This is a genomic window from Vibrio sp. T9 (assembly GCF_003123985.1).
GTDB lineage: Bacteria > Pseudomonadota > Gammaproteobacteria > Enterobacterales > Vibrionaceae > Vibrio > Vibrio diabolicus.
Window position 1 is genome coordinate 346,029 of record NZ_NIGY01000004.1, and the last position, 57,671, is coordinate 403,699.

The 57,671-nt window shown below is 44.8% G+C and carries 58 protein-coding genes (2 of these 58 cut by a window edge); 37 read left to right on the top strand and 21 right to left on the bottom strand.

Annotated elements, in window-relative coordinates; all coding sequences use genetic code 11:
• The 4 genes from CBX98_RS10400 to hutW all read right to left on the bottom strand — a co-directional run.
• Nucleotides 1-293, bottom strand: partial view of an ATP--cob(I)alamin adenosyltransferase gene (locus CBX98_RS10400; RefSeq protein WP_048625311.1) — the 5' portion only. 244 nt of this gene lie to the left of the window's left edge; 293 of the gene's 537 nt are visible here — the first part of the coding sequence; its start codon is at nt 291-293; its stop codon lies beyond the left edge, outside the window.
• A 96-nt stretch (nt 294-389) separates the two neighbouring features.
• Entirely contained in the window at nt 390-920 is a 531-nt protein-coding gene (gene hutZ, locus CBX98_RS10405; RefSeq protein WP_005375331.1) for a heme utilization protein HutZ, read from the bottom strand.
• 56 nt (nt 921-976) lie between these two features.
• Nucleotides 977-1,480, bottom strand: a complete 504-nt coding sequence (gene hutX / locus CBX98_RS10410) for a heme utilization cystosolic carrier protein HutX (protein WP_109169150.1) — start codon at nt 1,478-1,480, stop codon at nt 977-979.
• A 32-nt stretch (nt 1,481-1,512) separates the two neighbouring features.
• On the bottom strand, nt 1,513-2,883 hold the full coding sequence (gene hutW / locus CBX98_RS10415) for a heme anaerobic degradation radical SAM methyltransferase ChuW/HutW (protein ID WP_109169151.1): 1,371 nt from the start codon (nt 2,881-2,883) through the stop codon (nt 1,513-1,515).
• Nucleotides 2,884-3,043: 160 nt separating this feature from the next.
• Between hutW and CBX98_RS10420 the strand changes: the two genes are divergently transcribed.
• From CBX98_RS10420 to CBX98_RS10445, 6 genes are read left to right on the top strand one after another with little or no spacing between them, the layout of a single operon-like run.
• Complete coding sequence (locus CBX98_RS10420) at nt 3,044-3,793, top strand: energy transducer TonB (RefSeq protein ID WP_109169152.1); 750 nt, start codon at nt 3,044-3,046, stop codon at nt 3,791-3,793.
• Nucleotides 3,793-4,491, top strand: a complete 699-nt coding sequence (locus tag CBX98_RS10425; protein WP_053809617.1) for a MotA/TolQ/ExbB proton channel family protein — start codon at nt 3,793-3,795, stop codon at nt 4,489-4,491. The genes CBX98_RS10420 and CBX98_RS10425 overlap by 1 nt, the downstream gene beginning before the upstream one ends.
• Complete coding sequence (locus CBX98_RS10430) at nt 4,488-4,901, top strand: biopolymer transporter ExbD (protein ID WP_109169153.1); 414 nt, start codon at nt 4,488-4,490, stop codon at nt 4,899-4,901. The genes CBX98_RS10425 and CBX98_RS10430 overlap by 4 nt, the downstream gene beginning before the upstream one ends.
• Nucleotides 4,902-4,929: 28 nt before the next feature.
• The gene (locus tag CBX98_RS10435; RefSeq protein WP_109169154.1) at nt 4,930-5,799 is read left to right on the top strand and encodes an ABC transporter substrate-binding protein; all 870 of its coding nucleotides are present in this window, start codon (nt 4,930-4,932) and stop codon (nt 5,797-5,799) included.
• A gap of 9 nt (nt 5,800-5,808) precedes the next feature.
• Nucleotides 5,809-6,846, top strand: a complete 1,038-nt coding sequence (locus CBX98_RS10440) for an iron ABC transporter permease (protein ID WP_109169155.1) — start codon at nt 5,809-5,811, stop codon at nt 6,844-6,846.
• Nucleotides 6,846-7,628, top strand: a complete 783-nt coding sequence (locus tag CBX98_RS10445; protein ID WP_065645727.1) for a heme ABC transporter ATP-binding protein — start codon at nt 6,846-6,848, stop codon at nt 7,626-7,628. Before CBX98_RS10440 ends, CBX98_RS10445 begins: the two co-directional genes overlap by 1 nt.
• A 191-nt stretch (nt 7,629-7,819) precedes the next feature.
• Here CBX98_RS10445 and CBX98_RS10450 read toward each other — a convergent pair whose 3' ends face one another.
• Nucleotides 7,820-8,281 (bottom strand): TetR/AcrR family transcriptional regulator, encoded by a 462-nt coding sequence (locus CBX98_RS10450; protein WP_005392508.1) that lies wholly within the window; start codon nt 8,279-8,281, stop codon nt 7,820-7,822.
• A 607-nt stretch (nt 8,282-8,888) separates the two neighbouring features.
• On the opposite strand from CBX98_RS10450, the gene CBX98_RS10455 reads away from it, so the two are divergent.
• On the top strand, nt 8,889-9,188 hold the full coding sequence (locus CBX98_RS10455; protein ID WP_005375307.1) for a YfcZ/YiiS family protein: 300 nt from the start codon (nt 8,889-8,891) through the stop codon (nt 9,186-9,188).
• 74 nt (nt 9,189-9,262) lie between these two features.
• Here CBX98_RS10455 and CBX98_RS10460 read toward each other — a convergent pair whose 3' ends face one another.
• Nucleotides 9,263-9,535, bottom strand: a complete 273-nt coding sequence (locus CBX98_RS10460; protein ID WP_006742199.1) for a YnjH family protein — start codon at nt 9,533-9,535, stop codon at nt 9,263-9,265.
• Nucleotides 9,536-9,852: 317 nt separating this feature from the next.
• On the opposite strand from CBX98_RS10460, the gene CBX98_RS10465 reads away from it, so the two are divergent.
• The gene (locus CBX98_RS10465) at nt 9,853-10,452 is read left to right on the top strand and encodes a hypothetical protein (RefSeq protein ID WP_109169156.1); all 600 of its coding nucleotides are present in this window, start codon (nt 9,853-9,855) and stop codon (nt 10,450-10,452) included.
• 74 nt (nt 10,453-10,526) lie between these two features.
• On the opposite strand, the gene CBX98_RS10470 is transcribed toward CBX98_RS10465, so the two are convergent.
• Nucleotides 10,527-11,636 carry a 1-acyl-sn-glycerol-3-phosphate acyltransferase gene (locus tag CBX98_RS10470; RefSeq protein ID WP_006742201.1) on the bottom strand — a complete coding sequence of 370 codons (1,110 nt, stop codon included), beginning with the start codon at nt 11,634-11,636 and terminating at the stop codon, nt 10,527-10,529.
• Nucleotides 11,637-11,827: 191 nt separating this feature from the next.
• Here CBX98_RS10470 and CBX98_RS10475 point away from each other — a divergent pair, with 191 nt between their 5' ends.
• On the top strand, nt 11,828-12,436 hold the full coding sequence (locus CBX98_RS10475; protein WP_047008435.1) for a hypothetical protein: 609 nt from the start codon (nt 11,828-11,830) through the stop codon (nt 12,434-12,436).
• Nucleotides 12,437-12,563: 127 nt separating this feature from the next.
• Here CBX98_RS10475 and CBX98_RS10480 read toward each other — a convergent pair whose 3' ends face one another.
• Both CBX98_RS10480 and CBX98_RS10485 read right to left on the bottom strand, forming a co-directional pair.
• Nucleotides 12,564-13,046, bottom strand: a complete 483-nt coding sequence (locus tag CBX98_RS10480) for a hypothetical protein (protein WP_006742203.1) — start codon at nt 13,044-13,046, stop codon at nt 12,564-12,566.
• A 14-nt stretch (nt 13,047-13,060) separates the two neighbouring features.
• A complete protein-coding gene (locus CBX98_RS10485) occupies nt 13,061-13,594 on the bottom strand; it encodes a nicotinate-nicotinamide nucleotide adenylyltransferase (RefSeq protein ID WP_109169157.1) in 534 nt (177 codons plus the stop codon).
• A 177-nt stretch (nt 13,595-13,771) separates the two neighbouring features.
• Here CBX98_RS10485 and nadE point away from each other — a divergent pair, with 177 nt between their 5' ends.
• Entirely contained in the window at nt 13,772-14,602 is an 831-nt protein-coding gene (nadE, locus tag CBX98_RS10490) for an ammonia-dependent NAD(+) synthetase (RefSeq protein ID WP_006742205.1), read from the top strand.
• 82 nt (nt 14,603-14,684) lie between these two features.
• Here nadE and CBX98_RS10495 read toward each other — a convergent pair whose 3' ends face one another.
• Complete coding sequence (locus CBX98_RS10495) at nt 14,685-16,502, bottom strand: hybrid-cluster NAD(P)-dependent oxidoreductase (protein WP_109169158.1); 1,818 nt, start codon at nt 16,500-16,502, stop codon at nt 14,685-14,687.
• Between the two features lie 267 nt (nt 16,503-16,769).
• Between CBX98_RS10495 and CBX98_RS10500 the strand changes: the two genes are divergently transcribed.
• Both CBX98_RS10500 and pyrC read left to right on the top strand, forming a co-directional pair.
• A complete protein-coding gene (locus CBX98_RS10500) occupies nt 16,770-16,934 on the top strand; it encodes a YqaE/Pmp3 family membrane protein (protein WP_005375297.1) in 165 nt (54 codons plus the stop codon).
• A gap of 155 nt (nt 16,935-17,089) precedes the next feature.
• On the top strand, nt 17,090-18,118 hold the full coding sequence (gene pyrC, locus CBX98_RS10510; RefSeq protein WP_048625318.1) for a dihydroorotase: 1,029 nt from the start codon (nt 17,090-17,092) through the stop codon (nt 18,116-18,118).
• Between the two features lie 98 nt (nt 18,119-18,216).
• Here pyrC and CBX98_RS10515 read toward each other — a convergent pair whose 3' ends face one another.
• Nucleotides 18,217-19,122, bottom strand: coding sequence for a DUF808 domain-containing protein (locus CBX98_RS10515; protein ID WP_109169159.1), 906 nt, complete (start codon nt 19,120-19,122; stop codon nt 18,217-18,219).
• A gap of 172 nt (nt 19,123-19,294) precedes the next feature.
• Between CBX98_RS10515 and CBX98_RS10520 the strand changes: the two genes are divergently transcribed.
• Nucleotides 19,295-20,212 carry a M14 family metallocarboxypeptidase gene (locus CBX98_RS10520; RefSeq protein WP_109169160.1) on the top strand — a complete coding sequence of 306 codons (918 nt, stop codon included), beginning with the start codon at nt 19,295-19,297 and terminating at the stop codon, nt 20,210-20,212.
• Here the strand turns inward: CBX98_RS10520 and CBX98_RS10525 are convergent.
• Entirely contained in the window at nt 20,207-20,995 is a 789-nt protein-coding gene (locus tag CBX98_RS10525) for a helix-turn-helix transcriptional regulator (RefSeq protein WP_005385013.1), read from the bottom strand. The two genes, CBX98_RS10520 and CBX98_RS10525, sit on opposite strands and share 6 nt — an antisense overlap.
• Before the next feature lie 98 nt (nt 20,996-21,093).
• Between CBX98_RS10525 and CBX98_RS10530 the strand changes: the two genes are divergently transcribed.
• From CBX98_RS10530 to CBX98_RS10540, 3 genes are all read left to right on the top strand, one after another.
• Nucleotides 21,094-21,999 (top strand): DMT family transporter, encoded by a 906-nt coding sequence (locus tag CBX98_RS10530; RefSeq protein ID WP_074189861.1) that lies wholly within the window; start codon nt 21,094-21,096, stop codon nt 21,997-21,999.
• Between the two features lie 145 nt (nt 22,000-22,144).
• On the top strand, nt 22,145-22,630 hold the full coding sequence (locus tag CBX98_RS10535; protein ID WP_005392490.1) for an acyl-CoA thioesterase: 486 nt from the start codon (nt 22,145-22,147) through the stop codon (nt 22,628-22,630).
• Nucleotides 22,631-22,801: 171 nt separating this feature from the next.
• A complete protein-coding gene (locus CBX98_RS10540) occupies nt 22,802-23,047 on the top strand; it encodes a hypothetical protein (protein WP_005375277.1) in 246 nt (81 codons plus the stop codon).
• A 362-nt stretch (nt 23,048-23,409) separates the two neighbouring features.
• Here the strand turns inward: CBX98_RS10540 and malG are convergent, their stop codons facing one another.
• The 3 genes from malG to malE all read right to left on the bottom strand — a co-directional run bounded on the left by malG (nt 23,410) and on the right by malE (nt 27,145).
• Nucleotides 23,410-24,300, bottom strand: a complete 891-nt coding sequence (gene malG, locus CBX98_RS10545) for a maltose ABC transporter permease MalG (RefSeq protein ID WP_109169161.1) — start codon at nt 24,298-24,300, stop codon at nt 23,410-23,412.
• A 12-nt stretch (nt 24,301-24,312) separates the two neighbouring features.
• Nucleotides 24,313-25,887, bottom strand: a complete 1,575-nt coding sequence (gene malF / locus CBX98_RS10550) for a maltose ABC transporter permease MalF (protein WP_109169162.1) — start codon at nt 25,885-25,887, stop codon at nt 24,313-24,315.
• 79 nt (nt 25,888-25,966) lie between these two features.
• The gene (gene malE / locus CBX98_RS10555) at nt 25,967-27,145 is read right to left on the bottom strand and encodes a maltose/maltodextrin ABC transporter substrate-binding protein MalE (protein ID WP_005375272.1); all 1,179 of its coding nucleotides are present in this window, start codon (nt 27,143-27,145) and stop codon (nt 25,967-25,969) included.
• A 672-nt stretch (nt 27,146-27,817) separates the two neighbouring features.
• Between malE and malK the strand changes: the two genes are divergently transcribed.
• The 17 genes from malK to CBX98_RS10640 all read left to right on the top strand — a co-directional run bounded on the left by malK (nt 27,818) and on the right by CBX98_RS10640 (nt 45,955).
• On the top strand, nt 27,818-28,936 hold the full coding sequence (gene malK / locus CBX98_RS10560) for a maltose/maltodextrin ABC transporter ATP-binding protein MalK (protein ID WP_005375271.1): 1,119 nt from the start codon (nt 27,818-27,820) through the stop codon (nt 28,934-28,936).
• A gap of 424 nt (nt 28,937-29,360) precedes the next feature.
• Nucleotides 29,361-30,761 carry an undecaprenyl-phosphate glucose phosphotransferase gene (locus CBX98_RS10565; RefSeq protein ID WP_048625323.1) on the top strand — a complete coding sequence of 467 codons (1,401 nt, stop codon included), beginning with the start codon at nt 29,361-29,363 and terminating at the stop codon, nt 30,759-30,761.
• A gap of 10 nt (nt 30,762-30,771) precedes the next feature.
• Nucleotides 30,772-31,977, top strand: coding sequence for an outer membrane beta-barrel protein (locus CBX98_RS10570; RefSeq protein WP_109169163.1), 1,206 nt, complete (start codon nt 30,772-30,774; stop codon nt 31,975-31,977).
• A gap of 33 nt (nt 31,978-32,010) precedes the next feature.
• Nucleotides 32,011-32,523, top strand: a complete 513-nt coding sequence (locus tag CBX98_RS10575) for a polysaccharide biosynthesis/export family protein (RefSeq protein ID WP_031780257.1) — start codon at nt 32,011-32,013, stop codon at nt 32,521-32,523.
• A gap of 15 nt (nt 32,524-32,538) precedes the next feature.
• A complete protein-coding gene (locus CBX98_RS10580) occupies nt 32,539-34,719 on the top strand; it encodes a polysaccharide biosynthesis tyrosine autokinase (protein WP_172605953.1) in 2,181 nt (726 codons plus the stop codon).
• On the top strand, nt 34,697-35,506 hold the full coding sequence (locus CBX98_RS10585; RefSeq protein ID WP_109169165.1) for a putative capsular polysaccharide synthesis family protein: 810 nt from the start codon (nt 34,697-34,699) through the stop codon (nt 35,504-35,506). The genes CBX98_RS10580 and CBX98_RS10585 overlap by 23 nt, the downstream gene beginning before the upstream one ends.
• Nucleotides 35,507-35,508: 2 nt before the next feature.
• Complete coding sequence (locus CBX98_RS10590; RefSeq protein WP_172605954.1) at nt 35,509-36,561, top strand: glycosyltransferase; 1,053 nt, start codon at nt 35,509-35,511, stop codon at nt 36,559-36,561.
• Nucleotides 36,527-37,780: an O-antigen ligase family protein gene (locus CBX98_RS10595; RefSeq protein ID WP_109169167.1), complete on the top strand. Its 1,254-nt coding sequence runs from the start codon at nt 36,527-36,529 to the stop codon at nt 37,778-37,780. Before CBX98_RS10590 ends, CBX98_RS10595 begins: the two co-directional genes overlap by 35 nt.
• 15 nt (nt 37,781-37,795) lie before the next feature.
• Entirely contained in the window at nt 37,796-38,629 is an 834-nt protein-coding gene (locus CBX98_RS10600; RefSeq protein ID WP_046873781.1) for a putative capsular polysaccharide synthesis family protein, read from the top strand.
• Entirely contained in the window at nt 38,626-39,657 is a 1,032-nt protein-coding gene (locus CBX98_RS10605; protein ID WP_085344536.1) for a glycosyltransferase family 4 protein, read from the top strand. The genes CBX98_RS10600 and CBX98_RS10605 overlap by 4 nt, the downstream gene beginning before the upstream one ends.
• An 8-nt stretch (nt 39,658-39,665) precedes the next feature.
• Nucleotides 39,666-40,973 carry an oligosaccharide flippase family protein gene (locus CBX98_RS10610; protein WP_104970211.1) on the top strand — a complete coding sequence of 436 codons (1,308 nt, stop codon included), beginning with the start codon at nt 39,666-39,668 and terminating at the stop codon, nt 40,971-40,973.
• A 2-nt stretch (nt 40,974-40,975) separates the two neighbouring features.
• Nucleotides 40,976-41,374 (top strand): VanZ family protein, encoded by a 399-nt coding sequence (locus tag CBX98_RS10615; RefSeq protein ID WP_109169168.1) that lies wholly within the window; start codon nt 40,976-40,978, stop codon nt 41,372-41,374.
• Between the two features lie 64 nt (nt 41,375-41,438).
• On the top strand, nt 41,439-41,759 hold the full coding sequence (yqfB, locus tag CBX98_RS10620) for a N(4)-acetylcytidine aminohydrolase (protein ID WP_005392475.1): 321 nt from the start codon (nt 41,439-41,441) through the stop codon (nt 41,757-41,759).
• A gap of 50 nt (nt 41,760-41,809) precedes the next feature.
• Entirely contained in the window at nt 41,810-42,409 is a 600-nt protein-coding gene (locus CBX98_RS10625) for a TetR/AcrR family transcriptional regulator (RefSeq protein ID WP_006742221.1), read from the top strand.
• A gap of 149 nt (nt 42,410-42,558) precedes the next feature.
• Nucleotides 42,559-43,593 (top strand): NADP-dependent oxidoreductase, encoded by a 1,035-nt coding sequence (locus CBX98_RS10630; protein ID WP_006742222.1) that lies wholly within the window; start codon nt 42,559-42,561, stop codon nt 43,591-43,593.
• Nucleotides 43,594-43,608: 15 nt separating this feature from the next.
• Nucleotides 43,609-44,226, top strand: coding sequence for a glutathione S-transferase (locus tag CBX98_RS10635; protein WP_006742223.1), 618 nt, complete (start codon nt 43,609-43,611; stop codon nt 44,224-44,226).
• A gap of 289 nt (nt 44,227-44,515) precedes the next feature.
• A complete protein-coding gene (locus CBX98_RS10640; RefSeq protein WP_109169169.1) occupies nt 44,516-45,955 on the top strand; it encodes a catalase in 1,440 nt (479 codons plus the stop codon).
• 165 nt (nt 45,956-46,120) lie between these two features.
• Here CBX98_RS10640 and CBX98_RS10645 read toward each other — a convergent pair whose 3' ends face one another.
• Entirely contained in the window at nt 46,121-46,999 is an 879-nt protein-coding gene (locus tag CBX98_RS10645; protein ID WP_109169170.1) for an NAD(P)-dependent oxidoreductase, read from the bottom strand.
• A gap of 179 nt (nt 47,000-47,178) precedes the next feature.
• Nucleotides 47,179-49,050, bottom strand: a complete 1,872-nt coding sequence (locus tag CBX98_RS10650; RefSeq protein WP_069536805.1) for a fructose-specific PTS transporter subunit EIIC — start codon at nt 49,048-49,050, stop codon at nt 47,179-47,181.
• A 268-nt stretch (nt 49,051-49,318) separates the two neighbouring features.
• Between CBX98_RS10650 and CBX98_RS10655 the strand changes: the two genes are divergently transcribed.
• Both CBX98_RS10655 and CBX98_RS10660 read left to right on the top strand, forming a co-directional pair.
• Nucleotides 49,319-49,621 (top strand): PTS fructose transporter subunit IIB, encoded by a 303-nt coding sequence (locus CBX98_RS10655; protein WP_104970216.1) that lies wholly within the window; start codon nt 49,319-49,321, stop codon nt 49,619-49,621.
• An 8-nt stretch (nt 49,622-49,629) separates the two neighbouring features.
• Nucleotides 49,630-50,406, top strand: a complete 777-nt coding sequence (locus CBX98_RS10660) for a PTS sugar transporter subunit IIA (protein WP_005392466.1) — start codon at nt 49,630-49,632, stop codon at nt 50,404-50,406.
• A gap of 34 nt (nt 50,407-50,440) precedes the next feature.
• Here CBX98_RS10660 and CBX98_RS10665 read toward each other — a convergent pair whose 3' ends face one another.
• The gene (locus CBX98_RS10665) at nt 50,441-51,283 is read right to left on the bottom strand and encodes an AraC family transcriptional regulator (RefSeq protein ID WP_006742228.1); all 843 of its coding nucleotides are present in this window, start codon (nt 51,281-51,283) and stop codon (nt 50,441-50,443) included.
• A 385-nt stretch (nt 51,284-51,668) separates the two neighbouring features.
• On the opposite strand from CBX98_RS10665, the gene CBX98_RS10670 reads away from it, so the two are divergent.
• Nucleotides 51,669-53,576 (top strand): fructose-specific PTS transporter subunit EIIC, encoded by a 1,908-nt coding sequence (locus CBX98_RS10670; RefSeq protein ID WP_109169171.1) that lies wholly within the window; start codon nt 51,669-51,671, stop codon nt 53,574-53,576.
• Between the two features lie 76 nt (nt 53,577-53,652).
• Complete coding sequence (gene manA, locus CBX98_RS10675; protein ID WP_109169172.1) at nt 53,653-54,885, top strand: mannose-6-phosphate isomerase, class I; 1,233 nt, start codon at nt 53,653-53,655, stop codon at nt 54,883-54,885.
• A gap of 129 nt (nt 54,886-55,014) precedes the next feature.
• Here the strand turns inward: manA and CBX98_RS10680 are convergent, their stop codons facing one another.
• The 3 genes in view from CBX98_RS10680 to norV are tightly spaced (at most 44 nt apart) and all read right to left on the bottom strand, a layout consistent with a single transcriptional unit that may run on beyond the window.
• Nucleotides 55,015-55,353 carry a DUF1971 domain-containing protein gene (locus tag CBX98_RS10680; protein ID WP_109169173.1) on the bottom strand — a complete coding sequence of 113 codons (339 nt, stop codon included), beginning with the start codon at nt 55,351-55,353 and terminating at the stop codon, nt 55,015-55,017.
• A gap of 44 nt (nt 55,354-55,397) precedes the next feature.
• Nucleotides 55,398-56,546, bottom strand: coding sequence for an NADH:flavorubredoxin reductase NorW (gene norW / locus CBX98_RS10685; RefSeq protein WP_109169174.1), 1,149 nt, complete (start codon nt 56,544-56,546; stop codon nt 55,398-55,400).
• A 9-nt stretch (nt 56,547-56,555) separates the two neighbouring features.
• Nucleotides 56,556-57,671, bottom strand: partial view of an anaerobic nitric oxide reductase flavorubredoxin gene (norV, locus tag CBX98_RS10690; protein WP_109169175.1) — the 3' portion only. The gene runs 387 nt beyond the window's last position; only the last 1,116 of its 1,503 coding nucleotides appear in the window; its start codon lies beyond the right edge, outside the window — the gene reads right to left on this strand; the stop codon is at nt 56,556-56,558.

Sequence of the window (57,671 nt, forward strand, 5' to 3'; positions counted from 1 at the left end):
AAACCTTTGAATCCACCATCAATGCGTTGCTTAAGTAATTCATAATCTGCCTTTAGCTCTTCAACTTCCGCTTCTGTAATCGCTAGCTTTCCGCGAACCGAACCATTTAGGTGATAAACATTAGGCTGCATTCTTGTCAGTATATCGCGGCTAAACTCGTCCAGATCCATCGCGAGGACTAAACCAATACGACTACAAAGTTCATCTGCCGTGATTTCAAAGTCACAAACCGGACTGTCCTCGTAAATAAAGGGATAACAAATCTCGCTCAATTCCTTGCTCACAGGCTTCATGCTTTTGTTCCAATATAAAAAAGGGAGCCAGTATAACCTAACTCCCCTTATGCGTTCATTATTCCGAATGCTCGATTTTACATGACCGATTTACAATCAGGCACTTTCGACTTTCTTGTGACCTTCTTGAAGGTGAACAAAATCGACTAAATCATCACCAGACACTTGATACGCCTGACCAAAACCTTTAACAAACAGTCCCGATTCTGGCTTTAAGTTGAACAACACGAAATCCTCTAGCTGGCTTAGGCCATCAATAATCTCACCAAAACGCTCTTTCATTTGTCCAACAACTTGTTGCCACATCTCTGTGTCTCGCTCAACTACATTTGCTACCGCATCAAAAGTTAAGCGCTTACGAGCAAACAGCTGCTTTGAAGACTCTTCATCTTCGATCATCATCAATGAAACATTTGGATTTTCTAAAAGGTTACGGGCATGACGAGCGATTTTAGAAATGAGTACGAAATAACCTTCCTGGTTTTGGACATAAGGCGCGTAGCTTACATTCGGGCGACCTTCTGCATCGACAGTTGCAAGCTGAAGTGTACGACGCTCCTGACGAAACTCTTTGATCTCTGGCCCTAAACGACCTTGCAAACGCTCTTGTTTAACTTGTTGATCCATATTGATACCTGACTTTACTAATTAGTATTCGAGTTGAGCCTCGATTATGTTTGTGATTACTTTTTCAATTCGGCTTGTAGGGCGCGGAATGCGGTGACTTGATCTTCAAGTAGCTCGCGCTTTTCGTTACGGCCTAAATAAACTTTGAAAATATTGCTTCCGCACTCAGAGAAAAAGCCAAAATAGTGACTCTCTCTACCCATAAACGGTTTGCTTACCAACGCAACATTTTTAACATTATCTAGTTTCAAGTGACCGTGTAGTTCACCTTCTCTGCCCATTAAATTGTAATAGCCACGCGCCACTTTTCCTTTTGGGAATGGTGCTTTGACTTCAAAAATAGAGCCAAAAGAGTGAACAATAGTCGTCACCGGGCCGAAACCAACCAAACCTTCTAGAATGCTTTGTGCTTGCGCTCCTGGAGCGATGGCCACCATTTCCTGCGGCAAAGCCGCAACAACCTCAAATTCAGAAATACCGAGACGTTCAGCCATCGCAGCTGGCAATAATTGCGGTTCTTGCTCTAGTAATACTTCAACTTGTTGCTTGATTGATTCCATTGTGTCTTCCGTTTTTGTTCAATTTGTTTTCATTAATTATTGGATACTTTCGGTACGGTTTCGTTCATCTCTGACGTAAGTACCTGAATACAACCTTGAGCCAATGAAACGGCCCAGAAACTGCCTGCAAGAGTAAGAAGTAGGCTACGTTCATACAGTTCCACTAAACCTTTTTGCTGCCACACTTTAAATAGAGGCATTAAAAACCCGAACGTGTCCTCCCCCATAAATGATGGCAGTTGGTTTGCCTGAACGATACCGCGATCAAACCCAGATTTGAGTGCAGCAAATAGTGGCTCTAGAGGGCTTTGCTTCATCATCATAGCAATGGTACTTTGCCCTTCTTTGATGGCTTTAATATAGGTCGCCAATGTGCGATGTTGCATCATCCCGTAACCACCGATATTACCTCCAGCGCCACAGCCAATTGGCAGTACCTCTGCATATGTCTTGGCTAAACTGTTGTATAAACTACGTTCACGGTTATCGATTGCCCAATGGTTCACACTCAGTTGCTTCATATGGTGTTTGGCCATAAAGTTCACACCGAGCTCATACATGCCTGCTTTTTCTGGCGTGGTAGCTGGTGGGGGGATTTTTCCTTTTTCTACAAGGTTGAGCATGGGGGCTGAACCACCAACTACCAACTGATATAAGTCCAACCCGTGTGCGCCAGTCGAGAGAAAATCATTTAAATCTTGCTCTAACACTTCTTTGGTTTGATAAGGCAAGCCGTAGAGTAAATCGATAATGACAGGAATTTTGTCTTCGTTGGCAATCTCGCTAACTCGCTTTAGCACATCTTCTCTATCATCTAATCGTTTCGCGCTGCGACGCACTTGTGTATTAAAACTTTGCACACCAAAAGAGAAACGATTAAATCCACCATCTAGAGCGCCTTGGTATAGCTCATCAGAAAAACGGTTGATGCGACCTTCTAAGGTGATTTCACAATCCGCAGCCAAAGGAAAGTGATCGTGAATCGCTTGACCTAACACGCGAACCTGTGCTGGAGACAGATCCGTTGGCGTTCCACCACCAATATACACAGCATGGAAAATACCGTTTTGTGTCCAAGGCAATGCAGCTTTCTCCTTGAGCTCCTGCATCAGTGCGTCAAAGTACTCATCAACCAGTGCGCGGCTCGCAGCATTTTGAAAGAAGTTACAAAAGGTGCAACGTACGCGACAAAATGGAACGTGAATATAAAGACAACGTTTATTGGTCGCTTTAACCGAGTTAGCGGTAACGCTTGAAAAAATCGCCTGTTGCTGAGGTGGAGGTACAGGCACGCTCGCTCCGCCAGCGTGTGCCGAATGTTTCTTAACAAAGGCAAATCGCAATGGGTCAGGGCTATCGCTTCCCAACACTGATTCGTCAAATTTATCGATATCGACGCTCATATATACTCGCTTAGCTCCCACCATATAAGGGGTAGAGGCTGGTCTTTAAAAATCTGCAAGAATCATAATTTGAGCGTAATGATAATGCAATTGATAATTGATCTTATTTCGGTTGTGAGTAATAATCTGCTCAAGTTTTCATAGTTTCCCGAGATATTCCGTGAACGTACAAAGATATGTCATTGCAGGAGGTGCTTCCCTTGCCATCCATGCCGCACTTCTTTTTGTTTCTCAAGAAACGAAAGTGTTCGCGATGCCTGCTGGAAATCCAGCAAGTTCGGTAAGTTTAAACCTTGTATCGGCACCACCACCTACCGTCGAAACATCCACGCCAGAAAATGTGGCCCCACCAAAAGAGCCGCAGCCTCAGGAGCAGCCTGAGCCGGAAAAGAAGATCGTAAAGAAACAGGTCGTTAAGAAAGACGCTGTTAAGAAAAAGGTAGTGAAGAAAAAAACAGAGCCGGTTAAACAATCTAAGCCTAAGACGGTGGAACCAGCCAAAGCCGTAACAAAACAAGAGAATCAGCCCGAAGCCAAACCGAAGAAAAAAACGGAACCGGCGAAGAAAGAGATGGTCGCTCAGCAAACCGCGCCAGCGAGCCAATCCAAAGGGGCAACGTCTCAACCTATTTTGGTCGACAAACCTACGTTTGTGAATCAACCAACTCAGCCTCGCTACCCAAGATCTGCACAAAGACGCGGTATCGAAGGCGTAGCCTTATATGAAATATGGCTCGATGAAAATGGCAATCAAATTAAACAGGTTTTGATTGAGTCTTCCGGCACAAAATCGCTGGACGCCTCAGCGCTTCGTGCCATCAAACAGTGGCAATTTACACCACATATTTCGGGCGGGCTAAAAGTGGCTCACCGAGTACAAGTACCTGTTCGTTTTAAGTTGGATGGATAATGGAACAACTACAAGAATTACAAACTCAACTTGGCCTAATGACATGGCCTTTGATCATTTGCTCAGCCCTCACCGTCATGATCATTACCGAGCGGTTATTCCACGTTTTGATTAGCCTTGGCGTAGGGAAACGAGCCATTCGCCAAAAACTCATTGGGTTAGACCCAACGAATGGAAACGATCTTGAGACGCTTGCAGAAGAATTGTCGCATAAGCGACCGCTCCTTTATCGTGGCGTTGCCATGTTGCTTGCCCATCACTCTTTCTCAAAGTCTCTAAGAGAAGATGCCGCAGGCATTTGGCTACAAGAAAAACGTCATCAGCTGCATTCTGGCCTTCGCTTACTGACGTTGATTGGCGTCATTAGCCCTTTGATTGGTTTGCTTGGTACGGTACTTGGCTTAATTGAGATGTTCAAAGGCATCGCTGTCTCAACGGGGAATATCACCCCGAATGATTTGGCAGACGGTCTAGGTTTGGCCATGCGCACTACTGCAGCAGGTCTTATTATCGCCCTTCCTGCGATTTCAGGAGCACAAATCATTGGTTTGTGGGCGGATCGTGTGATCGCCAAACTCGAACACACATTAAACTATGTCAACTTATGGCTTGAAGGTATCTCTCTGCAACACGTGTCGCCAGACAATTCAACATTAGCAGTGCGCTCTTCTGCAAAGGTCAAGGCAGAAGCACAATGATTAAAACGCCAAAAGACAACACTCGTAACGACTTAACTCCTGATTTAACACCGCTGTTGGACATCATTTTTATCGTAATGGTTTTCCTGATGTTAACTGCAGCGGTAAAGCTCGATTCATTAGATGTCAATTTACCGAGTACAGAATCTCAGGCCGTTGCAGATGTCGATAAGCAATCCATCACGGTAAACATTCTTAAAGACGAGCCTTACTGGGCCATTAACGGCAAGACATACATCGATTGGGACAACTTTACCCTCGCGCTGCTAGAAGAGAGTAATTCAAGCGATAAACCGATTGTGATTGGAGCAGAAAAAACCGCGAACATTCAGTCGCTAGTTCAACTTCTCGGCTTTTTACAAGAAAACGGAATTCAGGCGACTCAGTTACTCACTGAAGAGCCGTCATAAAAATAAATAAGATAGAGATCCTTTCAAAATGAAGAACACACGTGCCACCATTCATGCTGTTGTTACGGCAGCCATTTCCCTACTTGCGAGTAGCCAACTTTTTGCCAATGAAACACCATCATCAGAGCGTGTTGTTAGTGCAGGCAGTGCCGTCACTGAACTGTTGCTTGAACTCGACGCCAAAGATAGCTTGGTTGCTATCGACGTAACCAGTCAGTTACCAAAAGGCATGGAACTGCCTAAAGTAGGCTACCATCGCCGCCTTTCAGCAGAAGGGTTGCTCGCCTTACGTCCGACAAAAGTCATTGGCTCTGATGAGATGGGACCGAAAACAGCATTGAACCAATTAAAAGCGGCGGGGGTAGATGTAGAAATCGTCAATACCGATGCCAACGTTGAGGGCCTTTACCAACGTATCGATCAAATTGCGAACCTTATGAATCGCCAGGCTAAAGCGGAAGATTTAAAGCAAGATGTGAAAACGCAAGTTCAAGCACTCAATGCAAATCAACCTGCTCAAGCTCAGAAAAAGAAAGTACTGTTTCTACTCATCCATGAAGGTCGACCTGCGAACGTTGCAGGATCAGAAACCACACCCGATGCAATTATCCAGCTAGCAGGCGGACTAAACCCAGCTGCTGACCAGCTGTCTTCTTACAAGCCTTTATCCACAGAAGCCATGGTAGAGATGCAGCCTGACGTTATTCTCGTTAGCGGTCGCAGCTATGAAACGCTGGGCGGTGCCGATGCGATTTTAAAAGCAATGCCACTTCTCGCCGCAACACCTGCGGGAATGAATAAAAATATCATCACGATTGACGGTCACGCTCTTGTTGGTGGTTTGGGTCTTAAAAGCCTTGCAGAAGCCGAGCGTTTGAATGCGCTGCTTTACCCATAGAGACATGACATGTTGTTAAGACATATCTCCCTTTCAACGACGTTATCCGTACTTAGTGGCTTTTTAGCATTTGTTGCTATCGCCTCTATTACCGTTGGCCCAATGAACATTAGCTTTACTGACAGTTTGCGTAGCCTAACGGGAGGCAGTTCTGATCTCGCTCCTCACATTCAGTTGGTCATTAACGAAATCCGATTGCCTCGCACCATTTTGTGTATGTTCATCGGCGCCATTTTGGCGATTTGTGGCGTGGTTATGCAGGGCTTATTCCGTAACCCGTTGGCCGAGCCCGGCATCATTGGCGTGTCTGCTGGTGCTGCACTTGGCGGTGCGTTCGCTATTGTTGTATTTGCAGAGTTTAGCCAAAACTATCCGCAACTAATGAACTTAGCTGCGCTGCCTCTTTTTGCTTTCCTAGGTGGTGCGTTGACGACCATTCTCGTTTATAAACTCGGCACAAGTAAGTTTGGTACCTCAGTTACGATTATGTTGTTAGCTGGTGTCGCCATTAGCGCGCTTTCAGGAGCGGCGATCGGCTATATGAACTTTATTGCTGATGATCAGATGCTACGAGATCTGACACTTTGGTCCATGGGCTCATTAGCTGGCGCAAATTGGTCGGGGATAGGCCTATCCGCTGTTACGCTGGTCATCCTGTTATTCTGGTTCCAGAAAAAATCGATGGCGCTAAATGCTCTGCTGCTAGGGGAATCAGAAGCAAGACACTTGGGAGTTCCAGTCCAAAAACTCAAACGACAGCTTATTTTGCTCTCTGCATTGGGGGTTGGTATTACGGTGAGTATTAGTGGCGCAATTGGTTTTATCGGGCTCGTTATTCCTCACTTAGGACGCATGCTAGCAGGCCCCGACCATCGAACGCTACTGCCAATCTCTGCACTCATGGGAGCGCTGCTTCTTACCGCTGCTGATATGTTTGCTCGTATTGCCGTGGCACCAGCAGAATTACCCGTCGGTATCGTGACCGCCTTGATCGGTGCGCCCTTCTTCATCTACTTATTGTTCCAGCAGAAAGGGAAGATTTTGTAATGAACCAGATCGTTTTATCGGGTAAAAACATTTCGATGAAATATGGCAAGCGCATTGTTCTCGATGACATCAATATTGATATCCGAGCTGGTGAAGTGACCGCCCTACTCGGCCCCAACGGTGCGGGAAAAAGTACTTTGCTCAAGCTTCTGTGTGGTGAAATCTCTTCAAATCATGACATCGCCTACTTCGGTAAACAAAAGCATGATTGGGAGCCTGAAAAAAGCGCAAAACACATTGCGATGCTCCCACAGCACAGTACGTTGACCTTCCCATTTTTAGCCAGAGAAGTGGTCGAATTAGGCGCGATTCCGCTATCGCTGTCCAATAAAGAAACCACTAAGTTAGCTTTACATTACATGAAACAAACCGATGTAATGCATTTGGCAGAAAGCCTCTATCCATCTTTATCTGGTGGCGAAAAGCAACGATTACATCTAGCACGCGTGATGACACAGCTACACCAATCTGGCGAGGAACGAATCTTGATGCTTGATGAGCCAACCTCTGCGTTAGATCTCGCCCACCAACACAACACGTTAAAGATTGCTCGTGAGGCCGCGAAAATACAGAACGCCGCAGTCGTTGTCGTGTTGCATGACTTGAATTTAGCCTCCCAGTACGCAGACCGACTTGTACTTTTGCATAAGGGAAAACTGGTTTGTGATGACACACCATGGAATGCACTGACGCCAGAGCGCATTGAGCACGTTTATGGCTACCGCTCCATCGTGACAAAACATCCAACTTTAGACTTTCCTCAAGTTCACGCCGCCGCTTAGCGTGTATCTCTTCTGAGCCGTCTCTTCTGCTTTCCAAACGACAAAGGCCCGCAATAATCATATTGCGGGCCTTTGCTTTGATATTTAATCGAATCTTGGGCTCAAAAGAGCGGCGAGAAAATTACTGTGTTCTGCCTTGGCTTTACAACCAAAGCAGCAAACAAGTGTTCATCTATCGCTCTCAATTGCGATTACTTACTCATTTGGATCAATGAACGACCAATCAACCACTCGAGCTCTTTGTCACCACCTGCGCCAAACTGGCTTTCAACCATTTTGTATAAACGGTCAATACCGTTAGCAGCAAATTCTTGCGCATTTTCGGCCGTGACAATGTGATGGAATAGCAGTCGTAAAATCGCGAGGAACTCAGCATCTTCCAGTGCTTTAATCCAACTTTGTGAAAATGCACTTAGCCCTTTATCAAACTCTAGGTGTTCAATAAACATTTTAAAGATACGGCCATCCAGTGCGGCGGTGAAGTCCGTTTTCTTAGGGAAGTGATGGCTAATACCGGTACGAGATATACCTGTCTGCTGACTTAGAGTCGTGTACGACATTTTGTCGTAACCTAGTCTTAGTAGCTGATCAACAACGGCATCCATGATCTTTTGGATAGTGATTTCGGTATCTTCTTTACTACGCTTTGGCATATTTTAAGCTCTTCTCTTTGTAAATCCATCTAACTCACTATTAAATGAGGCCAGAATGAAATCATTCTTAGCATTATACCCAAGTTGCCCAAGGCACTTCGTTAAGCGAAACCTAAAAATTGAACCGCTAACACCTGCGCATTAAGGCCATTTGGATATATGTACTGCGACTACTTAATATAAAGTTAAGTTCCAAATCATAACGTCTTTACACTGCGTAATGTGCAATTTGCAGTTATGTTTTTGTCAATACATGCTACTCAAAATAAGGCGAAAAGTTAGTCTCATCAAAACCTTGCGCCAATTATTCATCGAAACTATTCAAAGACCAAGAATGATAATTATTAAAAATAATCAATCAAGAAATAGTCTTATAAATTGTCCATTAGTTCAACTGGGCTGAGCGAAATCTCGTCACTATGTTCGTTAATTGATTTTAAATGTTGATATATATCACATTAACGTTCTTGATGATTTAGTAATCCAATCTTTAACCCTTACTTAACAAGCGCCTATTCTGTTCTTTTTTTATTCAAAACTCGTCATTTTTGTAGATACAGATCAAATACCTGATAGAATACCCTTAGTATTTACAAGAGGATTCGTTATGAGTGTCGAATTAGAAAAAAACCAAGTATGTGAAGCTTGCGGCTGCGCAGGCGAGATTGGCTTCATCATCAAAGAAGGTGACGAAGTTGCCGACGTAACGGTTTTCGCACAGACAAAAACAGAGCTAGAGTCTGAACTACAAAAATACATTGAGCTCGCTAAATCAGTATGTGCTGATGTTGAATACAATGTTTCTGAAATAACAGAAGAGTCAAACCAAGCGACGGCTCGATTCAAATTTGAAGTAAGTGCTGAAAAGCTTATCTTTGAATTAAAAACTCGCTCACTCGCTCGTTAATGGAAAAAGCGAGCTCTGTGCTCGCTTTTTTATTTTTCCGTTATCCTAATATTAAACAGACCGTTTTTTGGCGTTTATTTATCTTTTTTGAATACCACCCACTTTAACGAACCATTCGTTTCAAAATCGTTCTCAGCTGTACACATCAGTAATACACCCTCAACATTAATCACGGCTCCGGTGGTGTAGGCTTTATCATCGTAGTAACAGATACGCTGACCTACCTTGCCGTCAGCGACCACTAGCGCTTTGCTTTCTGGCGTACTGTATGATTTAGCAAAAGCGGCCCCAGATAGTAGTACTGCTACAACACCAGCGGCAAAAATAGACACTCTTTTTAACTTCATGAAAATCTCCCTCAGACGCTCATGATACTAACAAGGACGCTTGTTCAGTTCTTGGCAGAACCTCATATTCTTCATATCTCTACTGATATTTTTCTCACATTTACTTTTAAATAAACTATATAATCAATTACTTAATCATTCCCTAACTTGCACACTGGAGCAACTCGGCATCGTGAGCGCGTGTATGCTTTCAGATAAAGCCCTAATTTGAAGTTCTTGGGCTAAAAATCAAAAACTGTTAACAAAGTATGCATAATGAGTCTATTTAAGTATAAGATGAGCACTTAAGATCTCTATGTTTAACTAAGTCTCTGGCTATGCGTTTTGTTTCCCTTTTCCTTACCTTGATGCTGCTCTGCTTCCCATCTTTCGCATATGAGCTAGATTACTACTCTAAGTTTGGTCACACCGATAATTACGGTAATCTTGATCTACGAAACAAACCTTACACCCAATTACCTTCTGGGTTAGTGGTCAAAGGCAACTTAAATATCTCGCAAACCCCGATCAAAAAGCTGCCTAAGGGGCTTGATGTTGGAGGCAGTTTGGAAGCAACCAACAGCGCACTCAAAACCATTCGCTCAGGCACAAAGATAAAAGGTTATGCGAATCTACTGGGTAGTAAGATCGAAAGCTGGCCTAGGGGCATCAAACTCGGCGGTTATCTGAACTTGACGGATACACCATTAAAAACGCTCCCAGCTAAACTTCGAGTCAAAGGCGATTTAAGTGTTATTCGCACTCCTATCTCTGCTCTTCCTGAAGGATTGGTGGTTGATGGTAACCTTTATATAGGAGGATCAGCGCTAAAAGTATTTCCAGACACGATGACGGTGAAAGGGAATATCTTTTTAGGTGGTAACAAGATCACCAAGTGGCCTAGCAATTTAACCCTTGGCGGGGCCGTTGCTCCTTAAAAAGCAAACAAGAAAAAACCCCGGAAAACCGAGGCTTTAAGGCGTTCATAATCCATCAAGTTCAGCGATGAATACTACTCTTGATTGTTCACTGGGTTGGCATAGCTCGCCACCAAATAAGGTCTTGCCCCTTCAGGTAACTGCTCCAATTTATCCGCGAGGTGACGCTTCACCGCCTCTGTGATGATGCTTGAATCTTCGCGTCCAGCAGCTAGCAAGTTGATTGGGTACAACTTGTAGTTGTTGTGAATTTGGCGGTCGATTTCGCCGGCAAGAGATTCTGGCGTTTCAAACTCTTGATCAATCACATCACCAAACGCGACATGCACACGGCCTTTATAACCAATGATGCCCTGAATGATGCTTTCGATATCTTCAAATTCACCTTTTTCATAACGGCCATTTTCTGCTTTTTCGTACAGCTCTTTTGCTTTGGCAATGTCACATGGATCATTTTCATAGGCAATCGAGACAGGAACGATTTTCAAAGAACGCGTGTATTCACCAAAGCTGATCTTCTGCTTGCGACCTTCAACATGGAACATTTTTAAAATCGCAGGATCAGTAAAGTCGTTTCCATCTTTGGCACGACCTTCCTTTTGGGCAATCCAAATTGAATTACCGGTATCAAGCGAGTGTTTAATGTAGCTCGACAGTTGTCCTAATGCTTTCATCATTTCTCTAGGCGCCTTAGCAGAGCGCTTAACGATGAAGCTTTTATTGAGTCGCATCAATTCAGTCGCACATGGCTTCTTCAGCAGGTTGTCACCAATTGCAATACGAACTGTACGGTGCCCACTTTGGTACAAGCCATAGTTTACTAGCGCAGGGTCCATCGCAATATCACGGTGGTTAGAAACGAATAAGTACGACGTGTTTTTATCCAGCTTATCCAAACCAGAAAAAGTGACGCCATCCGTTGTCTTATTCAATGTATCTTTCAGATACTTCTTCACTTCAATCTGAATCGCTTCTACAGAATCAAGCTTGCTCCATTTAGCTTTCAGGTAGATGCGCAGGATCGGGCTCATTAGCGTTTTAAACCACGCTGCTTTATTAGCAAAGCGATGATCGAGAATAGCAGTGATAAATTCATCATCTTGGATTAGACGATCCAGCGCTGCTGGAATTTCTTCGTCATTGTAAGGACGAATTTCAATATAAGGATCGGTATTGGCAGTCATTGTTCATTACATATCAAAAAAAGCTGGCACATTTTACGCATAGTTTTGCTGACAAGCAGCATTTCAACCCATACTTTTAACATGGTCATACCAGTTAGGCTACAATTTCTCATGCTAAAAAATTCTCTCAGCTGGTTGGAATCGTATAGGTTTAACGTTACCCTTAGCGCCAAAAAACACTGGTACTCATAATGAACTACGCAATTGAATTTCACGACGCTAAATACCCCTTTCTTGAAGTAGCTGCGCGCAAAAAAGCACTGAAGCACAGTCTACTGTCTGTCGTAGAAGGGTTAGCCGTCATTAAATTGGGTAAGCAGGAGTATGCCATTGAACCAGGCCAATATTTTTGGATTCCTCAAGGATGTTTGAGCTCCCTCACCTTTTTACCTAATTCTCGTGTATATCGTTGTGATTTTTCTGTGCGTTTAAATGATGACTTCTCACAACAAGCAGGTTTTGTGAAACCTTCACCGCTGCTAAAAGCCCTCGTCGAGAAACTAGCAACAACAGCCGAGCGCTCAGATCTGCAAACCGATCTACTGACGGTAGTAAGACATGAAGTATTGACTCTCTCTCCGAAACTAGCGCACTCAACGTTAACAAAAACCATCAATCAGTGGACGCCTGGTTGTGACATGGACATTTCTAAGGAGCTGTGCTTGGTACTGACACTCCGTGAAGCAAGAAAAATGAAGCTGTCGGGAAAGAAAGAAGAGCAGATTGTCGATACGCTTTTTGCGGGTAATACAGAAGAATATGAGCAACTTTGCTTTTTGGTCTTTGGAGAAGCGCTATAACTCGCATTCTAACGAGCCATCTTTTCAGTATTACGCAGAGTAACGCGCGCAGAAAATAGAGACTCAGATAAAAATAAAAAGGGCGTACATGGATGATGTACGCCCTTTTTATGTTCGCTCAAGGTGACTAGAAGGGAACTTCAATCTGCATCATCCAGTCAGCGTCGTAATATTCGTGCCAACGATAATCAAATCGCATTCTTGGCTGTCCGTCGGATTTATCACCAAAACCCACGCTAAACATCAGGCCATGACTACGGAGCCACTCTTCTGTGTCCATTTTGCTCTCTTCGTCTCGGAGCTCTTCCGGCATCCAAAAACCAAGCCCAAAATAATTCTTTTCTAGATTTTGGGTTAGGAGTGGTGTGTCTTCCGGCTTAATCGCCCACTCTTCCCAATAGTTTTCTGTTGGCCCTTCGAATTTCGCTTCCGCAGCATACCAAATCAACGCATCCGTACTTAATACGCCAATGGAATCTAAAATTTCTTCACAGATAGGAAGGGTGTTATCTTCAAACACAACAGAACGATCAGAAAAATAGTTACACGCAGAATGAGCTTGTGTGACCACAAGCAGCGCACATGCACTAAATACGGCTAATCTGACCATGAAAATCTGACCTCTCAGTTCCCAGATAATGTTTCTTTGTATAAGCCTTCGTTAAGCAACAATTCACAGACGGACGGAGTTGTGTAGGCGTTTATGTCTTCACCCGTAACCAATGCGTTACGTATATCCGTGCTTCTGACTTTTACTTTTTCAGGGCACGCCATAACAGTCCAACGTTCCATAATCTCTTCTGCTCTACTAAATTTAGCAAATTTGAAGAAATTATCAGGACCTATGACAAAAGTTATATCGGCTGTTGGGTAGACTTCTTGAATTTTTTCTAACAACGCATAGGTTGTCACACTTTGTCCGGGTTGGTACAAAGCTTGCTCTGCATCAGAACGCCGAACATTAGAAAGCCCCATATCTTTGATGAATGCATCAACCATTTTGCACCGAGTTGGGTAATCGAGCATATTCTTGCCCCAAGCGTGTGCAATGCTAGGTTCAAGTAGCACAAGGTCAAAGTGGCTCAATGACTCAATAACACTTTTGTGCCCTAAACTAGGTGGGTTAAATGCACTACCAAAAATGGCGATTTTTTTCATATCCGGCGATTACCTGGTTGAAGAGAGTTTTCTAATCTGATGATTTCGGTATGATACTACTAATCTTTACAGCTTTTGACCCTAAAGTCGTGTTTATCGGTCTCAATTGCATGGTTTATCACCATTTGAGCAAGCGGGCTTTGGTGTCTGAAATATTTGCAGGAAAAGGAACCCTAAATGGAACAATCCATCCGTGATGAAATGCGTGTACTCCCTTCAATTGATCCGCATTTTGAAATTGAACGCCGTATTGCTTTTATTAAGCGTAAGCTACAAGAAGCAGGTTGTAAGTCACTGGTGCTTGGCATTAGTGGCGGTGTTGACTCAACCACGTTAGGTCGCCTTGCCCAGCTTGCAGTAGAACAATTGAATGCGGAATCTGGTACTGACAAATATCAGTTTATCGCAGTACGTCTGCCTTACGGTGAGCAAAAAGATGAAGATGAAGCGCAACTGGCACTCTCTTTCATCAAGCCAACACACTCTGTGTCTGTGAACATTAAAGATGGTGTTGACGGTTTGCATGCGGCGACTGATACCGCATTGCAAGGGACGGGCCTGCTTCCGACTGAAGCCGACAAAATTGATTTCGTAAAAGGTAACGTAAAAGCGCGAGCTCGTATGATTGCACAATATGAAATCGCTGGTTACGTTGGCGGCTTAGTATTGGGAACAGACCACTCAGCAGAGAACATCACCGGTTTTTACACTAAGTTTGGTGACGGCGCGTGCGACCTTGCCCCTCTATTTGGTTTAAGCAAACGTCAAGTCCGCGAGTTGGCTGCAACATTAGGCGCACCAGAACTACTTGTTAAGAAAGTACCAACGGCAGATCTAGAAGAACTAGAGCCGCAAAAAGCAGATGAAGATGCTCTAAACTTAACTTATGAACAGATCGATGACTTCTTAGAAGGCAAACCCGTTCCACAGCAAGTGAGTGATCGTCTGGTAGCGATTTACAAAGCAACGCAGCACAAACGTCAGCCAATCCCAACGATTTACGACTAAGCGATATTTTCCGTTCACTTTTAAACTCAAAACGCTGCTAAAGTTAGCAGCGTTTTTATTAAGAACCGGGGAGCCTTCTCGCTTAGTTTGTTACCGTCACGTCCGTCTCTGGAACAGCACAACACGCCAATACGGTTCCCATCGCACGTTCCTCATCTGTCAACGCAGGCACGTCCGGATGATGTACTTGACCCGACGTAAGCTGAACCTTACACGCGCCGCATAAGCCAGCACGACAGCTATTGCTAACAACCTTCCCTGCGTCTTCAAGCTGATCTAACAACGTTTTCTGATTATTCCCTACAACTTTCGTCCCATTGAAATCGATCGCTATGCTCTTCTCTGGTCTTGAAGTGACTGAAGATACGCCAAACGCTTCTTGATGGTAGTTTTCTTCTGGCAGCCCTTTTCTTAGTAGGAGATTTTTCGCTTTCTCCATAAAACCATCAGGACCACACACAAACACTTGGCGCTGTTCAACATCTTTGATTTGCTTAATGTGTGACAAACTTAAACGCCCTTTTAACCCAAACCAATCAACGGCAGGTTGCGTTAAACAGACTTTTACTTCTAGCCCTGGGTGCTCACGCTTTAACTGCTCCAACTCTGAGCGACAAGGAATATCATTTTCGGTACGACATTGATGGTAGAAAACCACGTTCTCCAACTGATTGTGATCCGCTAAGAAACGTACCATCGATAGCATTGGTGTTACTCCACTGCCTGCAGAGAGTAAGAGCAGAGGCTGCGCGTCATGAGTTTTTAGGTGGAACTGGCCACCAGGTTGTTCTGCCTCTAAAACATCACCGACTTGTAAATTGTCTAAGAGCGAATTAGAGACTCTTCCACCTGCAATACGCTTAACAGAAATAGCATAGCGACCCGGACGAGACGGACTGGATGATAGCGTATAGCGTCGACCTACTTTCTTACCATCAATATTCACTTCTATTGGCAGGTGTTGTCCTGGCAAGTAATTAGGTAAAGAACCTTTGTTTGGTTCTAACCATAAGGTCACGAAGTCTTGGGCGATTTCTTCACGCTCAACACATGTTAACGTCATGCGCACTGGCGAGTTATCCGCGTAAAACTCCGGTTCTTTGTATTCCAGCACCTCAACTTTATCGCCTTGACGAATAATGCCTTCATTCCGCGCGACAAGATTTTGCCCGAAGAACACACCACCGACATCATTTGCACGGAACTGTTGTAAGGTTTTAAGTGGCTCCTTGCTCTCTCGGAATGTGCCTCTTTGGGTATTCACCGTAGTCAGGATACAGCGCTCGCAAGGTTTGAGAGACTCAAACTCTACCTCACCGATTCGTATGCGCTTCCATGAATCTTCTTCAAACGGCTTAGTATCAGAGACAACTAAGTTAGTACGGAACTGATCCATAGAGTGTTGCTCAGAGCTTCTTCGGTTCAGTTCATCAAGGGAAGCTTGGCTAATCACTAACACCGGATAACCATCGGCAAAGCTAACGTTTTGTCCTAGCTTTTCGCGAACACGATTCGATTGCTCACCACTAAACAACAACTCAACACGTTGACCCAATACACGACTAAACCAATCATCTGCATCATCTGTGGTGGTATATGCAGTAAAGGTGTCTTTCCAAACTGTTGCTGGCGTTTCCTGCATTTTAAAGTCTTGATAACGGATTTTAAGCGGCTCCATCCCCAAACTGCTAAACACAACCCCATCGGATAATAAGGCAGACTTAATGGTTACCATTTGCGGATACTTTCGCGCAGTGATCATCGAGCCATCAGCTTTCGCAATCATAAAGCGACGATCGAAGCTCAATCCTTGCTTCTCAACCCATACGGACGACAGCGATAATCCGCCAACTGACTTAACCGGAAAAACATTAATTTGGGATAAAACGGGTTGCGACATGGCCTTCTTCCTACAGGGTGTTTTTTATTTGTTGCAGTATTGTATACCCAAATCACATTAAGTTGCAGAGTCTACTGCCGCTTCATCCAACTCAACTTTTCTGAATGTTATTCTTATAAATTTGGTTTGAGCGACAAGTATTTACTACACTCAACATTCGCGTTTTTTAACACCGTTCTGACCAAATACCGTTTGATAAAGTGTGATACGGCACACATAATTCATCTGAGTTATCACTGCCCCCATTTATTGATTTGGAGCTTAATTATGGATACAAGAAAACTGGTTCTGATTTTGTTATGTATCTTTCTTCCACCCGTCGCGGTGTTTATGGAGAAAGGTTTGAACAAAGACTTTTTGATCAACCTAATCTTGACGTGTTTCTTCTTTCTACCAGGTACGATCCACGCGCTTTGGTTAACAATGAAGTAACCACTTACACTCTCACTCTGTAGAAAAGTGAAAAATGGGATGAAATGTGAGGGCAATTCCTCTATCATCCTGTCGCCTAAGCGCAAGCGTTTGCTCAAAAGCAAATACGGCGCTTAGGCTCCAATCAGACAACTTTTCAATGGTGGGAGCAATTAATGACAACACTGACAATCACTCGTCCTGACGACTGGCACGTTCACTTACGCGATGGGGAAGTTCTTAAAGACACCGTTCGCGACATCAGCCGCTACAATGGCCGTGCGCTGATCATGCCAAATACCGTCCCACCAGTTACTACAACTGAGCTCGCCCTAGCCTACCGTGACCGAATTCTAAAAGAGCAACATGGCGAACAGTTTGAACCTTTGATGGCGCTTTACCTCACAGACAACACCACACCAGATGAAATACGTAAGGCTAAAGCCACCGGAAACATTGTTGCTGCCAAGCTTTATCCTGCTGGAGCTACCACAAACTCAGATTCCGGTGTGACCAATGCGAAGAACATTTACCACGTTCTCGAAGCGATGGAAGAAGTCGGAATGTTACTTTTGGTTCATGGCGAAGTAACACATCACGATGTTGATATCTTCGACCGAGAGAAAGAATTCCTTGATACTGTCCTCGCTCCTATCGTCAATGACTTCCCTAATCTTAAAATCGTTCTAGAACACATCACTACCGCCGACGCAGCAAACTTCGTTAATAACGCCTCAGATAACGTAGCTGCTACCATCACTGCTCACCATCTTCTTTTCAACCGTAACCATATGCTTGTGGGTGGTATTAAACCTCATTTCTACTGTTTGCCAATTCTTAAGCGCGGAACCCACCAGCAAGCGCTGATCGAAGCAGCAACTAGTGGTAGCAAGAAGTTTTTCCTAGGTACAGACTCGGCACCACATGCGAAAGGGGCAAAAGAGTCCGCTTGCGGTTGTGCTGGTTCTTACACTGCACACGCAGCGCTAGAGCTTTATGCAGAAGTATTCGAGAATGAAGGCAAGCTGGAAAACTTGGAAGCGTTTTCAAGCTTCAATGGTCCTGATTTTTACGGCATTGCGCGCAACACAGATACGGTAACGTTAGAAAAATCCGCTTGGGATGTGCCGGAAACGATGCCATTTGGCAATGATATCGTTGTGCCTATTCGAGCAAATGAACAAATTGAGTGGAAAGTGAAGTAACCACTTTACTGACGTTCCATCCATAAAAGAGGGTCATGCCTTTCTGTGAAAAGAAGTCATGACCCTTGTTGTTCTTGTCTTGCTTTGGGCTGTGATTACTAGTGGCCGCGAATTTTTTCTACAGCAGCCCACACAGCAACCACAATCAACCCCGCCACAAAGCCGATAATGCCGTTAAGCAAAATAGGCAGAATCGCTGTAGCAACCGAATGACCACTAAAGTTCATAATAATCGGCTCTACAAAGTGATGAATGGCAGGTACGTTGTGCACTACAATCCCCCCGCCGACTAAAAACATCGCGGCAGTTCCCACAATCGTTAACAACTTCATCAGCTTTGGTGCAAAAGCAACTAAAGCACTGCCGACTTTCGCCATCCAGCCCTTACCTTTTGAGCGAATTTCAAGGTAGAAGCCCAAGTCATCCAATTTCACGATGCCTGCTACTAAGCCATAAACACCAATGGTCATGATGACTGCAATTAAGCTCACCACTAAGATTTGCGTCACAAGGCTCGCCCCAGTCACGGTACCCAACGCAATCACAATGATTTCCGCTGAAAGAATAAAGTCCGTTCGAATCGCACCAGCAACTTTGCGTTTTTCATACTCTTCTATCGACTCGCCAGTATTAACTAACTCTTCTTTTTCTTCGTGCGGATGGGAGTGAGGGAATACTTTCTCAAGCACCTTTTCTGCCCCTTCAAAGCAGAGAAACAAGCCGCCAATTAGCAATAGTGGCATGATAAGCCATGGAATAATCGCGCTAATTAGCAATGCTGAAGGAACTAAAATCAATTTGTTTTTGAACGAGCCTTTCGCAACCGCCCAAACCACTGGAATCTCTCGCTCAGATGCAACACCAGACACTTGTTGAGCGTTTAACGCTAGATCATCTCCCAACACACCTGCGGTTTTCTTTGCAGCCACTTTTGACATTAAGGCGACATCATCAAGCACCGTGGCAATATCGTCCAACAGTGTGAGTAAACTTGCTCCAGCCATTTTTTGTCTCTTATATGAAATTGAGTAAGTAACAAAATGTAACACCAATAAATCACTCATCAAAGTGATGATTTTGCAAAGAATACTATCCCAAATGGTGTTTTATATTGCCGTTAAGATAAGACAGGTCTAGTCTTGTGGTACCTTTCAGCAGTCAAAAGAAAAAGTATAGATGAAAAGTGGATACATTTACCCAATCGGTACCCCTGGCCAACCTTGGAGCGAAGAAGAACGTAAAGCTTGGTTAGCAACGCAAGAAGTAAAACGTAGCTACCAAGATGAAGTCGTCAGTAAAATCGATGCCCTACGCGAGCGTTTTGATGTTGAACAATACGGTGCGCTCTCATACAACGAGGCACGTTTCCCTCTGTTTTGTATCAAAACTCGCAACTGGGATTCAACGAAGCCTGTTGTTTTGGTCACAGGCGGCGTACACGGTTATGAAACCAGCGGTGTACATGGCGCTTTAAAGTTTGTAGAAACAGAAGCAGAGCGCTACGCAGAGCATTTCAATATTGTCGTTGTACCTTGCGTGAGCCCTTGGGGTTACGAGGTGATCAACCGCTGGAATCCAAACGCGATTGATCCAAACCGCTCTTTCTATAAGGATAGCCCCGCCGAAGAATCCGCCAACCTCATGAAGCTCGTTGCGACATTAGGCGATGTATTAATGCACATTGATTTGCACGAGACGACAGACTCCGATGAAACAGAGTTCCGTCCTGCGCTTGCCGCTCGTGATGGCATTGAGTACATCGAGGGCATGATCCCAGACGGTTTTTACACAGTTGGAGATAGTGAAAACCCTCAACCCGAGTTTCAAAAAGCGGTGATTGAATCGGTTGCGAAAGTGACTCACATTGCACCTGCAGATGAAAATGGCGAAATCATTGGTTCACCAGTCGTACAGTTTGGCGTTATCAACTACCCAATGGTGAAGCTGGGTCTGTGTGGCGGCGTAACAAATTGCGTTTACGGCACGACAACGGAAGTGTACCCAGACAGCCCAACGGTGACCGACGAAGAGTGCAACGATGCGCAAGTTGCAGCCGTGGTCGGTGGTCTGAATTACGTTCTGGCTCAGTTATAATAAGCGGTTCTTATATTGCTCCGGTGTCATGCCGGAGTATTTCTTGAACATTGCGATAAAAGGGCTAGCTTGGTTATAACCTAACGTCAACGCGACTTCCTTTACGGTCTGCCCTTTACGCAGCAACTCCATAGAATGTAAATATCGCACACGTAAGCGCCACTCAGTAAAGCTCATGCCCAACTCACTCTGGCAATGTCTCGCTAACGTGCGTTCTGTGGTATGCACTTTTGCCGCCCACTCCGCCAAACTGATCTCATCCGTCGGCGATTCTTCTACTGCTTTTAAAATCGGTTCAAGATACTTGTTATCGGTCGTTGGTAAAAAGTGATGTTCGACTTCTTGCTTTGCAAGCTGGTCCAATAACACTTGTACCAATCGCTTGTCTTCATCAGTTTGCGCCACGTTAATGTCTCGCTGACGAAAGTCCTCAATAATCGATGACACGATTGGAGTCACTTTGATCAAGCTCGTTTTAGTTGGGAAATGCGCCGTCAATTCAGGGGCAATATTCAAAGAACAATATTCGATTGGCTTACGGTTGTAGCTCGTGTGACGGATTCCGGCGGGAACCCAAATTGCAAGATGCGGAGGCGCTAGAAATCTTGTATCTTCTGCATCCATCTCTAGGATCCCACCGCTGATCAGCTGCACTTGCCCCCAAGGATGGCTATGAATTCGCGTTTCTGTATTAGAGAGAAAGGCTTCAAAATTCATAAATACATCCGATGGTGCGCGGTCGATTGATAATGAGGGATGAAGATTTCTGGCGCTCTTTTTCAAAATTGTCTTCCTATCGCTTACGATGTCTTTTAAGAGATACTTTTTATTATAAAGACCTGCCAGACTAGCGCCATCAATAATTGTGCTATAGGGTTCTCATGATTTATTTACTTCCGTTTTTCACCGTTATGATTTGGGGTGGTAACTCAATTGTGAATAAGATGGCAGCAAGCGCCATTGAACCAAGTGCGATGAGTTTCTATCGTTGGTTTGTCGCAATGGTACTTCTAACTCCATTTTGTCTGCCTGCGATCATTAAACAACGACACATTATTCGACCTTACTTAACTAAGCTGGCATTTCTTGCGTTACTTGGCATGGTGCTCAACCAATCACTTGGCTACTACGCTGGTTTAACGACAACGGCTTCCAACATGGCACTGATTACCTCTTTGGTTCCTTTGATCAGTGTGTTTTTAAGTGTTCCTCTGTTAGGCAAGTCTGTATCAATGTTAAGTATCGTCGGTGGTGTGATTTCGCTCGGCGGCTTGGCGTTTATGCTTGGTCATGGTGATATCACCTACTTTTTACATCAAGACATGACCCAAGGTGATAGCCTTATGCTGATTGCAGCCATGGTATACGCGGCTTATTGCGTGCTGCTAAAACGCTGGAAGATGCCTTTCAGTAGTTTGACTCTGGTTTACATGCAAGGCTTCTTCTCGGTTGTGATGCTTACACCACTTTGGCTATCTAGTGAGCAACTGTTACCAAGCCAAGACGCGCTACCATTAATCGCCTATGCTGGCATTGCGGCTTCCATTTTTGCGCCGTTAATGTGGGTGAAAGCGATCGATTCAATTGGCGCTGATTCAAGTGCCATGTTCATGAACTTAATGCCCGTCGTTTCTGTCGTACTTGCTTCAACGTTGATTGGTGAGAAAATTTACGCTTACCACATTATTGGTGGGCTGTTAGTCATCTCTGGCGTTATCCTGTCGCAAATAAAAATACGACACAGAAAGCCATTGCCCAATTCTGAGATTGCCTCCACCGCCAATTAATCCCAGTTCCCCAAGCCACAGAACTACGCTGTGGCTTTTTGTTTTCATCGTTCGAATAAAAGTTAATATTTTGTTTCATTCGCTATTCCCGAAAATTCATCTTGCTGCTAAATTGGGAAAACAATAACCCATCAAGGAAAGACAGATGAGCAGTGGTCAAAGAGACATTACCCTTCGCTTTTTAGCAGAACCCAGTGACGTCAATTTCGGCGGAAAAGTGCACGGCGGCGCCGTAATGAAATGGATCGACTTAGCAGCCTACGCCTGCTCTGCAGCGTGGAGTGGCAAATATTGCATTACTGCATACGCAGGTGGTATTCGTTTTGTTGCGCCGATTCATGTCGGCAACTTAGTCGAAGTTAGCGCGAAAGTCATTTATACCGGACGAAGCTCAATGCACATCGCGATTGACGTGCAAGCCAGTGACCCAAAACAAATGAAAAACAGACTCACCACCCACTGTATCGTTATTATGGTTGCTGTAGATGAGAACGGAAAACCAACCGACGTGCCGAAATGGGTTCCAGAGTCTGATGAAGATAAAGCCTTGGAACAATCCGCTATCCGCCTTATGAACATGCGCAAAGAAATCGGGGAAGAGATGGAAGCGCACGTAAAGTATCTCAAGTAACCTACATCCGTTAAGAACGCTATTGACTACCTCAACGTTACTTATAACCAGAGTGTGGAGCAACATCATGGTTTTGCCATTTGCTTCACACTCGGCCTCCTCTGTCATAAATCCTTCACCTAGCTTTGCTTAAATCCTTCCACTATTTTGGAGTTGGATAGAGTTTGGATCTTGAGACTAAAAGAAACGACCTTAAGTGAAGAGACGTTGACCAATTTAAAAGCGGTCGAGTACCAGTGGGTAAGAACCATGTACGTCGAGGGGTATAACGAAACAGAAATTAACCATTACATTCAAACCTGCTTTGGCGGTGATGTCACCTTTGCAAATTTATTTCGTCGCGTCGCACTACAGCAAGAAAGCTTATACACGCTGCTTCAATACGTTGGATGTGCCCCCTCCAGTCGAGAGTTTTAATCCTTACCTACCTCAATTTTACTGATACCTGAACTCAGGTTATTTATGTGAAGTGCTACGCAGGGCATTCTCCTAGCCCTGTGTAATCCATTGCAAAGCCGCTAATCTTTACCTGCTTATTGAACAACTGTATTTAACAGGTATAAAAAAACCTGAGTCAAAACTCAGGTTATGGTTACAAAAACTGTTAGTGATTGAATCGTAAGGAACTAAGCTAACAGCCAGCTATGCGTAACGCCAATAAAAGCCAAGATATTACTGATCGGCGGCCAAACCAAAATTGTAATATCCGTGCTACGTATAAGGGCGACCATGTGGTCGCCCTTTTCTAGTTATTCTTATCAATCTCAGACCACAAGAGATTATCCTTTCACACCACCAGCGGTTAGACCACCAACCAACCAGCGTTGAGCAAGCAAGAATACGGCAGTGATTGGCACTGCTGAAAGTACAGCAGCTGCAGCAAAGTCACCCCACAAGTAGTTTTGTGGATATAGGTATTGCTGCATACCCACTGCAAGTGTGTACGAGTCTACATCAGAAAGTAGTAGTGATGCTACAGGAACTTCACCAATTACCATGATGAACGACAAGATGAATACTACCGCTAGGATTGGCACAGACAATGGGAGCAATACCAAACGGAATGCTTGCCATGGTGTCGCACCATCCAGTGCCGCCGCTTCTTCTAACGAAGAGTCAATACTTTCGAAGTAGCCTTTAATCGTCCAAACGTGCAGTGCGATACCACCTAAATAAGCGAATATCAGACCGCCGTGCGTGTTCAGACCAAGGAATGGGATGTACTGACCCAATTTGTCGAACAACGCGTATAGAGCAACCAATGCCAATACCGCAGGGAACATTTGGAAGATCATCATCGCTTTTAGGATAGTGTTCTTACCTTTGAACTTCATACGAGCAAACGCATAAGCTGATGTGGTTGATAGCGCCACGATTAGGATTGCAGAAATACCACCCACTTTTACTGAGTTCCACAGCCATGTCAAGACTGGGAATGGTGGCGGTGTAACTGTACCGTCTGGGTTAGTCACCGAGAAACCTAATGCCAATTTCCAGTGATCAAGCGTTGGGTTGTCTGGGATCAGGCTACCCGTTGCAAAGTTACCTTCACGGAATGAAATCGCGATGATCATCAGTAAAGGGAAAATAATCAGTGCCAAGAATGCCCACATCGCAATATGAGTAGCCCAAACACGATACTTTAATGACTTACCTTGTACCATTGCCATTGTAATCTCTCCTTAGTCCTGAGCTACTTTAGTTACGCGTAGGTTGATAAGTGCCAATGCGCCAACCAATAGGAAGATAAGTGTTGCTACTGCACTTGCTAGACCGAAGTCTTGACCGCCTGCACCTTCGAATGCGATTCGGTAGGTGTAACTTACCAATAGGTCTGTGTAACCCGCAGGTTCTGACGTACCAATCATGTTTGGACCACCGCCTGTCAACAACTGGATAAGTACGAAGTTGTTGAAGTTGAAGGCAAAGCTCGCAATCAACAGTGGTGTTAACGGCTTCAACATCATTGGTAGCGTGATACGAGTAAAGTTAGTAATAAAGTTCGCACCATCAATTGCTGACGCTTCATATAAATCATCAGGAATCGCTTTTAGTAGACCCATACATAGAATCATCATGTAAGGGAAACCAAGCCACGTGTTCACAATCAGGATCATGGTTTTCGCCATGAACGGGTCTGAGAACCAAGCAGGGCTAATACCGAACAAACCTTCCAGAAGCATGTTGATCTCACCAAAGCTTTGGTTAAACAAACCTTTAAAGATCAAGATAGAAATAAACGCCGGTACCGCATAAGGCAGAATCAGTAAGAGTCGGTAAACCGAGCGGCCTTTTAATGCTTCCCACTGAACAACACTTGCTAGAACAAGACCAATTACAAGCGTAAATAGTACGGTGAGTGCCGAGAACACAATCGTCCAGATAAAGATACTGATAAACGGCTCTTTGATGCCATCATCTTTCCACACACGCTCAAAGTTGTGCGTGCCAATATTCACCACAAAGCCAGGAGACACTGTGCTACCAACAAACTGACCATTTTCATCGACAGGTTGGTAGTAACCTACTTCCATATTTGGACGTAACGTCTCTTCAGTACGATTGTTGTAAAGCGTTTCGCCGTCTTCTTGCAGCGTGTACAAAGGCACAACTGCCGCAAACTTACGTAACCCGCTCATGCGGATGTCTTCACCGCTCGGCAGATGCAAATCAACACTGCTCAACGTATTACGGCTCTTAACAATCGTCTTGATTGATTCTTTCTCGCCCGTTGCTTCTTCAATTGGCGATAGGTCAAGATCCGATGCTGAGAGGCTATCTAGTTGAAAAGTGGGCGTAGCAAGTAGCTCACCATCTTTTTCAACCACAAGCTGATGTCCTTGACCCGTTTTATATAAAGTGAACGGGTAGCTATCACCACTTTGATAAGTTCTGTCCAAAAGTACGCTCTGCGCACGATCAAAAGAGAGTTGGTTTTTCGCGCTGTAGTTGGTAAACGCCAAACCTATGGTGTACGCCAGAGGGAAAAGAATGAAAAGGATCATCCCTGCGATACCAGGGTAGATGTAACGGTGTGCGTACGTCTTTTTACTACCAAAGATGAACAACGCTAAAGCGGTAAGAATGATCGTAAGTAGTGCAAACGCAATCTCACCGCGTGAATACATAAGGATTGTTGCGTAGCCATTGATAATGCCGACTGTGCCTAAAAGTGACCATTTCATGAACACTTTTTTGCTGCTCGGAAGGCTGGCTTCTGGTGCTGTCATAGCATTTGTACCTTGAACTGACTGCATAGGGAACCTGCTAGCGAATATAGAATAAATATAGAAAAGTAAGGAGGAGTTGCCCCCTCCTTAAAAAGGTCTTACTTAATTATTTAGTCATTTGTTTTTCTGCGTCTGCCAATGCTGCATCGACAGTTTGACGACCATCAACTACGTTGATGATTGCGTTCTTAGCCGCGCCCCAGAATGCGTTCATTTGAGGAATGTTTGGCATAATTTCGCCGTTCATCGCGTTATCCATAGTCGCAGCGATACGAGTATCTGAATCTAGTTCACGTTGGAACGAGTTAAGCGCTACCGCACCTAGAGGCTTATCGTTGTTAACCATACGTAGGCCGTCGTTTGTTAGTAGGTAGTTCTCAATGAACTCAACCGCTAGGTCTTTGTTTGGAGACGCAGTGCTGATACCAGCCGTTAGAACACCAACGAATGGCTTAGAAGATTGACCTTGGAACTTAGGTAGCGTAGTCACGCCGTAGTTAACGCCAGACTTCTCGATGTTGCCCCAAGACCATGGACCGTTGATCGTCATCGCTGTCTTGCCTTGGTTGAATGCAGACTCAGATACTGAGTAGTCCATATCTGCAGAAATTACGCCTTTGTCTACCAAGCCTTTTACGAAGCTCATTGCGTCTTTAACGCCTTCTTTCGCGATACCAGCGTCTTTAACATCGTAACCTTCAGAAGTGTATTTGAACGCGTAGCCGCCATCAGCAGCCATTAGTGGCCACGTGAAGTACGGTTCTTTTAGGTTCCACATGATTGCAGACTTGCCGTCTTTTTTAAGTTTTGCATCTAGCGCTGCAACTTCTTCCCAAGACTTCGGTGGGTTTGGAACTAGGTCTTTGTTGTAGATTAGAGATAGAGACTCAACCGCAACTGGGTAGCCGATCAATTTGCCGTCGTAACGTACTGCATCCCAAGCGAAATCAACAATACCTTCTTGAATGTTCTTAGAAGGTTTAATTTCTGCTAGCAGGCCAGCTTCTGCGTAACCACCGAAACGGTCGTGAGCCCAGAATACGATGTCAGGACCGTCACCAGTCGCTGCAGTTTGAGGGAATTTGTCTTGAAGGCCATCTGGGTGAGCCACTGTCACTTTAATGCCAGTGTCTTCTTCGAATTTTTTACCAACTTCAGCAAGGCCGTTGTAACCTTTGTCGCCGTTGATCCAGATAGTAAGTTGTCCTTCTTCGATGGCAGCATTAGCACCAAAAGAACCCAAAGCAACAAGAGTACCTAGTGCTACAGCGCTTAACTTTTTCATGTTCGTATCCTTTTTATATTTTTGATGTAGGGCTAGTCCATTGAGGTTCAGCCGTATTTCGACATATATCATCTGAAATAATCCAATATGTCTCATCCTCCTAATCCCTACGCCCTTACAATTATGACGTATTTTCGTGATCTAAATCGCCAAGGGTAAGAGACTCAAATCACAAAACGGATACTTCCTGTGATCGGTTTCAACTTTAGGTGGTGCAATAATGTGATTTCCGACCAACTGCTTTATTCCTCCTCCTTTTTTACTCCTCCCTACCTACTCCCCCTACAATTATTTCTATTAGGAGGATGTCGCACCTCGCACAATCTTACAAACTTCAGTCATCCAAGAGTGGATGGTAAGAACCCTTTCCCAGCAGTGCCTACGTATTAGGAAAAAGATTTGCTGGTTTTGCATTGCCAGACGAGTGGAATGTCATTATTGGTGTTGTTTGTGGTAATTATTTCACGGGGGAGACAACACGAATAATGTGGGGGAGAGAAACTCGTACTTGGCTATGATGGGTAGCACTTCTATTCAGGACATTTTATTGAAGTGCTACCCTACTTTTCTTACCAACCGCAATAACTTACCGATTCCTACTGTTACTGCTCGCTAGATAATTCATATAATGATGAGCGGTGAATAATAAAAAATTGATCGAGGACGAGCTACATGGCGAGTGTCACGTTAAAAAATGTTTGTAAAGCGTATGGCGACGTACTGATTTCTAAGAACGTAGACCTAACAATCAACGAAGGTGAATTTGTTGTTTTCGTAGGTCCATCAGGTTGTGGTAAATCTACCCTTTTACGTTGTATTGCCGGTCTTGAAGACATTACTTCAGGTGATTTGTATATTGGTGACCAGCGCATGAATGACGTCGAACCATCCAAACGTGGTGTTGGTATGGTATTCCAGTCTTACGCTCTTTACCCACACCTTAACTTATATGACAACATGTCATTTGGCTTAAAATTAGCAAAAGCAGACAAAGCAGAAATCGACAAACGTGTTGAGCAAGCTGCAGAAATTCTACAATTGGGTCACTTACTTGAACGCCAACCAAAAGCGCTTTCAGGTGGTCAGCGTCAACGTGTGGCTATCGGTCGAACACTGGTATCGCAACCTAATGTATTCCTTCTGGATGAACCACTATCAAACTTGGATGCCGCGCTGCGTGTAAACATGCGTGCGCAAATCACTAAGCTACAACGTCAACTTGGTTGTACCATGATCTACGTAACGCACGATCAGGTAGAAGCAATGACAATGGCAGATAAAATCGTTGTACTAGACGGCGGTTATGTATCGCAAGTTGGTAAGCCGCTTGAGCTTTACCATTACCCACAAAACCGCTTTGTAGCAGGCTTTATCGGCTCTCCGAAAATGAACTTCATGAGCGTATTCATTGATGAAGTAGAAGCAGAGCGCGTCAAAGTTCAACTATCTAATGGCGTATCTTTCTGGATTCCAGTGGATGGCACGACGGTTAACCGTGGCGACCGCATGTCTTTAGGCATTCGCCCTGAGCACCTATTATCCGCTTCTGAAGCTGATGCAAGCATTCACGGTGAAGTGATGATTGTAGAGAAGCTAGGTAACGAAACTCAAGTATACCTAAACCTAGAAGGCGCAGACGCCGACGTTATTTTCCGTCAGCCTGACACGCTCGCAGTCGATACCGGCGATAAAATCGAGATTGGTATTCCAGCACACCGTTGTCACCTGTTCCACAGTGATGGTCGTGCATGCCGCCGCCTATACAAAGAAAACGGCGTAGAAGTCGAATAATTCATTCGTCCTTACTCACAAAAAATCCCTCTCACTTGAGAGGGATTTTTTTTATCCTAATAAATATAAGTAATTCGATACTAAATCATTAATCGTTAACCAATAAGATCACCCGTTTCTTCTACCTTCACATAAACCATTGTCTTTGTACTGATACTTCATTTTTAATACTTTTCCTCATCCCTCATGAGTAAGTACCAGCTTTTTCCTAACCCGCCAAACTTAGCCAAAGGTCTAAATTTCATTCTTATTTCCACTTACCTCAACAACGCAAATTTTTACACTTATCAACGAAATTACACGTGACAAAAAACTCAGAAGCATTCAACAGAATGCTCTGTTCACCAACTACTAATAACGCTCACGACACGGCAATTGGGGGAGACACCCAAGGGCGGTAGCGTGTAAGAAAGGAAACTGAGTCATGAAACAAAAAGGACTTATCCGCTCTCACGAGATGGAGTTCGCTTTTTTATATCGCATCTCAGATCTTGCTGTCATCGTCTCTTTTATGCTGCTTTTAGTGTTCAAAGACATGAATACTGCGATGGGGAAAGATTACGTCATACTGGCTTTTGTTGGAGGCATCTCCTTTCTATTTATGGCAGAAAGCGGCAACCTGTACCGCTCTTGGCGAACCAGTTCGTTTAAAGAGCAGATGATTATTGTCTGTGTGGCCTGGGCAGTAACTTCCGCGCTTATCTTTATTGTTCTGTATTTTTCGGAAGTCTATGACTTATTTGATAACACTATTCTGGCATTGTGGTTTGCGATTACGCCCGCTCTACTTTTGGCATGGCGAGTGACATTCCGTACCGGATTAGCCTATTTAAGAAAAAAAGGATTCAACACTCGTACTGCGATCATCATCGGCCAAACTCCTCACGGCATTACCCTTGCTAACGAAATTCAAAACCACACTGAACACGGTGTACTTTTTGATGGCTTTTACGATGAGCGTTCTTCCGACAGATTGCCAAATTCTGCTTACCCTATTAAAGGGGCAGTTGACCACGCTCTTGAGCGAGCCAAGAAAGGGGAAGTGGATTACGTCTATATCGCAATGCCAATGCACGCAAAAGAACGTATTGCATCGCTTCTTAACCAATTCTCAGACACCACCGCAAATACGTATCTGATTCCCGACTTCTTTACCTATAACCTTTTGCATTCTCGTTGGGCGCAAATCGGCCAAGTTCAAACGCTCAGCGTATTTGATACGCCATTTGCTGGAATTTCTTCCTGGGTAAAACGGTTTGAAGACATTTTGTTTTCGAGCATTATTTTAGCCTTGATCTCTCCAGTCCTGCTCGCCATTGCGATTGGCATTAAGCTGACCTCTAAAGGTCCGGTCATTTTTAAACAGCATCGTTACGGCCTCGATGGACGCAAGATTGAAGTCTGGAAATTCCGTTCAATGACCACTATGGATCAAGGCCCTCACGTGAAACAGGCGACAAAGAACGACCCACGCATTACGCCTTTTGGTGGTTTTCTGCGTCGCACCTCTTTGGACGAACTGCCTCAATTTATCAATGTACTGCAAGGGACCATGTCTATTGTTGGTCCACGCCCTCATGCCGTGGCGCACAATGAAGAGTATCGCCAGATTGTTGACCGATACATGCTACGTCACAAAGTAAAACCAGGCATTACTGGCTGGGCGCAAATTAATGGCTATCGCGGCGAAACAGACACCTTAGAAAAAATGGAAAAGAGAGTCGAGTTTGATTTGGATTACATCCACCACTGGTCGGTTTGGATGGACATCAAAATCATCTTTATGACCGTTTTCAAAGGCTTCACTGGTGCTAACGCTTACTAAGGTTGAGATTATGAAGAAACTGACAATGGCAATAGCATTGAGTCTGTTTTCTACTGACTTGCTCGCAGAACCGATGGCTTACCAAACCGAGTCTGGTATAGAGTTGATTCCCCTCGTAAAAACTTTCTACGAGGGAGATGACAACATCAATAAAGCGGAAAAATCCGGCAATGTAGAATCGGTCAATATTTGGGGTATAGAACCAAGCTTACTAGCACGTATAGAACGGAATCGCTATCGCGCAGATATTTTATATAAGTTAAAAGCGGGCTTTTCATCTGACGATCGCAACGACTTCGACGACCACACTTTTCAGTTTTCCAACTTTTTCGAATTTAATCATCGTCATCGTTTAGTGGTTGATTACCGTTTTCGCGCCCAGCATGAAGTTCGAGGAGAAGATATTACCGAAGGTAATGGTAGCGCAATCGACTCACCAATAGAGTTCAACCGTAACGATATCAAAACCAATTATGTCTTTGGCTCTAACGGTGCAAAAGGCAGACTCGAATTCGGTTTAGGCTACAGTGATAAAACCTATCAAAACTACCGTGACGGCTTGCCTGGGCGCACAAACGCTAAAACAAAATACAACGATTTTCGAGCCCCCAATGCACACTTGGAATTCTATTTAAGGGCGACGCCAAGAACCTATTGGTTGGTTGGGACAAAACAAATAGTAACCGACTATCAGCACCGAAATTCTTCGCAACCATCCAAAGATAACAACACCAGTTTCTATTACACCGGTGCCGAATGGGAAGTCACAGGAAAAACCAAAGGCATCGCTCGACTCGGTTATCAAATCAAAGATTTTGACAGCGCTCAACGAGAGACATTTAAAGGCTTTAGTTGGGATATCGGCTTTGAATGGCTGCCTCAAGAACAAACTCTAGTCAGAGTGAAAACCACTCAAGCGGCGGTTAACCCTGATCAAGATGGCGATTACAACCTACAAACTCGTTACCGACTGAACCTCAAGCACGATTGGAATAGTTACCTTGCAACTCGCTTAGGTGCTATTTATCAACAAGATGATTATACGGGGATCACCAGAAACGACGATCGCTACACCCTATCTTTTGGTATCGATTATCAAATTAAACGCTGGATACAGCTGCAAGCCGACTGGCAATACCAAGATAAAACCTCTAACCGACCAGGTTATAGCTTCGAACAGAACATTTGGACTTTAAGCGCACAGTTTTCTCTGTAACAAGGATTATTAATGAAGTCATTCATCACATTCATGAGCGTCGCGTTATTGCTATTTAGCACCTTGGTAAACGCTGACTCAAACGAAGAAGATTACTTACTCGACACGGGCGATACCATTTCCGTGCAGGTCTACGGTGAAGAAGATCTTACGATTAAAAATATTCTAATAACGTCAGATGGCTATTTTGATTACCCCTACCTTGGCCGAATCAAAGCAATCAAAAAAACACCGAAACAACTCAAGTACGAAATAGAAACGGGCTTAAAAGGCGATTATCTCATCAACCCAAAAGTGATGGTCACCATCAATAACTTTCGTCTGTTTTATGTCAATGGCGAAGTCAGGAAACCAGGTGGATTTGAATATCGACCAGGATTAACTATCGAAAAGGCCATCGCTTTAGCTGGTGGCTTGACCGACCGAGCCTCACGCAAAGGCATTAACCTCACCAAACATAAAACGGGTCAAACGATAGAGGGTGTCAGTATGCACCGCAACGTTGAGCCTGGTGACATTGTATTTATCGACCAGAGCTTCTTTTAAGTGACAGGGAATCAAATGAACGGGACTCATCCAAATAATCTCCAGATGAACAAAGTAGAACTGATTCGTTTTGGTCATCACTTTAAAGCGATTAAAAAGAATTGGCTAAGCATCGCAGCTTTCACGCTTCTGTTTTCATTAACTTGTACTTGGTATATCTACTCCAAAGCATCGATATACCAAGCTACAGCAACGCTACTCATCCAAGAAGAGCAAAAAAGCGCCCTTTCAATCGAGGAAGTATATGGCGTCGACACGACAAAAAAAGAGTACTTTCAAACGCAAATCGCCATTTTAAAATCGAATCATATTGCAGATAAGGTCATTAGAGAGCTGAACCTAACTCAACTACCGGAGTTCACACGCTCAGGTGGATTAAATCAAAAGATCGACCAAATAAAGTCGATCCCTTTTGTTCAAGACCTACTGAATGTGGCACCAAGCCCAAAAGAAACCGCCCAGTTTTCAGAGTCCTATTATCAAGCGCTTCAAGCTTTCAGAAGTAAACTCGATATTGAGCCGGTACGTAACACCCAATTAGTCAGAATTCGCTTTCGTTCTACCGATCCTAAGCTTGCGACGACAATCGCCAACGCTGTCGGCCAAGCCTACATTGACGCAAATTTTGAAGCCAAATTGGTCGTTACACAAAATGCGGCCACTTGGTTGACAAATAACTCACAAAAATTGGAGGAGCGATTACGTAACTCTGAGCAAGCGCTGCAAGAATTCTTGTTAAAAGAAGGATTGATCGATATAAACGGTATTGATGAAATTTACGCAAATGAGCTAGAAGAACTCACTCGCAAGCTAAATGTCGCTGTTAATAAGCGCATTGAAGCGCAGACGTTAATCCAACTGTTAAGACGTAAATCCTCACAAAGTTTAGACAGCTTGCTGTCAATTGATGAATTCGCTAATCAAGCGCAGATCCGCGACCTCAAATTATCGGAAGCCCAGGCAGCCAAAAATCTCTCTGAGCTGGCACAGCGCTACGGCCCCAAGCATGACCGAATGATTCAGGCGAAAGCGCAGCTTGCTGAAATTCAATCAAGAACCCAGCAACTCATTCGTGACATTTCCTTCAGCAAGCAACAAGACCTTCTTGCTGCAAAAGCGCAAGAGGACATGCTTCGAGCAGAACTCGATAACAAAAAGTCAGACTTCCAATCGTTAGGGTCACAAAAAGCGCGTTACGAACAGTTAAAACGCGAGGTTGAATCCAATAAGGCACTCTATGAAGCGTTCTTAAATCGTGAGAAAGAGACCAACGCCACCAGCGACTACAAAAATGTCACTGCACGTTTTACTGACAAAGCCATCATCCCTCTATTTCCGGTAGCACCGCAACGAATCAAACTGGTACTGATTGCCACCTTTTTTGGCTTTGCCATTGCTTGTGCGTTGGTCATCATCTTAGAAACTCTGCGAGAAGTTATCCGAAGCACAGCCGATGTGCAGGAAAAACTTGGTGTTACGTGTTTAGGCGTGATTCCGATGGTCAAAAAACGCAATTTGCGTAAAAACGGCGTCAGTTATACCGCGTATTTAGATGATGAAGAAAAGCTATTTAGTGAAGCTTGCCGCTCCGTCAGAACCTCGCTTCTGCTCAGATTAACCAACACGAAGCAAAAGATATTGCCCTTTACTTCTGCCATTCCAGAAGAAGGAAAAACATCGACCAGTATCAATATGGCGGTGTCGTTTTCAAAAATGGAAAAGGTATTGATCATCGACTGCGATTTACGCCGACCTTCCATCGCAAAACGGTTTGGTATTGCTGAATCAAGCCCAGGCTTAACGCATATCCTGACTATGGATACGCCAATCAAAGATTGTGTTACACGTATAGAAGAAGCCAACTTAGATGTATTACCGGCAGGCCTAATTCCGCCAAACCCACAGGAACTGCTAGCTTCTGATCGCTTTAAAAAGTTGCTCGAACATTTTCAAAATAAGTATGACCGGATCATTATCGATACACCGCCCCTACTGTCAGTGAGTGATGCACTTATTCTTGGTCAGTATGCCAATGGTCTGATTACCGTCATTCGCTCAGAATCAACAAAATCATCACTGGTTAACCTTGCGTTATCTAAACAAATACAACACTCAGTTCCATCTCTTGGCGTCTTAATCACACAAGCCAAGGCCAAGGAAGGAGAGACGCTCTATGTCCAGAAATACGCCTACTAACGTAAACCTATCTTGGTACCAAACATTGAAAAGCCAAGAACAACCGGTATTGATCTATCAAATGGGCAAAGTAGGTTCGAGTGCATTAGAGCATTCCATTCCTAACTCGATTCACTTGCACGATCTTATGACTGTCGATGCGCAAAAACAGATATCCCCCGTTAGAGCGCAATTGCATAAGCCTCAGATCAATGCGTTAAAGCGACGACTAAAGCGTATAACGATGAGCCATATGTTAAAGCGCAAGAAAAAAGTTCGAATTATCTCGCTGGTGCGTGAACCGATCGGACGAAATGTCTCAATGTTCTTTCAAGCACTTCCTTTTTGGATGGCGGACAAATATCTAAAGGATGACAGCGCAATACGTACCGAACGACCGCAATTACTCCAAGAGGCATTTGATAAGCACATGAATCATCAATATGCGCTGCAGTGGTTTGACAACGAAATCAAACAACTAACAGGGATTGATGTGTTTAACGAACCTTTTAATCACGAAGTGGGCTATCAGGCATACCATAACAACAACTTCTCACTGTTGGTCATTCGAAGTGACAAGCTAAAGCAGGCTAACTCCGCAGTTGAAGGCTTTTTAGGTTACCCCGTGGATGTCGTTTATGAAAATCAGTCAGACAACAAATGGTACTCGCCACTAATGAAAGAATTCAAAACGCAATTTCAACCTACACCCGAGTACGTTGAAGAAATGCTGAATTCTAAATTGACGAAGCACTTTTTCTCAAATGCAGAAATCACCGACCTTAAACAGCAATATCTGACCAATTAATCATGAAAACCAAGATTCTACATATTATTAATGATCTTTCTCAGAACGGCGGTGCTCAGAAGTTCTTAGTCGACCTTGTTTTAGAACATAAGCCTGAATACGAAATCAAAATTTTGGTCTTGTGTGATGAAAATGATTACTTACCAACGCTATACGCCCAAGGGATAGAGTGTTTTAACTGGCGCACTTTGTCATTGAGTGAGAAATACTGTTTGCTGCGTTGGCCGCATGTCGTTCACGGGCACCTCTACCCTTCCATTTATCTAGCGCTATTGGCGGTAGGTAAAAAACGAATCCAGACTGAGCACTGTTCTTACAACCGTCGACGTGACTATCCGTTGTTTAAGTTCATGGAATACGTCTTGTATTGGGGCCACGACTTGACGGTCAGTATTAGTGAAAAAGTACAAGATGAACTGGTGAAGTTCATGCCTCGCTACCAACATAAATATCACGTGGTGCACAATGGCGTCGATTTAAAAAGGTTTCCTATGATGCCGAAGTGCGCCAGCCACCTAATCGACAAACCAATCATCAAGATTGGCATGGTGGGCCGACTTCACCAACATAAAGATCATGAAACGCTTATCCAAGCACTTGTCCATTTACCGAGACGATACGAGCTCCATCTTGCTGGAGATGGCGAAAAAAAATCGCCACTGCAAGCATTGGCAACAAAGCTCAACGTCACGCAACGTGTTCACTTTCATGGGGTAGTTTCTGATGTTCCAGCGTTTTTGAACGACATGGACATTTACGTGCAATCATCGCATGTCGAAGGCTTTGGCTTGGCGGCGGTTGAGGCCATGGCAGCAGGCTTACCCGTATTATCATCGGACGTACCCGGTTTGGATGACGTCACCGGACGTGCCGAATATTTATTTCAGGTTGGTAACTCAAATGAGCTGAGCCAGAAAGTGCTCCAGCTGTGTGAAAGTGTTGAGCGGTATGACGCTGCAAGTCAATACTCAGTCAATAGGGCCTCTCTCTACACCATCGATAAATTTCGTGAAGGTTACTATGGAATCTACCAGCAGCTTTGCACCAACAAATAGTTCCGCGCCATCGAGCCACCGAGCCTCATGGTTTGCGGCATGCCTACTGGCATTATTCTTTATTCCCATGAAGTTTCGTGCTGGAGGAGTTGCACTAGCACCTTCAGACATCGTAAGTCTTTTGTCCATTGGTTTTACAGCGTTAGTGGTATTGGAAGGAAAAGCTGGAAAACTCATGCATCCCTGTATGGGGTTCCTCGTATTGTTCACTGGGTATGTGTTCTTAAATGGCCTGCTAAATCGCGTCCCCTTAATGCCGCTAGTTATAGAAACCGTGCAATGGCTGGCGATTCTCTGCTTGCTTAGCCTAATGTACGCCTATGGCGTGTTTGATGATGAAAGGGTTATGGTTTATTTCACTTACCTGCTGTTTTTGATCTGCACGCTCGTTGCCTTATGGCACTTTGCTCAGGGATATCAAAGCGGGTTTAAGTTACTCGGGGTAAGTAAATACGGTTTCGGTGTGCTTTGCTCACTACTATACCTTTATCGGGATAAAATTCGCGCTTTCCACCTTTTGATGCTCGTCGCTTTGGTATTACTGGTGTTGTCGCAAGAAAGAAAAGCACTACTTGGTTTTTGTCTGCTTTTCTTCTTTGACCAGCTGCTCGTAAAAAAACTGATGAGAAAATCGCTTAATGAAACGTACACGTGGACGATTTTATTAGCCTTAAGCTTCATTGTGTTTACTGCCGTCACAACCACACTCTACGTTGGGTTTGAAACGCTAGCGGACACATTGGAAATAACCCAAGAAGACGTCTTATTTGCCAACCAAAGTGAAGCCCGCTGGGTATCGAACCTTCATAGAAAACTCTTACTTGCCAATGGGTTAGACATTTTACTTCAGCACCCTATTTTAGGTGTCGGCGCGAAGATGCTGCCCAACTTTATGATCAGTTACTTTAACTATGATGAGCTGGCGATCTACACCCACAACTTTGTGTTAGATACCGCAATTGAATACGGGTTGCTCGGTATCGCCCTATTGTTTGGTGGTTATTTTCTGTTTATTCGCTTTTGCTTCCGTAGTCTCAATGACAACCGAAAAAGCCTCTTACTCGCGATATACGCCCTCATCATGGTGTTCTTCGTTGCGGTAAATACCACCATCATTTTAATACTCTTATTACCCGTCATGATAAGCATGAGCCGCGAGTCAAAGGTCAACACCATTGCTCATACTTTTCCGGTAAACCATCACCATGAATTTGAATAATCAAGGATAGGATAGATGAAGTATTCAATCTCTCGACAATTTGAAAAGAACCGAGAACTCCAAGCTGACAATTTTGTTTTAGTTTACCAAATGGGCAAAGTTGGCTCATCGTCAATTGAGCACACGCTGGGAGAAAGAAATATCCCGAGCTATCACATCCACACCTTTGATGATCACGAAGAATTTCACATGTATCACAATAAAAAAGACGTGAGTAAATTTTTCGATTTCAAAAACCGAGCGCTCTATCGCTTAGTGCTCAAGCAACGAAAACGTATCTTACAAAAACGCGAACAGATCAAAATCGTCACACTGGTCCGTGATCCAATCGCAACTGTCTTTTCTCGTTTCTTTCAAGACCTCCATTTGCAATTTATCGAAGGCAAAAAGAATGATGCAATTCACCGAGATATGGCAGTCACGTATCAGCACCTCGAACATTGTTTCGATAACTATATCAATCTCAACTATTTTGCGGACTGGTTCGACAACGAGTTAAAACGTAACTTCAATATCGATGTGATGCGTCAAGAACTGGACAACACTCAACCTTTCTTCACATTCAAGAACGAGCAAGCCAACGTCATGCTAATCAAATGCGAAAAGCTCAGTTCTCTCGATAAAGAAATTGGTGAGTTTCTCGGGCTGCAAGACTTCGTGCTGAAAAACAGCAATGAAGCGAAAAACAAGTGGTACTCCAATATCCACCAGCACTTTAAGCATCACTACGACTTTTCAAAGCTGTTCTATATGTACGATCTTCCCTTATATCGCCACGTTTATTCAGAACAAGAACGTGATGCTTTCAAGCATAAATGGATGCAGACATCAGGAACAAAATCATCATGAAAAAAGTGCTCCATATTACAGAAGCCTTCGGAGGTGGCGTTCAAACCGCCCTCTATAGTTATGCTCACTCCTCTCGAGACGAACCCTATCAACATTTCTTGCTAGCCAGAGCTCGAGAAAACGACTTAACCAATGAGAACAACCATCATATTTTCACACAGACCAAATGGGTGGAAGGCGGCTTACTTCAATTTGTTCGCGATGCAAACCACATGATTGCATCACTTGCGCCTGACGTTGTGCATTTGCACTCGAGTAAAGCGGGCTTTCTCGGGCGATTTCTAAAACTTGGCAAGGCGCGCTTGGTTTACACTCCGCACTGTTATGCTTTCGAACGTGAAGATATCTCCGAATTCGCGCGCCAGCTCTATAAAGCGCTAGAGAAAGTAAAACTAAGCAAAATTGATGTGGTGGCAGGCTGTAGCCAACGAGAATGTGACCTAGCCATTAGCATTGGTGCGAAACGTGCCGAGCTGCTCAACAACTACGTGTCTTATCAAAGTGAAGAGCGTTTAGGGCGAAACAGACAAGAAGCGCTGAGACTTGTTGTGCTTGGTCGTGTTGCGCCCCAAAAGGATCCACAATTTCTCATCGACACATTGCAACACCTTAATCGATATGCGCTTAACCGCCCATTAGATATCACTTGGATAGGTGGCGGTGACTACACACTTGAACAAAAATTGCGTACAGAAAATGTGGATGTGACTGGCATGTTGCCTCGTGATGAGGTGGTTAAAAAGCTCAAGGGTTCAGACCTTTACTTACATACTGCAGCATGGGAAGGGATGCCGTTAACTATTCTAGAAGCAGCCAAATTACATCTTCCTATGGTAATTCGAACTATCGGCGCGACCAAAGATCTAAACTACCCATTTTTAGCGCTAACACCTGAAGAAATGGCCAAGCAGATCGCGCACTGTGTCAATCATTATGATGAAATTGATTTTTGCCAATATACAACAGCGTTAAACGACGCCTTCAGTGAAGAAAAACAGCGCCTCGCACTCAATAATATTTACGGTTAAATACCTCTATGTTTCACACTATTCAACAAAAATTACTGTTGATGCCCAGCGGTAAAAAAAGCTTGCTATCTACTGGATTGAAAACCGCAATCACGCGTGTGTTGAGTGCGCTATTTGCTTTTTTACTGACACTGATTGTATCGAAGGCCAGTGACGCTTCGACTTCCGGTCAATTTTTCTTTTTATTCAACCTAGTCTCACTACTCGCGATCGTTTCTCAGCTAGGTTTTGATGTCTCATTAGTTCGCTACAATGCGATCGCCTTTAATAACAAAGAGACACTTCAACAAAGCCATAACTATAAAACAGCACTTTATCGAAGTATGGCGTTTTGCTTGCTAGCCATTGCCGTTTTGTTGGTAGGATTTAATCTGTTTCCTGAACAGCTAAATCAGACCCAATCGCCAATGCATGCGATTACTTTAGGCTTGTTCTGCATACCGTTTTTGGTGCTTGCACAGACCAACAGTCGTGTGCTTCAAGCATGTAGAAAGGTCGTGTCATCACTGTTTGCTTTACAGCTTGGCGTGAGTATGTTGATGGTCTTTTTTGTCTTTGGCTTGGACTATATCGGTCAGCAAAATATCAACAATCTGATGACCGCACTGCTTCTGGCGAGTATGAGCGTCGCGGTAATATCCAGTGTTAATTGGCTAAGTTCAGGTCAGTATCAGACATCGGCTTTCGTACCAAACAAAAAAATGGTCGCTTCTGCCAAGCAAGTCTGGATTGGCAGTATCTTCACGAACGTTCTTCAATGGGGAAGCCTTGTCATTGCGGGCTTTTTTATCTCAACAGCGGAACTCGGTTTATTAGCTGCAGCTCAACGTACATCACTACTGATTGGCTTTGTGCTGATTACCATTAACTTTGTGGTCGCCCCTATGTTTGCCTCTCTCTACAAAGAACGCCAAATGATCAAACTGCAAAGCCTGAGCCGTTTAGCTTGCCGAGCCAACGTTGGTTTGGCCATTGTGCCCGTGATTATTTGCACTCTATTCCCAGAGTTTGTGATGCGGTTTTTTGGTGAAGAGTTTCTTGCTGCTGCGCCACTGTTAGTCGTCCTGTCTTTAGGGCAGTTAGTCAATGTTGCGACTGGCTCTGTAGGGTTTTTATTACTCATGAGCGGTCACGAAAGAACCATGAAATACATTACAATTTCCTCCGGCACAATCTCTATCTGCTTGCTCATTGCGCTTTGCCAAACGTTCGGTGTTATTGGTGCAGCATGGGCGATGGCAATTGGCATGGCAATTCAGAATCTAGCAGCGTTGTACTTTGTAAAACGTTACTTAGGCTTCTTTCCAATAGGTTAATTATGGTTTCAATACTGACACGGATGAGTTTTGTTTTCGTTCTGGTGCTTACGGCTTCACTCTCTTTATGGAAAAGCTCTGACTTACACCATGCCACTTACCTGCAAATGGAAACCTACTTAGGTGGATCGAGTACGCTTCACTTTACCTTCAGTTTATTGATCGGCTTTTTATCGGTCTTCACCTTCCCCTCTTTGATAAGTTCAAGTAAAGCCGACGTCTTTGGCATCCGCCTTTTGCTGCTGCTGTTGGCTATCGTTTCAATGGAAGAAATAAGCCAACTTTTTATTCCAAGTCGCTCATTTAGTTTTGATGATCTCAGTACCAACTGGATAGGCATTATCTCGGGTTACTTTAGTGCCAAGTTGATTCGCGTCCTGCGCACTCGCTCGTTCTCTTGAAATAAGCACCTCAAGGTTATTTGGGTATATAATTACGCCAAACAACCAGACTAACGAGTACATCATGTCATCCCACCCAACCAAGATTACCTTTTTTGAATTCTTAACCCCGTTGATCACATCAGGCAAAAAAACGATTACGATTCGAGATGAATCAGAAAGTCACTACGTTCCAAATACAGAGGTCGAAGTTTTTACCCTAGAGACGGATCGTAAAGTCTGCAACATCAAAATACGCTCTGTAGAACCACTCAACTTTGAAGATATCAATGAGTTTCATGCTGAACAAGAAGCGATCGAACTGCCAAAACTCAAGCAGTTAATTCGAGAAATCTACCCAAACACCGACACGCTATTTGTGATTGAGTACGAGCTAATAAAATAACCTACAACAAACACTAGACGACTGGTCTAATTCATTCTATAGTACGCTTCATGAACGCAAAGACGAACGACACACGCCAACATATTCTCGACGTCGGATACGAGTTAATCGTAAACCGAGGGTTTACGAGTGTTGGCCTTTCAGAGCTTTTAAAAAAGGCCGCGGTGCCGAAAGGCTCGTTTTATCATTACTTCAAATCCAAAGAACAATTTGGTGAAGCGATGATTCAAGACTACTTTACTAAGTATTTTGAGCGTTTAAACGCACGCTTTACCAATACCGATCTGAATGGCTACCAACGCCTAATGAGCTACTTTGAAGAAATGGTCAAAGTAGAAGACGACGTATGTAATGCGAACAAATGTTTGTTGGTCAAGTTAAGTGCGGAAGTCTCCGATCTCTCAGAGTCCATGCGCCTAGCGTTACGCCAAGGTGCAGACAAAACCATTCAAGCAATGGCGGATTGCATTGACGTAGGCATTCAAGATGGCTCTATCCCAAATGGTGACAGTGCTTTATTGGCAAGGCAGATATACTACCTTTGGAACGGCGCAAGCTTGCTGAACAAACTGTATCAAGATCAGGCAGCATTAACGCAAAGTCTGACCTATACTCAACATCTACTGCAAAACACGCGAACTTGCCCATAGTAGGTAGCGTAAAAGTAAGATGAACACCCTACATGTGTTTCACAGTTGGTAATAACTCCTGTGATAGCACAATACACCTTCCCGCTCTATGAGCGGGATATTTTGAAATTAAAACTAGACGACCGGTCTAATCAATAAGTGAGATAAATATGACTAACGCAACAAATCGCAGAATCGTACTCGCGTCACGTCCCCACGGTGCACCAACAAAAGAAAACTTTCGTCTAGAAGAAGTGGCGAAACCGACTCCTCAAGATGGTGAGATGCTACTGAGAACCGTTTACTTATCTCTCGACCCATACATGCGCGGTCGCATGAGCGATGCCGAGTCATACGCCGATCCTGTTGCGGTTGATGACGTAATGATCGCTGGCACAGTTTGTCAGGTAGAAGCATCGAACCACCCAGATTATGAAGCGGGTGAATGGGTTCTTGCATACACTGTTGGCTGGCAAGACTACGCCATCTCAACTGGTGAGATGGTGATTAAACTTGGCAAAGAACCACAAAACCCATCATACGCTCTAGGTGTTGCTGGCATGCCAGGCTTTACCGCGTATATGGGCTTGCTCGATATCGGTCAGCCAAAACCAGGTGAAACCATTGTGGTAGCGGCCGCGACGGGCCCTGTGGGCGCGACTGTTGGTCAAATTGGCAAAATCAAAGGTTGCCGTGTTGTTGGTATTGCAGGCGGAGAAGAAAAGTGCCGTTACGCCAAAGAAGTCCTTGGTTTCGATGAATGTATCGATCACAAAGCTGACGACTTTGCAGAACAGTTGAAAAACGCCTGTGATCAAGGTATCGATGTTTACTTCGAAAACGTAGGTGGCAAAGTATTCGAAGCTGTAATGCCACTTCTGAATACCAGCGCACGTATCCCACTTTGTGGTTTGATTTCTCAGTACAACGCAACAGAACTGCCTGAAGGTACCGACCATCTTCCATTATTAATGGGTAAGCTGCTGACTAAACGAATCAAGGTGCAAGGCTTCATCATTTTTGATGACTACGGACATCGTTACGGTGAATTTGCGCAAGATATTAATCAATGGTTGGCAGAAGGAAAGATCCAATACCGTGAACATCTAGTACAAGGACTGGAGAATGCACCAGAAGCATTTATCGGTCTGTTGGAAGGTAAGAACTTCGGCAAGCTTGTAGTACAGATTAACGACCCATTATAAGGAAGGGATAAATAAATGATTAAACTTCACCATCTCAATCAGTCTCGCTCAAAGCGCATCATTTGGTTACTTGAAGAGCTAAATGTGGATTACGAAATCGTGCCTTATGTTCGTGACAAAGTGACTTTCATGGCACCGCCTGAGCTAAAGAGCGTTCATCCGCTCGGTAAATCGCCCCTGCTTGAAGATGATGGCGAGTTCATCATTGAATCTGGCGCGATGACCGAATACTTGATTGAGAAGTACAGTGATGGTGCGTTGGCTCCTGAGCGTGGGACGAAGGCGCACACTGAGTACCTACAATGGATGCACTTTGCTGAAAGTTCAGCAATCTTACCAATGTTGTTAAAAATCTTTATTAGCAAAGAGCCAAACGAAACTCAATTTCTATCAGGCTATGCTGACAAAGAAGCGATGAACGTTCTGGGTTATTTCGAGCAATCGCTAGAAGGCAAAACTTACCTAGTAGAAGAACGTTTAACTGGCGCAGACATCATGATGTCATTTATTGTCGAGCTCGTGCATAAGTTCGGTTTGGCTGGTCACTTCCCGAATATTGAGCGTTATGGAAAACAACTCGCAACGCATCCAGCGTTTGAAAAAGCTGAGCAAATTGAAGTGAAGTACTCCTAATCATTCCGCCCCTTTGATGTTCAATAAAGCGATATCAAAGGGGCGATTTCCGACGTTAGCCTTGTCAACAAAGCGCAATTCATGCAAATGCCAGCGTGCTCTTTTTACCCTTTTCGCCAATACGTTAATAAACCAATCATAAAAATCAGCTAAGGATTTGATTCTAAGTTACTTTTCATAATCGTTCCCACCTATTGAATTGATAAGCAGTATCAGTTTTTGCTTCCAGCTTTTCCGTAATAATCTTCTCTTCAGTTGCTAAGGTATTGATCCCTGGAGGGGAAGAAAAATGACAAATAAGAAATTAACCACCGCCGCAGGCTGTCCTGTCGCCCATAATCAAAATGTGATGACTGCAGGTCCTCGTGGTCCCCAACTACTGCAAGACGTTTGGTTCCTTGAAAAACTGGCACACTTTGATCGTGAAGTGATTCCTGAGCGTCGTATGCACGCCAAAGGCTCAGGCGCTTACGGCACCTTTACTGTGACTCATGACATCACAAAATACACTCGCGCGAAGATCTTCTCGGAGATTGGTAAAAAGACCGAGCTATTTGCTCGCTTTACCACCGTTGCGGGGGAGCGCGGTGCCGCAGATGCAGAGCGCGACATCCGTGGTTTTGCGATAAAGTTTTACACCGAAGAAGGCAACTGGGACTTGGTTGGTAACAACACACCAGTGTTCTTCCTCCGTGATCCACTAAAATTTCCAGATCTAAACCACGCGGTGAAACGCGATCCACGCACCAACATGCGCAGCTCGACAAACAACTGGGATTTTTGGACATCACTACCAGAAGCATTCCACCAAGTTACGATCGTTATGAGTGATCGTGGTATTCCAGCGTCTTACCGTCATATGCACGGCTTCGGTAGCCACACATTCAGCTTTATCAACGCAGAAAACGAACGTTACTGGGTGAAATTCCACTTTAAAACTCAGCAAGGCATCAAAAACCTGACTGACCAAGAAGCAGAAGCGATCGTAGGTAAAGACCGCGAAAGCCATCACCGTGACCTTTACGAAGCGATTGAGCGTCAAGGCTTCCCTAAATGGAAGATGTACGTCCAGATCATGCCTGAGTTAGAAGCAGATGAAGTGAACTTTAACCCGTTCGATCTAACAAAAGTATGGTCACAAAAAGATTATCCATTGATCCCTGTAGGCGAGTTTGAACTGAACCGTAACCCAGAAAATTTCTATGCGGAAGTTGAGCAATCCGCGTTTAACCCGGCAGCTATCGTTCCTGGAATTGGCTTCTCACCAGACAAAATGCTGCAAGGCCGTCTGTTTGCATACGGAGACGCGCAGCGTTACCGCCTAGGTGTAAACCATCACCAAATTCCAGTTAACGCGCCTCGTTGTCCGGTACACAGCTACCACCGCGATGGCGCAATGCGCGTTGATGGCAACTTTGGTTCAACACTAGGTTACGAGCCAAACTACAAACAAGAATGGGCAGAGCAACCAGATTACTCTGAGCCACCTCTACGCATCAACGGCAATGCTGATCATTACGATCACCGTGTAGACGAAGACTACTTCAGCCAAGCGGGAGACCTATTCCGTCTGATGAGCGAAGAACAGCGTCAAACTCTATTCGACAACACCGCTCGTGCAATGGATGGTGTGCCAGACTTCATCAAAGAACGTCACGTTAACCACGCCTACCAAGCGGACGAAGCTTACGGCAAAGGCCTTGAGATTGCGCTAGGCTTAAACAAGTAAACGGACACTGCACCAGCAAATGCTGTGATAAGAAGACATAAAAAGGAGGTGCCCAAAAGCACCTCCTCATTCAAGTTCGTTAATCACACACTAATGTTCAAGGGGAACGATCATGATCAACTTAAATTTCTTCAAGCTCTTTGATACCAAAGAACTGTTTATCTACTACTGATTCTTAGCCACGGCTTTAATCAGAACAGATGTATCCATGCGACCTAAACCATCGCGTTGAAGGTCTGCGTATTGCTCATCCACTTTCTTAGTCAGTGGGAGCTCTAGACCCACTCGCTCTGCTTCTTGCAGACAGAAGCCTAAGTCTTTGCGCATCCAATCAATCGCGAAGCCAAAATCAAACTTATCTTGCGCCATCGTCTTGGCGCGGTTTTCCATTTGCCATGACCCGGCAGCACCGTGCTTGAGTGTTTCAACCACTTGTTCAATATCCAAACCGGATTTCTGCGCGAGTAACAACGCTTCGCTCAAGCCTTGAAGCACACCACCAATACAGATTTGGTTTACCATTTTACAACGTTGACCTTGGCCATTTTCACCCAGAAGCGTCATTTGCTTTGCATATACGTCCATCGCTGGAGACACACGATCAAAAATGCTTTGTTCACCACCACACATGATGGTTAGAACACCATTTTCTGCGCCTGCTTGACCACCAGATACCGGAGCATCAATGAAGTGATTGCCATATTTGGTACAAGCATCGGCCAGTTCCACAGCAAGTTCTGCCGAGGTTGTTGTGTGATCAACCAAAACCGCGCCCGCTTTGAGACCAACTAACAAGCCTTCTTCACCATACACCACGCTGCGTACGTCGTTATCATTACCAACACAAGTAAATACGATATCGCAACCTTCTGCCGCTTCTCGCGGTGTCTCGCACGCAATGCCATTGTATTCTGCAGCCCATTTATCAGCTTTGGCTTTGGTGCGGTTGTATACTTTGGTTTCATACCCCGCTTTGCTCAGATAGCCCGCCATTGGGTAGCCCATGACACCCAAACCAATAAATGCTACTCGTTGTTTTTCCATTGCACGCTTCCCTTAGTTCACCTGACTGAAATGTTTTGTAACATGCTACTAAAGAATTGAAAACATTACTCGTAATTTATCCTTCACTCGCGGCACAAATAAAAGTGGAGCACGATGTTGGAGTAAAAACCGAAGCAGTCAGCAGGGTTATTAAGGAAAAATTTCTCAGAAGTAAAATGCTAAGACACTCTACGTGCTTGCAACAAAGCCGTAGCGTTCAACATGGCATCCTTGGTCGTGACATCCAACACTTTTATTTTTCGAAAACGTTCCGGTTCTTTGATCGCGACATCATGAGCAAAGATCACAAACTTCGCTTTCTCGATGTCTTTCTCGGTAATTCGGTTGATGACGCCATTCGCCCCTTGGGTTTCGACTTTAATCTTAATGCCGAGTGCACAAGCTGCTTTTTCCAATGACTTCGCCGCTAAGAACGTATGTGCCACACCTGATGGACAAGATGTAACCGCCAAAACATCCGCCTCACCTTCGCCTTGAACAGAACCATATACTTGAGAATGACCTGTATAACTCTCATCTTCGGTGACGGTTTTCTTTAGTGCAATCACGATCAACGCGGTGGTAACAGAACCAGCAATCGTGCCGATGATGTAACCGATTTTTCCATCCACAACAGGGAGAACAATCCAACCGCCCCACGGTGCATGGTTCATTACGTGGAACATAAAGCCAATCACGTTACCGACAATGCCACCCGCCACAATAGCGGGTAACACTCGTGCAGGGTCGCCAGCGGCAAAAGGAATCGCACCTTCGCTGATGCCGATCATCCCCATAATACCTGCGGCTTTCCCCGCTTCGCGTTCATCTCGCTTGAATTTACTCGGCGCCAAAAACGTGGCTAGTGCCATACCCAATGGCGGCGTACAAATCGCAATACCGACCCCGCCCATCAACCATGGTTGCGTGTTCACTTGGGTTTGAGCAAACAACGTCGCCACTTTGTTAATTGGGCCGCCCATATCAAACGCGGTCATTGCCCCAAGCACAGTTCCGAGCATTACTTTGCCTGAGCCCGCCATGCCCGTCAGCACTTCGTTCATGGTGGTCATTGCGCTGGCAATCGGAGCACCTATCACCCACATCACCGCGCCACAAGTAACAAACGTCCCCACTAGCGGATAAATAAAAATCGAGCCAAGCGAACTCATGCTGTCTGGTAGCTGAATTTTCTTTAATAGCCAAACGACAAAGCCAGCAAAAAAGCCGACCACAATTGCACCTAAAAAACCCGTATTGTAATGACTGACCGCAATCCAAGATCCAATCATACCCGGCGCAAGGCCCGGCTTGTCGGCAATGGAATAAGCAATGTAACCACCAAGCACGGCAGTAAACAATGTCAGGCCAGCAATCCCCATTTGGGCAATATCGGCCAAAATGCCCTCTTGTGGTACACCACCGTGACCAGAGATCATCACCGACAACGACAACAACACACCGCCCGCAACGATAAACGGGATCATGTGGGATGTGCCAAACAGCAGGTGCTCTTTAATGCGACCAAGTTTTTGCGCCCAAGGGCTCAGGGGTTCTGATGTAAATTCTAAAGAAGTTGGGAGAAATTCATTGGATTGGGTTTGAATATCAGTCAACATCTCAAGCGCTTCTTCTCGCGATTGAGCCTGTTTGAGCTTTTCAACAAAGCCGTCTTCGATAATTTTGGTGGAAATTTGTGCCAATACTTCAATGTGATGGTGATCATCACCATCTGGAGACGCCAGCATGAAAAACACATCGGACAGCTCGCCATCTTCGGCGCCATAATCAATCCCATTACGGCTGATCCCGACCGCGACAGCCGGTTTCGCTACAGCATCACTTTTGGCATGAGGGATCGCAATACCATCATCAAATCCTGTGTTACCGATCTCTTCTCGTTTCCAGATATCTGCCAAGAACTGGCTTTGACTATTGAGCTTGCCGGCTGCCTCTAGCATCTCGACCAGCTCTTTGAGCGCTTCATCTTTGGTTTGAGCTTTTAGATCTAAACATATCGTTTCCAGCTCAATTAGGTTTGTGATGTCCATTGTTTTACCTTCCAATATTCACGCTCGAATATATACCCAAGTGAGTTTGAGATACAGGATCCCCCTGGCTCGTATGCGTTCCTACTCATTTTATTTGGGCATAGATTAACCAGTGCCTCCCCTTTGATATATAGGACTAAAAGTGCATTAACTGGATTAATGTAACATGAGATTCAAACTGTGATAGAGCTCTTGCGTTAATCCAGCTCAAATCAATTCAATCTGCGGTGGCTGTGCTAATATCCACAAAAAATAAAATGGATAGAACATGAAAATCGTAGCGGTGACAGCATGCCCTACAGGCATCGCTCATACTTATATGGCAGCAGATGCACTAATGAAAGCTGCGCCAAAACATAACGTGCAAATTAAAGTAGAAACGCAAGGTGCGATGGGGATAGAAAATCAGCTCACTCCTCACGATATCGCTCAAGCGGATCGGGTTTTGATCGTGTCGGATATTGAGATAGAACAACTAGGCCGATTCGAAGGGACGCGCAAAATTCAAATCCCCATTGAAGAGGTTTTGCTGAACGTCGACAAAGTATTCCTCGTCCACTGCCGCGACTAAATTTGCAGATGAACGAATACCAAATCACCTTTTTCGTCGATAATGCAAATGCCAGTGCGCACCTTGCTCAGCCACTCAATCGAGTGGCAAAGAAGTTCAAAAGTACCTTACATATCATTAATGTAACGCAAAATCGTGTTGCGGAACTCACCAAGTCCGTGGCGATTTTGCAAGCAGGTCTACAACAAGGTGATTTGTGTCAAATCACAGCGATTGGCATTGACGCAGAGCTGGCCTGCTTCGTCATAAAAGACATGATTGCTGAACACTTTACGGTGGTGGGATCTCATATCAACTATGAATTTTCTAGCCAACTGGCCGAGCGTTTACCGCAAATTTGCCCACCTTGTGAAATCAAATGGCAGTACGCCAAAGCGCATACCGAGCTCACCAAGTTTGAATGCCTTAAAGGACTAGCTCAGCTCATCCACCCCATTCATCCCGACGAACTGATTCTTGCTTTTATTAAACGTGAAGAACGTTCATCAACTTGCGTGACCCCGGGGATCGCTCTACCACACGTGATGTTTTCAGGTGTTGACCATATTTCTATTGCTGTTATTGCGAATGAAAAGTCGATGGATTGGGCTTCGAAGATGGGTGATGTTCATCTGGCTATAGCACTGGTGATGCCAGAAAAGCCGACCCGAGAACAGATCATTGCGGCCACTAACCTCACAAGAAACCTGCTTACCGATCAAATGGCGGAACGCCTACTACTAACAAAAAGCAGCGTCGACTTACAGGCGCTGCTGATGTACGCCATGTCGAGGCTGCTCGCCTAAACTTTTCTATGATTTACGCACTCTGACTGAAGGCTTAAATCGAACCACGATATTCCGTCGGCGTTCTGCCTGTACGGTTCTTAAATACTCGGCAGAAATAGTTCACGTCTTTAAATCCGCAGCGCACTGACACGTCATTGAGTTTGAAGTTGTATTTCTTGAGCATAAACTTCGCACGATCCACGCGTACCCAAGTAATGTAGTCTGCCAAGGTCATGTGCCCCTGCTGACGGAACAAGCGCGACAAATGGTTCGAGGAAATACTGAATCTCGACGCAATGCTGTCACGCGTGATTGGGCGATGGAAGTTCTCTTGAATGTAGATGCAGATCCCTTGATAGAGATCTTGCACACGGCTATGTGACTGCTGCTCGACTGGCGCATCCAACATCGTCTTCGCGTATTGCAGCAATGCTTGCAGTAAAAGCTCATCCATTGGTTTTTTAGTATTCTCACGAGCCAGTGAGCTCAACGCTTCTAAGATGTTATCTATCGCAAATCCTGAGCGCGTTTGGATGCTATGCTTTTGAATATCGTAAAAGTTTGCCTCACCTTTGCGTTTGCTCACCAAACTCAACCCAAGTTGTCGACGCCCAAACAAAATACTTAACACTGAGCAATCGGTATCCCAGTCTGGTTTATTCCAACAGTTAGGTGGAATAAATATCGCGTCGCCTTTTTTAGCAACGATGTGCGTTACTTTTCGATCATGACTTTCCATTTCATTAATATATTCCCCATCCAGAACTAACTCTAGGCGAGGGAAATTAACTTGATAGCTAAATTCAGGCGGCGTATGAAAATCTCCTGCAAACCAAATATTATGAAATGGCTCTCTTTCATTTAATACCGCTGAAATTAAATCATGAAAAATCATTGTCTCACACTCTATATATGCATCAATGATGCTATTTACTATAGATATACACCGGACTGGACTTTTGTGCTATTGAGCAAAATCACACTTCCATTTTAATGTTACAAAAATCCAGTTGACGCATCAAATCTCCAGTAACAAAAACTCTATCAACAACACTCAATCCCTTTTCAAGTGGGAGCGAGGCCACATTTCACTTATCGTTTAGCTTCTTATCCATCATGTCACAGATATGCAGCTAGATTTGTCCAGTGAACGATCTAAATCACACTATAGTGAGTCGGTTACAATCCTCCAGTAAATGCATTTTTTCTTCACTACAGTCTTTTTCTCACTAATTTAAAAATATCCCTGAAATAAAAATTATATTTATAGGGGTTCGACAATGATCACCAAACTAATAAATGAAGACTTAATTAAGCTTGATCTTAAAGCGTCTTCAAAAGAAGACGTATTTAAAGAACTGGTTGCCGTTCTTCATGCCCAAGGTCGTATTTCTGACCAAACACAATTTCTTGCAGATATAAAAGCACGTGAAGAATTAGGAAATACCGGATTTGAAGATGGCGTGGCAATTCCACACGCGAAAAGCGCCGCTGTGATTGAACCGGCGGTTGTGATCGGCGTAAGCAAATCAGGTATCGAGTACGGCGCGGAAGACGGTTTACCTTCAAAGCTGTTCTTCATGATCGCTTCTCCAGACGGTGGCGATAACCACCATATCGAAGTACTTGCAGAACTATCTTCAAAATTGATTGAAGATGGTTTCATCGATGCGTTCTTAGGCGCAACAAACAGCCACGACGCACTGGCACTCCTTCTTGCTAAAGAAGAACCGCAACCAGTGACAGATGCTCCAGCAAACCAAGGTTTCATCATTGGTGTTACTGGTTGTCCTGCGGGCGTTGCGCACACTTACCTAGCAGCAGAAGCGCTAGAGAAAGGTGCAGCGGCGATGGGCTACGAAATCAAGGTTGAAACGAACGGTTCAATCGGTGTGAAAAACAGCCCAACCGCAGAAGAAATCGAGCGTGCAGACGCAATCATCGTGGCATGTGACAAGCAAGTCGACATGAACCGCTTCGCGGGCAAACGCGTGGTTAAAACCAACGTAAAAGCCCCAATCCGCGATGCTCAAGGACTGATTAATGAAGCGTTAAACGCACCGACGTACCAAGCTGAGTCCAATGGCAATACGCAAGCGTCAGTTGCAAACAAAGCTTCTCAAGCCCGTTCTGACTTATATCGCTACTTGATGAACGGCGTATCACACATGATCCCCTTCGTCGTAACGGGGGGTCTGTTGATTGCCCTTGCTCTTGCAGTCGGTGGTCAGCCAAGTGAAGCGGGCATGGCAATTCCTGAAGGCAGCATGTGGAACCAAATCCTCAACGTTGGTGTGGTTGCCTTTACGCTGATGATCCCAATCCTAGCCGGTTACATTGCTTACGCGATTGCTGACCGTCCTGCTCTGGCTCCTGGCTTGATCGGTGGTTGGATTGCAAACAACGGTTCTTTCTACGGCGCAGACGCAGGTACAGGCTTTATCGGTGCCATCATCGCTGGTCTGCTTGTGGGTTACTTCGTGAAGTGGATTACGTCGATTAACTACCACAAATTCATTCAACCTTTGGTGCCAATCATGATTGCGCCAATCACAGGTTCGTTGTTCATCGCAGGTCTATTCATCTTCGTTATCGGCGCGCCAATCGCAAGCCTAATGGACGGTCTGACTGCGCTACTAACGAGCATGAGTACAGGTAACGTCGTTCTACTAGGTATCGTACTTGGAGGTATGGCTGGCTTCGATATGGGTGGTCCATTCAACAAGGTCGCATTCCTATTCTCTGTGGGCATGATTGCGAGCGGTCAAACTCAATTTATGGGTGCGATGGCGTGTGCAATCCCTGTTGCACCTTTAGGCATGGCACTGGCAACGGCGCTTGGTCGTAAGTTCGACCTGTTCGAAGAATCAGAAACCGAAGCGGGTAAAGCCGCAGGCGCAATGGGTCTGGTGGGTATCTCTGAAGGTGCGATTCCGTTCGCAGCGCAAGATCCAATGTCAGTGATTCCTGCAAACGTACTTGGATCAATGGTGGCGGCAGTAATGGCGTTCTCATTCGGCATCACCAACAGCGTTGCTCACGGTGGTCCCGTGGTCGCTCTGCTTGGCGCGATGAACCACCCAGTCCTTGCTCTGATTTGTATGGCAGCTGGCGCAACGGTTACCGCAGTAACGTGTGTAACGTTGAAAAAAGTGCGTAAAGCAAAAATGATGCAAGCAGCCGCTTAATCCCCCCTCCCCCAAATGGCTCCTATGGCTTGGGCAATGTCGCCCAAGCCATGATTTTCTCTCATGGTGACACTCTATGTCTGATTTAACGATGTCCGATACACAAACGATTCAAACTCAAGCTAAGCATCCGACGTTTTTCCTGATGAACAACGTGATTCAAAACTACGCTTGGGGCAGTACTACTTCTGTTAACCAACTGTTTGGCATTGAAAACCCAACGGGCGAACCACAAGCAGAAGTATGGATGGGCGCGCATCCAAACGGTTGCTCAGTGGTGATGGTAAACGGCGAGGAGACCAAACTCTCTTTACTGATTGCTCAAGACATGAATGCTTTTCTGAGTGAAGAAGTCGCAAACCGTTTTGGTGAACTTCCATACCTGTTTAAAGTGCTTGCCGCCGAGAAAGCGCTGTCGATTCAGGTGCACCCAAACAAGCAACAAGCAGAACTAGGTTTTGCACTGGAAGAAAAACAAGGCATTCCCCTAACCGCTGCAAACCGTAACTACAAAGATCCAAACCACAAACCAGAATTGGTTTACGCGCTAACCGAATACCAAGCGATGAATGGCTTCCGCCCAACAAGTGAAATCATCAGCTTCTTCTCTGAGCTGGCGATTCCTGAGCTGCAAAGCTTGGTGGATGACCTTATCGACAATCAAACTTCCAAAGGATTGGCGAGCTTCTTCTCCGGTCTATTATCACTGGAAGGCGAACAGAAAGAGATGGCGTTGACGGTGCTATTGGCTCAAGCTCGCATCACCGACTTACCTCTGTTCAACCTGATCTTGGAGTTAGAAGCGCAATACCCGGGCGACATTGGTTTGTTTGCGCCCTTGCTACTCAACGTCATCACGCTGAAACCAGGCGAAGCGATGTTCTTGGATGCAGAAACGCCACACGCGTACTTGAAAGGTACGGGGCTTGAGATCATGGCGAACTCAGACAACGTGCTACGTGCCGGTTTAACGCCGAAGTATATGGATATAAAAGAACTCGTTGCTTGCACACGCTTCGAAGAAAAACCATTCGACACCCTACTGCTTGAACCAATCGAAAACGACGACATGTTGGAATACCCAATTCCCGTCGACGATTTCAAATTCGCGATTGTAAAACAAGCCAACCAACGAACACTTTATGTAAGAACCGCAGAAATCCTGTTGCCGCTAGATTCCCCGCTCGTGATTACACACGCAAATGGTGAAACATGTGTAGTAGACAAAGGCCAATCTGTTTTCATTCCGGCTTACGCAAAACAATACACCTTGAATTGCGAAGGTCGCGTTGCACGGGCTTACAGTTAATATCGCTGATTAAGTTTGCATGTCGTTACTGCCAATAAACAAAAAAGAGCAGAGAAACGTCTCTGCTCTTTTACTTAATATGCGCCTTTCCCGATAAATTCACGCAATAATCAAATTGTCTAGAAAGGTTTACTGCTTAGCGTGGAACATCGCTTGTCCACTTTTATCTTTATTCGACCAAAAGTTAATATTGAACTGTGCATCATCGCTCATTTCAATACGATGCCAATACTGTGGCGGGCTTGTCGCGAACTGACCTGCGTTGATAACGACGATCATTTCAGGCTCTGTCGCGAATTCATCTGCAAAACCATAATAGGTGACTTGCCCCTCCATTACACATAACTGCCCAAACACGCCTTCGGTTGTGTTGTGATGAGTTAGAAGAGCTGGAGGCACACTGCCTTTGGTAAAAAATGGCGTCGAACGTTGAACCGTCCAGTCTTTCGGAATACGAAGATGTGACATGGTTATACCCTCTTTGAATATAAAATTGTGCTGCTTGAAGCGAGTTACGATTGCGCGACTTGAGACAGTTCACGCAGTAACGGAAAAGCCTGAGCCACTTGCTCACCCGTCACAACAAACCCTGTCAGTATGCTTTGTTCATTTTCAGCTTTTGCCACGATGCCAGATTGAGAAATCTGCACATTCCAATTCGCGACAGCACTGAAGTCCCCGGCAAGCTGAATTGGGTAACTCGGCGTTTTGACTTTTACCATCATTGGCGGCAACTTCAATTGCGCTTCCTGCCCAAGCAACTGCTTACCTAAAACATTAGCGCTCAACACAATTGGCTGAAGGTATGGAAGCATGCGCCCTTGTATCTCGGCGCAATCGCCCAGAGCGAATACATTGTTCGTAGAAGTCTGCAGCTTAGCGTCGACAGCAATGCCTTTCCCAACCTCTAATCCACAAGCATTCGCTAATTGAGTGTTTGAACGTAAGCCAGCGGCAGAAATCACTACATCAGTCTCGATAACTTCACCGCTGTTCAAAATCGCTAGCAACGAGTCGGCGGTACGATTCACCTCAACAACCCCATTTCCCAACGCCAGTTGAATGCCTTGCTGCTTAAGTTGGCTTTCCAGAGGCAACGCCACAAACTCAGGAATAAGATTGGCAAGCAAGCGTTGGTTTGATTCAACCACCGTAACGGCTTTACCACTGCTCGCAATATCCATTGCAATCTCAACGCCAATCAAACCACCACCGATAACCATTACGCGCTTTGCTTGACTGATTCTCTCTTCTGCAAGCTGATACTCTTGTAACGAATTGAGTGTTAGGACATCGCCAGAAGCATCACCTAGCATTGGAGGAACAAAAGCTTTCGCACCCGTTGCAAAAACCAGTTTGGAGTACGCATAAACTTGTCCATCTGCTACCACTTGTTGGGCTTGCGTATCCACACTCTCAATTTTAGTGTGGGTTAATAACTCGATATGGTGCTCTTGGGCAAACGCTTCTCCCGTTTTTACCACCAGATCCCCCGCGGTCTGTTTTCTACTGAACACATGGCTCAAATCGGGCTTGTTATACTCCGCACCGTCATCAGCGGTGAATACTTGAATTGACACCTGTGCATCCATTCGACGCACAGTTTTAACCAGTTGATAGGCAGCAAAGCCACTGCCTATGATTACAATTGGTGCTTGCATCACAGCTCCTTAACCCTTGAACTCAACAAATACATCTTTACCCAAGTGACACTCAGGGCAAAGGAAGTAATCCGGAACGTCTGACCACACGGTACCCGGTTCTATTCCTTGATTAGGCTCACCCTGAGCAGGGTCATACACCCAGTTGCAAACGGTGCAAATCATGCATTGGCAATCTGATGGATGTGCCTCTGAGCTTGGATTAATAAGCTCCCTTTCGACCACGGCTTGCGTTTCTACTTGTACAACGGGCTGTGATTGAACTTGCGGTGCAGACGCAGCCATCATCTGAGCCGTAACAGGACTTGTTAGTGGATGTTTCGCCCACAGTTTCGCGATGCTCTTACCATGTTCACGACACTCACGCATCGCTTTACCATCTGGTCGCCATTTGGTTTTCAGGCTGACTGCCGTTTCAAAACCCGCGTCGGTCAATCGTGCGTGGATACGGTCTACCGCACCACCATTCCAGCCATAACTACCAAAGGCAGCGGCTTTCTTGGCTTTAAAACGAAGACCTGTGATCTCCTCCAGCATGCCAGCAATCTTTGGCATCATGACGTTATTCATGGTAGACGAACCAACCAAGATGCCTTTAGAGCGGAACACATTGGCGAGAATTTCATTCTTATCGTGCTTAGACACATTGAAGACTTTAACAGCGACACCCGGGTCGACATCGTGAATGCCCTGTGCAATCGCGTCCGCCATCATTCGTGTATTGTTCGACATAGAATCGTAGAAGATGGTAATACGATCTTCTTGGTAGTTATCCGCCCATTCCAAATATTGCTCGATGATTTGGACTGGGTTATCGCGCCACACAATACCGTGTGAAGTTGCAATCATGTCGACAGGTAAGTTGAAGCTCAGTACTTCTTTGATTTTGGCTGTTACCAAGCTGCTGAACGGCGTTAGAATGTTTGAGTAGTAACGCAAACACTGTTCCATCAACTCATTTTGATCCACTTCATCATTGAATAAGCGTTCATCGCAGTAGTGCTGACCAAATGCGTCGTTACTGAATAACACTGCATCGCCAGTTAGGTATGTCATCATGCTGTCTGGCCAATGCAGCATCGGCGCTTCCACAAACACCAATTGCTTACCGTTACCAATATCGAT

Coding starts and splice junctions, on each gene's coding strand:
- hutZ (WP_005375331.1), bottom strand. CDS start 920: ATGGATCAACAAGTTAAACAAGAGCGTTTGCAAGGTCGTTTAGGGCCA.
- hutX (WP_109169150.1), bottom strand. CDS start 1,480: ATGGAATCAATCAAGCAACAAGTTGAAGTATTACTAGAGCAAGAACCG.
- hutW (WP_109169151.1), bottom strand. CDS start 2,883: ATGAGCGTCGATATCGATAAATTTGACGAATCAGTGTTGGGAAGCGAT.
- CBX98_RS10425 (WP_053809617.1), top strand. CDS start 3,793: ATGGAACAACTACAAGAATTACAAACTCAACTTGGCCTAATGACATGG.
- CBX98_RS10430 (WP_109169153.1), top strand. CDS start 4,488: ATGATTAAAACGCCAAAAGACAACACTCGTAACGACTTAACTCCTGAT.
- CBX98_RS10435 (WP_109169154.1), top strand. CDS start 4,930: ATGAAGAACACACGTGCCACCATTCATGCTGTTGTTACGGCAGCCATT.
- CBX98_RS10440 (WP_109169155.1), top strand. CDS start 5,809: ATGTTGTTAAGACATATCTCCCTTTCAACGACGTTATCCGTACTTAGT.
- CBX98_RS10445 (WP_065645727.1), top strand. CDS start 6,846: ATGAACCAGATCGTTTTATCGGGTAAAAACATTTCGATGAAATATGGC.
- CBX98_RS10450 (WP_005392508.1), bottom strand. CDS start 8,281: ATGCCAAAGCGTAGTAAAGAAGATACCGAAATCACTATCCAAAAGATC.
- CBX98_RS10455 (WP_005375307.1), top strand. CDS start 8,889: ATGAGTGTCGAATTAGAAAAAAACCAAGTATGTGAAGCTTGCGGCTGC.
- CBX98_RS10460 (WP_006742199.1), bottom strand. CDS start 9,535: ATGAAGTTAAAAAGAGTGTCTATTTTTGCCGCTGGTGTTGTAGCAGTA.
- CBX98_RS10465 (WP_109169156.1), top strand. CDS start 9,853: ATGCGTTTTGTTTCCCTTTTCCTTACCTTGATGCTGCTCTGCTTCCCA.
- CBX98_RS10470 (WP_006742201.1), bottom strand. CDS start 11,636: ATGACTGCCAATACCGATCCTTATATTGAAATTCGTCCTTACAATGAC.
- CBX98_RS10475 (WP_047008435.1), top strand. CDS start 11,828: ATGAACTACGCAATTGAATTTCACGACGCTAAATACCCCTTTCTTGAA.
- CBX98_RS10480 (WP_006742203.1), bottom strand. CDS start 13,046: ATGGTCAGATTAGCCGTATTTAGTGCATGTGCGCTGCTTGTGGTCACA.
- CBX98_RS10485 (WP_109169157.1), bottom strand. CDS start 13,594: ATGAAAAAAATCGCCATTTTTGGTAGTGCATTTAACCCACCTAGTTTA.
- nadE (WP_006742205.1), top strand. CDS start 13,772: ATGGAACAATCCATCCGTGATGAAATGCGTGTACTCCCTTCAATTGAT.
- CBX98_RS10495 (WP_109169158.1), bottom strand. CDS start 16,502: ATGTCGCAACCCGTTTTATCCCAAATTAATGTTTTTCCGGTTAAGTCA.
- CBX98_RS10500 (WP_005375297.1), top strand. CDS start 16,770: ATGGATACAAGAAAACTGGTTCTGATTTTGTTATGTATCTTTCTTCCA.
- pyrC (WP_048625318.1), top strand. CDS start 17,090: ATGACAACACTGACAATCACTCGTCCTGACGACTGGCACGTTCACTTA.
- CBX98_RS10515 (WP_109169159.1), bottom strand. CDS start 19,122: ATGGCTGGAGCAAGTTTACTCACACTGTTGGACGATATTGCCACGGTG.
- CBX98_RS10520 (WP_109169160.1), top strand. CDS start 19,295: ATGAAAAGTGGATACATTTACCCAATCGGTACCCCTGGCCAACCTTGG.
- CBX98_RS10530 (WP_074189861.1), top strand. CDS start 21,094: ATGATTTATTTACTTCCGTTTTTCACCGTTATGATTTGGGGTGGTAAC.
- CBX98_RS10535 (WP_005392490.1), top strand. CDS start 22,145: ATGAGCAGTGGTCAAAGAGACATTACCCTTCGCTTTTTAGCAGAACCC.
- malG (WP_109169161.1), bottom strand. CDS start 24,300: ATGGCAATGGTACAAGGTAAGTCATTAAAGTATCGTGTTTGGGCTACT.
- malF (WP_109169162.1), bottom strand. CDS start 25,887: ATGCAGTCAGTTCAAGGTACAAATGCTATGACAGCACCAGAAGCCAGC.
- malE (WP_005375272.1), bottom strand. CDS start 27,145: ATGAAAAAGTTAAGCGCTGTAGCACTAGGTACTCTTGTTGCTTTGGGT.
- malK (WP_005375271.1), top strand. CDS start 27,818: ATGGCGAGTGTCACGTTAAAAAATGTTTGTAAAGCGTATGGCGACGTA.
- CBX98_RS10565 (WP_048625323.1), top strand. CDS start 29,361: ATGAAACAAAAAGGACTTATCCGCTCTCACGAGATGGAGTTCGCTTTT.
- CBX98_RS10570 (WP_109169163.1), top strand. CDS start 30,772: ATGAAGAAACTGACAATGGCAATAGCATTGAGTCTGTTTTCTACTGAC.
- CBX98_RS10575 (WP_031780257.1), top strand. CDS start 32,011: ATGAGCGTCGCGTTATTGCTATTTAGCACCTTGGTAAACGCTGACTCA.
- CBX98_RS10580 (WP_172605953.1), top strand. CDS start 32,539: ATGAACGGGACTCATCCAAATAATCTCCAGATGAACAAAGTAGAACTG.
- CBX98_RS10585 (WP_109169165.1), top strand. CDS start 34,697: ATGTCCAGAAATACGCCTACTAACGTAAACCTATCTTGGTACCAAACA.
- CBX98_RS10590 (WP_172605954.1), top strand. CDS start 35,509: ATGAAAACCAAGATTCTACATATTATTAATGATCTTTCTCAGAACGGC.
- CBX98_RS10595 (WP_109169167.1), top strand. CDS start 36,527: ATGGAATCTACCAGCAGCTTTGCACCAACAAATAGTTCCGCGCCATCG.
- CBX98_RS10600 (WP_046873781.1), top strand. CDS start 37,796: ATGAAGTATTCAATCTCTCGACAATTTGAAAAGAACCGAGAACTCCAA.
- CBX98_RS10605 (WP_085344536.1), top strand. CDS start 38,626: ATGAAAAAAGTGCTCCATATTACAGAAGCCTTCGGAGGTGGCGTTCAA.
- CBX98_RS10610 (WP_104970211.1), top strand. CDS start 39,666: ATGTTTCACACTATTCAACAAAAATTACTGTTGATGCCCAGCGGTAAA.
- CBX98_RS10615 (WP_109169168.1), top strand. CDS start 40,976: ATGGTTTCAATACTGACACGGATGAGTTTTGTTTTCGTTCTGGTGCTT.
- yqfB (WP_005392475.1), top strand. CDS start 41,439: ATGTCATCCCACCCAACCAAGATTACCTTTTTTGAATTCTTAACCCCG.
- CBX98_RS10625 (WP_006742221.1), top strand. CDS start 41,810: ATGAACGCAAAGACGAACGACACACGCCAACATATTCTCGACGTCGGA.
- CBX98_RS10630 (WP_006742222.1), top strand. CDS start 42,559: ATGACTAACGCAACAAATCGCAGAATCGTACTCGCGTCACGTCCCCAC.
- CBX98_RS10635 (WP_006742223.1), top strand. CDS start 43,609: ATGATTAAACTTCACCATCTCAATCAGTCTCGCTCAAAGCGCATCATT.
- CBX98_RS10640 (WP_109169169.1), top strand. CDS start 44,516: ATGACAAATAAGAAATTAACCACCGCCGCAGGCTGTCCTGTCGCCCAT.
- CBX98_RS10645 (WP_109169170.1), bottom strand. CDS start 46,999: ATGGAAAAACAACGAGTAGCATTTATTGGTTTGGGTGTCATGGGCTAC.
- CBX98_RS10650 (WP_069536805.1), bottom strand. CDS start 49,050: ATGGACATCACAAACCTAATTGAGCTGGAAACGATATGTTTAGATCTA.
- CBX98_RS10655 (WP_104970216.1), top strand. CDS start 49,319: ATGAAAATCGTAGCGGTGACAGCATGCCCTACAGGCATCGCTCATACT.
- CBX98_RS10660 (WP_005392466.1), top strand. CDS start 49,630: ATGAACGAATACCAAATCACCTTTTTCGTCGATAATGCAAATGCCAGT.
- CBX98_RS10665 (WP_006742228.1), bottom strand. CDS start 51,283: ATGATTTTTCATGATTTAATTTCAGCGGTATTAAATGAAAGAGAGCCA.
- CBX98_RS10670 (WP_109169171.1), top strand. CDS start 51,669: ATGATCACCAAACTAATAAATGAAGACTTAATTAAGCTTGATCTTAAA.
- manA (WP_109169172.1), top strand. CDS start 53,653: ATGTCTGATTTAACGATGTCCGATACACAAACGATTCAAACTCAAGCT.
- CBX98_RS10680 (WP_109169173.1), bottom strand. CDS start 55,353: ATGTCACATCTTCGTATTCCGAAAGACTGGACGGTTCAACGTTCGACG.
- norW (WP_109169174.1), bottom strand. CDS start 56,546: ATGCAAGCACCAATTGTAATCATAGGCAGTGGCTTTGCTGCCTATCAA.